This window comes from Amycolatopsis rubida (assembly GCF_900115345.1).
Classification (GTDB): domain Bacteria; phylum Actinomycetota; class Actinomycetes; order Mycobacteriales; family Pseudonocardiaceae; genus Amycolatopsis; species Amycolatopsis rubida.
This window is the reverse complement of sequence record NZ_FOWC01000002.1, coordinates 166,940-223,762: the sequence shown is the minus strand read 5'-3', so window position 1 is coordinate 223,762 and position 56,823 is coordinate 166,940. Positions and strand designations below refer to the sequence as shown.

Annotated in this window: 53 protein-coding genes (2 of these 53 only partly in view); 20 read left to right on the top strand and 33 right to left on the bottom strand. The window is 69.7% G+C overall.

The annotated features are described in order from the left end of the window. The 8 genes from BM362_RS09985 to BM362_RS09950 form a co-directional block, all read right to left on the bottom strand. Positions 1–96, bottom strand: partial view of a methyltransferase gene (locus tag BM362_RS09985; protein WP_093572910.1) — the 5' portion only. It extends 1,005 nt beyond the left edge of the window; 96 of the gene's 1,101 nt are visible here — the first part of the coding sequence; its start codon is at positions 94–96; the stop codon falls past the left edge of the window. A 174-nt stretch (positions 97–270) separates the two neighbouring features. After that, positions 271–1,389, bottom strand: coding sequence for a TFIIB-type zinc ribbon-containing protein (locus BM362_RS09980; protein ID WP_067580614.1), 1,119 nt, complete (start codon positions 1,387–1,389; stop codon positions 271–273). A gap of 25 nt (positions 1,390–1,414) precedes the next feature. Then, complete coding sequence (locus tag BM362_RS09975; protein WP_067580617.1) at positions 1,415–2,557, bottom strand: SPFH domain-containing protein; 1,143 nt, start codon at positions 2,555–2,557, stop codon at positions 1,415–1,417. A 155-nt stretch (positions 2,558–2,712) separates the two neighbouring features. Beyond that, positions 2,713–3,426 (bottom strand): serine hydrolase domain-containing protein, encoded by a 714-nt coding sequence (locus tag BM362_RS09970; protein ID WP_208865160.1) that lies wholly within the window; start codon positions 3,424–3,426, stop codon positions 2,713–2,715. A 104-nt stretch (positions 3,427–3,530) separates the two neighbouring features. After that, entirely contained in the window at positions 3,531–5,147 is a 1,617-nt protein-coding gene (locus tag BM362_RS09965; RefSeq protein ID WP_093572909.1) for an ABC-F family ATP-binding cassette domain-containing protein, read from the bottom strand. After that, positions 5,144–6,766, bottom strand: coding sequence for an ABC-F family ATP-binding cassette domain-containing protein (locus tag BM362_RS09960; RefSeq protein WP_093572908.1), 1,623 nt, complete (start codon positions 6,764–6,766; stop codon positions 5,144–5,146). The genes BM362_RS09965 and BM362_RS09960 overlap by 4 nt, the downstream gene beginning before the upstream one ends. Before the next feature lie 388 nt (positions 6,767–7,154). Beyond that, positions 7,155–7,583 carry a MarR family winged helix-turn-helix transcriptional regulator gene (locus BM362_RS09955; RefSeq protein WP_067580624.1) on the bottom strand — a complete coding sequence of 143 codons (429 nt, stop codon included), beginning with the start codon at positions 7,581–7,583 and terminating at the stop codon, positions 7,155–7,157. Positions 7,584–7,592: 9 nt separating this feature from the next. Continuing rightward, entirely contained in the window at positions 7,593–9,059 is a 1,467-nt protein-coding gene (locus tag BM362_RS09950; RefSeq protein WP_093572907.1) for an FAD-dependent oxidoreductase, read from the bottom strand. Positions 9,060–9,143: 84 nt separating this feature from the next. On the opposite strand from BM362_RS09950, the gene BM362_RS48150 reads away from it, so the two are divergent. Then, positions 9,144–10,184 carry a TetR/AcrR family transcriptional regulator C-terminal ligand-binding domain-containing protein gene (locus BM362_RS48150; protein ID WP_208865159.1) on the top strand — a complete coding sequence of 347 codons (1,041 nt, stop codon included), beginning with the start codon at positions 9,144–9,146 and terminating at the stop codon, positions 10,182–10,184. A gap of 555 nt (positions 10,185–10,739) precedes the next feature. On the opposite strand, the gene BM362_RS09940 is transcribed toward BM362_RS48150, so the two are convergent. Then, the gene (locus tag BM362_RS09940) at positions 10,740–11,309 is read right to left on the bottom strand and encodes a YdcF family protein (protein ID WP_232791621.1); all 570 of its coding nucleotides are present in this window, start codon (positions 11,307–11,309) and stop codon (positions 10,740–10,742) included. A 129-nt stretch (positions 11,310–11,438) separates the two neighbouring features. Here BM362_RS09940 and BM362_RS09935 point away from each other — a divergent pair, with 129 nt between their 5' ends. The 5 genes from BM362_RS09935 (at position 11,439) to BM362_RS09915 (ending at position 17,671) form a co-directional block, all read left to right on the top strand. Continuing rightward, complete coding sequence (locus BM362_RS09935) at positions 11,439–13,085, top strand: sigma-54-dependent Fis family transcriptional regulator (protein WP_093572906.1); 1,647 nt, start codon at positions 11,439–11,441, stop codon at positions 13,083–13,085. 63 nt (positions 13,086–13,148) lie between these two features. After that, the gene (locus BM362_RS09930) at positions 13,149–14,648 is read left to right on the top strand and encodes an aldehyde dehydrogenase family protein (protein WP_093572905.1); all 1,500 of its coding nucleotides are present in this window, start codon (positions 13,149–13,151) and stop codon (positions 14,646–14,648) included. Between the two features lie 28 nt (positions 14,649–14,676). Further along, complete coding sequence (locus BM362_RS09925) at positions 14,677–15,798, top strand: NDMA-dependent alcohol dehydrogenase (protein ID WP_067580637.1); 1,122 nt, start codon at positions 14,677–14,679, stop codon at positions 15,796–15,798. Further along, a complete protein-coding gene (locus tag BM362_RS09920; RefSeq protein WP_067580640.1) occupies positions 15,795–16,733 on the top strand; it encodes an AAA family ATPase in 939 nt (312 codons plus the stop codon). Before BM362_RS09925 ends, BM362_RS09920 begins: the two co-directional genes overlap by 4 nt. 131 nt (positions 16,734–16,864) lie before the next feature. After that, positions 16,865–17,671: a vWA domain-containing protein gene (locus BM362_RS09915; protein ID WP_093572904.1), complete on the top strand. Its 807-nt coding sequence runs from the start codon at positions 16,865–16,867 to the stop codon at positions 17,669–17,671. A 237-nt stretch (positions 17,672–17,908) separates the two neighbouring features. Here the strand turns inward: BM362_RS09915 and mftR are convergent, their stop codons facing one another. Then, positions 17,909–18,553, bottom strand: a complete 645-nt coding sequence (gene mftR, locus BM362_RS09910) for a mycofactocin system transcriptional regulator (protein WP_067580642.1) — start codon at positions 18,551–18,553, stop codon at positions 17,909–17,911. A 291-nt stretch (positions 18,554–18,844) separates the two neighbouring features. Here mftR and BM362_RS09905 point away from each other — a divergent pair, with 291 nt between their 5' ends. Continuing rightward, the gene (locus tag BM362_RS09905) at positions 18,845–19,450 is read left to right on the top strand and encodes an acetate uptake transporter (protein WP_093573395.1); all 606 of its coding nucleotides are present in this window, start codon (positions 18,845–18,847) and stop codon (positions 19,448–19,450) included. Positions 19,451–19,741: 291 nt separating this feature from the next. Here BM362_RS09905 and BM362_RS09900 read toward each other — a convergent pair whose 3' ends face one another. Then, on the bottom strand, positions 19,742–20,200 hold the full coding sequence (locus BM362_RS09900) for an Lrp/AsnC family transcriptional regulator (protein ID WP_043836493.1): 459 nt from the start codon (positions 20,198–20,200) through the stop codon (positions 19,742–19,744). A 174-nt stretch (positions 20,201–20,374) separates the two neighbouring features. On the opposite strand from BM362_RS09900, the gene BM362_RS09895 reads away from it, so the two are divergent. Both BM362_RS09895 and BM362_RS09890 read left to right on the top strand, forming a co-directional pair. After that, the gene (locus BM362_RS09895) at positions 20,375–23,818 is read left to right on the top strand and encodes an indolepyruvate ferredoxin oxidoreductase family protein (protein WP_093572903.1); all 3,444 of its coding nucleotides are present in this window, start codon (positions 20,375–20,377) and stop codon (positions 23,816–23,818) included. Positions 23,819–24,658: 840 nt separating this feature from the next. Beyond that, positions 24,659–25,972, top strand: a complete 1,314-nt coding sequence (locus BM362_RS09890) for an IniB N-terminal domain-containing protein (protein WP_208865158.1) — start codon at positions 24,659–24,661, stop codon at positions 25,970–25,972. Here the strand turns inward: BM362_RS09890 and BM362_RS09885 are convergent. Beyond that, positions 25,966–26,457 (bottom strand): Rossmann-fold NAD(P)-binding domain-containing protein, encoded by a 492-nt coding sequence (locus BM362_RS09885; RefSeq protein WP_208865157.1) that lies wholly within the window; start codon positions 26,455–26,457, stop codon positions 25,966–25,968. The genes BM362_RS09890 and BM362_RS09885 overlap by 7 nt on opposite strands. Positions 26,458–26,625: 168 nt before the next feature. Further along, positions 26,626–28,056, bottom strand: coding sequence for an MFS transporter (locus BM362_RS09880; RefSeq protein ID WP_244287101.1), 1,431 nt, complete (start codon positions 28,054–28,056; stop codon positions 26,626–26,628). A 51-nt stretch (positions 28,057–28,107) separates the two neighbouring features. On the opposite strand from BM362_RS09880, the gene BM362_RS09875 reads away from it, so the two are divergent. Then, entirely contained in the window at positions 28,108–28,830 is a 723-nt protein-coding gene (locus BM362_RS09875; RefSeq protein ID WP_093572901.1) for a TetR/AcrR family transcriptional regulator, read from the top strand. Positions 28,831–28,962: 132 nt separating this feature from the next. Here BM362_RS09875 and BM362_RS09870 read toward each other — a convergent pair whose 3' ends face one another. The 7 genes from BM362_RS09870 to BM362_RS09835 form a co-directional block, all read right to left on the bottom strand. Beyond that, positions 28,963–29,760, bottom strand: coding sequence for a sigma-70 family RNA polymerase sigma factor (locus BM362_RS09870; protein WP_093572900.1), 798 nt, complete (start codon positions 29,758–29,760; stop codon positions 28,963–28,965). A gap of 211 nt (positions 29,761–29,971) precedes the next feature. Beyond that, positions 29,972–30,307, bottom strand: a complete 336-nt coding sequence (locus tag BM362_RS09865; protein ID WP_244287100.1) for an SRPBCC domain-containing protein — start codon at positions 30,305–30,307, stop codon at positions 29,972–29,974. Next, positions 30,304–30,474 (bottom strand): SRPBCC domain-containing protein, encoded by a 171-nt coding sequence (locus BM362_RS48790; protein WP_232791623.1) that lies wholly within the window; start codon positions 30,472–30,474, stop codon positions 30,304–30,306. The genes BM362_RS09865 and BM362_RS48790 overlap by 4 nt, the downstream gene beginning before the upstream one ends. Next, on the bottom strand, positions 30,471–30,815 hold the full coding sequence (locus BM362_RS09860) for a metalloregulator ArsR/SmtB family transcription factor (RefSeq protein ID WP_093572899.1): 345 nt from the start codon (positions 30,813–30,815) through the stop codon (positions 30,471–30,473). Before BM362_RS09860 ends, BM362_RS48790 begins: the two co-directional genes overlap by 4 nt. A gap of 41 nt (positions 30,816–30,856) precedes the next feature. After that, positions 30,857–31,543: a DUF5313 family protein gene (locus BM362_RS48785; protein ID WP_244287099.1), complete on the bottom strand. Its 687-nt coding sequence runs from the start codon at positions 31,541–31,543 to the stop codon at positions 30,857–30,859. 784 nt (positions 31,544–32,327) lie between these two features. After that, positions 32,328–32,879 (bottom strand): HAD family acid phosphatase, encoded by a 552-nt coding sequence (locus BM362_RS09840; protein WP_067580671.1) that lies wholly within the window; start codon positions 32,877–32,879, stop codon positions 32,328–32,330. Positions 32,880–33,077: 198 nt separating this feature from the next. Next, entirely contained in the window at positions 33,078–33,947 is an 870-nt protein-coding gene (locus tag BM362_RS09835) for an oxidoreductase (RefSeq protein WP_093573392.1), read from the bottom strand. Between the two features lie 151 nt (positions 33,948–34,098). On the opposite strand from BM362_RS09835, the gene BM362_RS48145 reads away from it, so the two are divergent. The 5 genes from BM362_RS48145 to BM362_RS47330 all read left to right on the top strand — a co-directional run bounded on the left by BM362_RS48145 (position 34,099) and on the right by BM362_RS47330 (position 37,900). Then, a complete protein-coding gene (locus BM362_RS48145; protein WP_208865156.1) occupies positions 34,099–34,305 on the top strand; it encodes a hypothetical protein in 207 nt (68 codons plus the stop codon). A gap of 685 nt (positions 34,306–34,990) precedes the next feature. Continuing rightward, the gene (locus BM362_RS50245) at positions 34,991–35,287 is read left to right on the top strand and encodes an amidohydrolase family protein (RefSeq protein ID WP_342029801.1); all 297 of its coding nucleotides are present in this window, start codon (positions 34,991–34,993) and stop codon (positions 35,285–35,287) included. An 87-nt stretch (positions 35,288–35,374) separates the two neighbouring features. Beyond that, positions 35,375–36,730 (top strand): serine hydrolase domain-containing protein, encoded by a 1,356-nt coding sequence (locus BM362_RS09825; protein WP_093573391.1) that lies wholly within the window; start codon positions 35,375–35,377, stop codon positions 36,728–36,730. A 570-nt stretch (positions 36,731–37,300) separates the two neighbouring features. After that, positions 37,301–37,564 carry a serine/threonine protein kinase gene (locus tag BM362_RS50470; RefSeq protein WP_093572898.1) on the top strand — a complete coding sequence of 88 codons (264 nt, stop codon included), beginning with the start codon at positions 37,301–37,303 and terminating at the stop codon, positions 37,562–37,564. Positions 37,565–37,759: 195 nt separating this feature from the next. Then, the gene (locus BM362_RS47330; RefSeq protein WP_167545261.1) at positions 37,760–37,900 is read left to right on the top strand and encodes a hypothetical protein; all 141 of its coding nucleotides are present in this window, start codon (positions 37,760–37,762) and stop codon (positions 37,898–37,900) included. Positions 37,901–37,945: 45 nt separating this feature from the next. On the opposite strand, the gene BM362_RS09815 is transcribed toward BM362_RS47330, so the two are convergent. Beyond that, complete coding sequence (locus BM362_RS09815) at positions 37,946–39,382, bottom strand: aldehyde dehydrogenase family protein (protein ID WP_093572897.1); 1,437 nt, start codon at positions 39,380–39,382, stop codon at positions 37,946–37,948. Positions 39,383–39,523: 141 nt separating this feature from the next. Between BM362_RS09815 and BM362_RS09810 the strand changes: the two genes are divergently transcribed. Then, the gene (locus BM362_RS09810) at positions 39,524–40,963 is read left to right on the top strand and encodes a GMC family oxidoreductase (RefSeq protein ID WP_093572896.1); all 1,440 of its coding nucleotides are present in this window, start codon (positions 39,524–39,526) and stop codon (positions 40,961–40,963) included. 463 nt (positions 40,964–41,426) lie between these two features. Here BM362_RS09810 and BM362_RS09805 read toward each other — a convergent pair whose 3' ends face one another. The 3 genes from BM362_RS09805 to BM362_RS09795 are packed head-to-tail and all read right to left on the bottom strand — an operon-like array spanning position 41,427 to position 45,711. Beyond that, a complete protein-coding gene (locus BM362_RS09805; protein ID WP_067580679.1) occupies positions 41,427–43,037 on the bottom strand; it encodes an amidohydrolase in 1,611 nt (536 codons plus the stop codon). A 3-nt stretch (positions 43,038–43,040) separates the two neighbouring features. After that, a complete protein-coding gene (locus BM362_RS09800; RefSeq protein ID WP_067580681.1) occupies positions 43,041–43,829 on the bottom strand; it encodes a MoaF C-terminal domain-containing protein in 789 nt (262 codons plus the stop codon). Positions 43,830–43,839: 10 nt separating this feature from the next. Further along, positions 43,840–45,711 carry a primary-amine oxidase gene (locus BM362_RS09795; RefSeq protein WP_067580683.1) on the bottom strand — a complete coding sequence of 624 codons (1,872 nt, stop codon included), beginning with the start codon at positions 45,709–45,711 and terminating at the stop codon, positions 43,840–43,842. Between the two features lie 142 nt (positions 45,712–45,853). Here BM362_RS09795 and BM362_RS09790 point away from each other — a divergent pair, with 142 nt between their 5' ends. Together BM362_RS09790 and BM362_RS09785 are read left to right on the top strand one after the other, a co-directional pair. Next, the gene (locus BM362_RS09790) at positions 45,854–46,570 is read left to right on the top strand and encodes an SDR family NAD(P)-dependent oxidoreductase (RefSeq protein ID WP_067580685.1); all 717 of its coding nucleotides are present in this window, start codon (positions 45,854–45,856) and stop codon (positions 46,568–46,570) included. A gap of 15 nt (positions 46,571–46,585) precedes the next feature. Next, positions 46,586–47,389 carry an SDR family NAD(P)-dependent oxidoreductase gene (locus BM362_RS09785; protein ID WP_067581259.1) on the top strand — a complete coding sequence of 268 codons (804 nt, stop codon included), beginning with the start codon at positions 46,586–46,588 and terminating at the stop codon, positions 47,387–47,389. A gap of 78 nt (positions 47,390–47,467) precedes the next feature. Here the strand turns inward: BM362_RS09785 and BM362_RS09780 are convergent, their stop codons facing one another. After that, a complete protein-coding gene (locus BM362_RS09780) occupies positions 47,468–48,154 on the bottom strand; it encodes a TetR/AcrR family transcriptional regulator (RefSeq protein WP_208865154.1) in 687 nt (228 codons plus the stop codon). 70 nt (positions 48,155–48,224) lie between these two features. Between BM362_RS09780 and BM362_RS09775 the strand changes: the two genes are divergently transcribed. Both BM362_RS09775 and BM362_RS09770 read left to right on the top strand, forming a co-directional pair. After that, entirely contained in the window at positions 48,225–48,980 is a 756-nt protein-coding gene (locus tag BM362_RS09775; RefSeq protein WP_067580689.1) for an SDR family oxidoreductase, read from the top strand. Between the two features lie 28 nt (positions 48,981–49,008). Then, complete coding sequence (locus BM362_RS09770; protein WP_067580691.1) at positions 49,009–49,338, top strand: nuclear transport factor 2-like protein; 330 nt, start codon at positions 49,009–49,011, stop codon at positions 49,336–49,338. A 47-nt stretch (positions 49,339–49,385) separates the two neighbouring features. On the opposite strand, the gene BM362_RS09765 is transcribed toward BM362_RS09770, so the two are convergent. The 8 genes from BM362_RS09765 to hpaD all read right to left on the bottom strand — a co-directional run. Continuing rightward, entirely contained in the window at positions 49,386–50,081 is a 696-nt protein-coding gene (locus tag BM362_RS09765; protein ID WP_067580693.1) for an ABC transporter ATP-binding protein, read from the bottom strand. Further along, positions 50,078–51,796, bottom strand: coding sequence for a branched-chain amino acid ABC transporter ATP-binding protein/permease (locus BM362_RS09760; protein ID WP_093572894.1), 1,719 nt, complete (start codon positions 51,794–51,796; stop codon positions 50,078–50,080). Before BM362_RS09760 ends, BM362_RS09765 begins: the two co-directional genes overlap by 4 nt. Next, positions 51,783–52,643, bottom strand: coding sequence for a branched-chain amino acid ABC transporter permease (locus BM362_RS09755; protein WP_093572893.1), 861 nt, complete (start codon positions 52,641–52,643; stop codon positions 51,783–51,785). Before BM362_RS09755 ends, BM362_RS09760 begins: the two co-directional genes overlap by 14 nt. Positions 52,644–52,668: 25 nt before the next feature. Beyond that, the gene (locus BM362_RS09750) at positions 52,669–53,847 is read right to left on the bottom strand and encodes an ABC transporter substrate-binding protein (RefSeq protein WP_244287098.1); all 1,179 of its coding nucleotides are present in this window, start codon (positions 53,845–53,847) and stop codon (positions 52,669–52,671) included. A 90-nt stretch (positions 53,848–53,937) separates the two neighbouring features. Then, entirely contained in the window at positions 53,938–54,324 is a 387-nt protein-coding gene (locus BM362_RS09745; RefSeq protein WP_093572892.1) for a nuclear transport factor 2 family protein, read from the bottom strand. 11 nt (positions 54,325–54,335) lie between these two features. Next, complete coding sequence (locus BM362_RS09740; protein ID WP_208865153.1) at positions 54,336–55,103, bottom strand: MoaF C-terminal domain-containing protein; 768 nt, start codon at positions 55,101–55,103, stop codon at positions 54,336–54,338. A 350-nt stretch (positions 55,104–55,453) separates the two neighbouring features. Next, a complete protein-coding gene (locus tag BM362_RS09735) occupies positions 55,454–56,401 on the bottom strand; it encodes an AraC-like ligand-binding domain-containing protein (RefSeq protein WP_067580701.1) in 948 nt (315 codons plus the stop codon). 103 nt (positions 56,402–56,504) lie between these two features. Next, positions 56,505–56,823: the final stretch of a 3,4-dihydroxyphenylacetate 2,3-dioxygenase gene (hpaD, locus tag BM362_RS09730; protein WP_093572890.1), read on the bottom strand. The gene runs 734 nt beyond the window's last position; the window shows 319 of its 1,053 coding nt (coding positions 735–1,053); its start codon lies off the right edge, out of view — the gene reads right to left on this strand; it ends in the stop codon at positions 56,505–56,507.

Genomic DNA, 56,823 nt, shown 5'->3' with positions numbered 1-56,823 from the left:
GACGACGACAATGCGGCCCGGCGGCGGAGTTCCGTTTTCGGAATGCCAGCGGGCAGTGTGGGTGGTTCCGTTTTCGGTCCACGTGACGGTGGACATGAATGCTCCCGGGAAGGGTCGAAGGGCCAGGCAGCCGTCGACGCTTCGCGGAGAGCAGGCGAGGATTCCCGCCGATCAAGACAGCGGCGAACCCGCGTGCTCCCGCGAAACGCGGGAGCGGCGGTCGCCGAGAACCATGCCCATGAGCACGGCACATCACATCCTTCGCGAAACTCAGTGGTGGGTCGTTCCGGTGCTGTGGCCCTTGGTCGCGATGAGGTAGACGATCACCGCGATCACGATCAGCGCCAGCACTGCCGCGACGGCGATCTTGACCTTGCTCCACGGACGCTGGCCGTGGATCTCGCCGGTGCGGCCGTTGACGAGGATCTGCCAGTTCTTCCCGGCATACACGTAGGTCGCGACCCACACCGGCAGCAGCATCAGCTTGAAGGTGACGTTGTTGTGCTGCGTGTCGACCGAATTCAGCCGCTGCGTGTCGCCGCCGATGTCGTACTTGCAGTCGTCGGCGATGACCGGGGCCATCCGGTTCTTCGCCTCTTCGAAGCCGTTCTCCGGTTCGACGTCGTACCGCAGCGCGAAGTGCCCGGAGAGGTACTGCGGCTGGTACGGCGCGGAATCGAGCAGCGGCCACGGCGCGAGCTTGTCCAGCTCCGGCAACGGCAGCTGGGTGCTCGCCGGCACCAGGACGTCGTCGAAGTTCCGCGCGACCTGCCCGCGCGCCGGATACCAGCGGGTATGGCGCACTTGGCGCGTCTTGCGCTCGCCGTTGTCGTAGTAGGTCTCGGTAACGTAGTAGTACTCGCCGCGCGCACCGGTGTACACCGACACGGTCTGCGAGTCATACGTCCAGTGCGGGATGTACGTGCTTTTCGTGGACTCCGCCGTGGTGACCTTCTTCAGCGCGGTCGGTGCGAACCAGCGCGAAGAGGTCCACTTCTTCAGATGCGTGCTCACGGCGGGACGGTCGAACGCGAACGGCAGCACGCCTTCGGGCACCAGCTGCCCGGACGCGCCCGGGTCGATCACCAGCGGCGCGCCGCAGAACTGGCACATGCTGGCGGTCTCGTTCGTCTCCGTCCTCGCCGCGCACCGCTGGCACACGAAGACGTACTTGCCGATCGACCCCACCGGCTTGCGCGCGAGGTTCGCCAGCTCCGCGAACGGGATCTCGCGGATCTGCCGCTCCCCGGCGGCGATCTCCTGCCGGAACCCGCAGTACGGGCACTGCATGGCCGTCGTGCCCGGCGCGAACTCCAGCCGTGCGCCGCACCCGCCGCACGGATAAGTCGTGTTGGCCACGCCTTCCTGCTGGAAGCGCGGGTCAGTCATGGGTCCCCCAGAAGGTTGACGCGGCTCAGGACGGCGGCAGCGGCGGCGGGGCCGCGCCGAACAGCGCCGCGACCTCCGGCACCTGCGCGGCCGGGGTCCACTGCGCCATGCCCGCCTTCCACACCAGAGTGTCCTGCGCGAGCGTGCCCGAGGAGATCTGCTGGCCGAGGCCCGCGCGGTCGAACGGGCCGAGCTGCTGGCCGTTCGCGCCGATGAACCACTGCTCGCTCTGCGGCAGCGGCGGCGGCATCTGCGGCGGGGCCTGCTGCTGGTACTGCGGCTGCGGCGGGGCCTGCTGGTACTGCTGCGGGGCGGGCTGCTGCTGCGGTCCGGCCGCGCGCTGGCCGAGCGCCATGCCGAGGCCGATGCCCAGCCCCTCGCCCGCGCCGCCCTGGTTGCCCGCGGCCGCCTCGATCGCGTTCGCGGACTGGAACTTAGTGTACTGGTCGAGGTCGCCGACCACGCCCATCTGGGTCCGCTTGTCCATCGCGGCCTCGACCTCGGGCGGAACCGAGATGTTCTCGATCATGAACTTCGAGATCTCGATGCCGACCTCGCGCAGTTCGAGGTTCAGCGCGTTCGCGATCTTGCCCGCGATCTGGTCCTGCTGGGTGACCAGGTCGAGCATCGGCACCTGGGCCGCCGCGATCGCGGGCCCGAGCTTGCTGATGACCATGCTGCGCAGGTAGTCCGACACCTCTTCGGTGCGGAACTGCGGATCGGTGCCCGCCAGTTCCTTCAGCAGCGCGACCGGCTCGACCACGCGGACCGCGTAGCCGCCGAACGCGCGCAGCCGGACCATGCCGAACTCCGCGTCGCGCAGGATGACCGGGTTCTGCGTGCCCCACTTGAGGTCGGTGAACTGCCGGGTGTTGACGAAGTACACCTCGGCCTTGAACGGCGAGTTGAAGCCGTACTTCCAGCCCTTGAGGGTGGACATGATCGGCATGTTCTGCGTCTGCAGCGTGTACATGCCGGGCGGATAGGCGTCGGCGACCTGGCCCTCGTTGACGAACACCGCGGCCTGCGATTCGCGGACGGTGAGCTTGGCGCCCATCTTGATCTCGTTGTCGTAGCGCGGGAAGCGCCACACGATGGTGTCCCGGCTGTCGTCGGTCCACTCGATGATGTCGATGAACTCGCCGCGGATCTTGTCGAAGATGCCCACGTCTGACCCCTCGTCGCGTTGCCTCGTGCCCGCGGGCCACAGTACAGTGCGCGGCTCGCGCCGGATCACTCCGGCGTGGCCGTCGCCGGCCAAAAGTCCTGCATGTGCGGTACGCCACCGGGTGAGCAGGATCGCCACCGAACTCCTCGCCGGCGTCAGGCAAGCGCTGGTTCCGGTGCCGCCGGCCCAGCCGTAGCGGCCCGGGACCTGCCACGATCGCGCCGCCGGAGCCCAGGCCCTGGCCTTCGAGGAAGACCGGGCTGGCCGCGAGCAGCTCGCGGCTGGTTTTCTGCCGAGCGGTAGTAGCGAGCGAACCGGTCGCGTTGGGCGGCGGGGACCCCGGACGCGCGGGCGATCAGGATGCCTTGCAGGTCGGCGCAGGTGTCATACAGCCAGGACTCGCCGGGCTGGTGCGGCAGCGGGATGCGGGCCAGCCGGGCGAGCCACCCGCCGGGTTCCGGGCGCAGCCGGGCCTCGCGGCCGCCGGTCTGCACCGTGAACAGCTCCTGGAGCTGCGGAAGGGAGAAGTCCGAGGGGAAGCCGTAACCGGCGCGGAAGGTCAGCAGGTCGCGGACGGTGATCGGCCGTGCGGCGGGCACGTCGTCGTCGACCGGGCTCCGCGGCGTCCGCACGACCATCGGGGCGGCCAGTTCGGCGATCGGAGCGTCCAGGCCGAACCGGCCGTCCTCGACCAGCATCAGCACGGCCGCCGCGGTGATCGGCTTGGTGCTGGAGACGGGCTGGAAGACGGAGTCGCGGGCCATCGGCGCGGTGCTCCCGACGTCGAGCTGTCCGATCGCGGTGACCTGGACGTCGTCGCGGTGAGCGACAAGGGGCCACCGCGCCCGGGATGAATCCGGAACCGACATGGCGGCGCGGGACCTCGTGCCGCATCGATCGTTCCCTTCGCGGCGGATGTTCCGCGGGGGTGGTCGTTGCCGGAGCCTTCCGCCGGACATCCGCCCGGCGCGGATCACTCGCATGGAGTAGCACGGTGGCCGGGTCCGATGTGGAGGACTTGCCCGGTCCAGTTTTCGCGCAGCCGCCGGTCGTGCGTGGCGGCCACGATCGCGCCCGGGCTGGCGCCGAGGGCGTCCTCCAGTTCGTCGCACAGGGTGGGGGAAAGGTGGTTGGTCGGCTCGTCGAGCAGCAGCAGGTGCGGCGGGTCGGCGATGAGCAGTGCGAGCGCGAGGCGGCGGCGTTGTCCGACGGACAGTTCGCCGACCGGTCGGGAAGCTTCGCGATTTGTCAGCAGCCCCAACGAGTTCAGCGGTACCGCCGCGACGCGTTCTGGACCCAGCTTCGCGAGGTAGGTGGCGCGCGCGGTCCGTTGTGGCCGGACGAAAGCGGTGTCCTGGCTGAGGATTCCGGTGGTTGTGCCAGGGTGGCGGGTGACGCCCGCCGCGTCGAGTTCTCCGGAGAGGAGGAGAAGCAGCGTTGACTTGCCCGCGCCGTTCGGGCCGGTGACCAGCAGCCGGGTGTTCGGCCGGATCTCCAGGCGGTCCAGGGAAAGCCTCTCCGGAAGGCGCACATTGTCCAGCGTGGCAAGGGTTTCCCGCGGGTTTTCGACCGCCAGTGCTCGCGGGCGGAACCGCAGCGGCGGCGGTGGCGCGGGAAGCTGGGCGCGTTCCCGCTCGTCCAGCCGTCGAGCGGTGGCCCGGGCCCGGCGCGAGATCTGGTTCTGCACCCGGCCGGACCTGCGGCCGAGGCCCATTTTCTCGTTGTCCGGCGCGAGCCGGCCGGGCGCGACCCGATGCGTGGTGACGCCGAGCGCGTCGCGCAGTTCCTCCAGTTCTTCCTGCTCCTCAAGGTACTGCCGTTCCCAGCGCTCGCGTTCGGCGCGTTTCCAGCTGAGGTACTCGGTGTAGGTGCCGCCGTGGCGTACCGGGCCGTCCGGAGCCGGGTCGAGGTCGAGGATGTCGGTGCACGCCGCGTCGAGGAACGCCCGGTCGTGACTGGCGAACACCACGGCGCCGGGCAGTTCGCGCAGTTGCGCTTCGAGGAACGCGGCGGCTTCGGCGTCGAGGTGGTTGGTGGGTTCGTCGAGCAGCACCGCAGACGGACGGCGTACCAGCAGGTCCGCCAGCGCGAGCCGGCCGCGCTGACCACCGGAAAGCGAGCCGAGCGTGCGCTCCCGCTCGATCTCGGCGAGCCCGAGCCCGGTGAGCACGATCTCCGCGCGCCGGTCCGCGTCCCACGCCTCGTGTTGTTGTGCCAGGTCGAGCAATTCGGCGTACTCGGTCAGGAGCGCGGCCTCTTCGGGCGCCTCGGCGAGCAGCGCCGCGACCCGATCGAGCTCGGCCAGCGCTTCGCGGGCCGCGGCGAGGGCTTGATCGAGGACGCCGGCGACCGTCTCGGCCGGATCGAACGGCATCTCCTGGTGCAGGAAGCCAAGATCCGGCGGCCGCTCGACCTCGCCGCGATCCGGCGCGTCCACCCCCGCGAGCACTCGCAACAGCGTCGTTTTCCCGGTGCCGTTCTCGCCGATCACCCCGATCCGGCGGCCGGGGGCGGCGGTGACCGACACTCCGTCGAGCACGCGCCGTTCCCCGAGCACCCGCACGATCTCGTGCGCGCGCAGGACGGTCATTCCGTGCTCCCGGCCGTTTCCCGGAGCTGCCCGTTCTCCAGCCGCAGCCAGCGGTCGACGCCGATCTCGGCCAGGAACCGCTCGTCGTGGCTGACCACCACGAACGCGCCCTGGTAGGCGTTGAGCGCGCTTTCCAGCTGGCCGGCGCTGACCAGGTCGAGGTTGTTCGTCGGTTCGTCGAGCAGCAGCAGCTGCGGGGCGGGCTCGGCGAACAGGACGCACGCGAGCGTCGCGCGCAGCCGTTCCCCGCCGGACAGCACCCCGACCGGCAGATGCGCCCGCGCGCCGCGGAACAGGAAGCGTGCCAACAGATTCATCCGGTCCGCGGGCAGCATTTCCGGCGCGGCGTCAGCGAGATTCTCCGCGACTGTCCGTTCGGCATCCAGCAAATCAAGCCGCTGCGACAGATACGCAATGCGCCCGTCCACCCGGCTGATCTCGCCCGCGTCCGGGGCGAGGCCGCCGTGCGTCAGCCGCAGCAACGTCGACTTGCCCGCGCCGTTCGGCCCGGTAAGCGCAATTCTTTCCGGACCCCGGACAGACAGGTCCGCACCCTCGCCCGCGAACAGCCCGCGCACTCGGAGATGCTTGCCGTCAAACAACGTCCGCCCAGCCGGAACCGCCGTTTTCGGCAGCTCCAGACTGATCTTCTGATCCTCCCGCAACGACCGTTCGGCCTGGTCGAGCTTGGCCTTCGCCGCACTGACCCGCGCCGAATGCGTACCGTCCGCCTTCGCCGCGGACTCCTGCGCGTTGCGCTTCATCGTGCCCGCGAAAATCTTCGGCAGACCAGCGCTGGACAGAGTGCGCTTCGCGTTGCTCGCCCGTTTGTCCGCGCGTTCCCGGGCTTGCTGCATTTCGCGCTTCTCGCGTTTGACCTCGTGCTCGGCGTTGCGGATGTTCTTTTCCGCGACCTCGCGTTCGGCCCGCACGGCTTGTTCGTATTCAGTGAAATTGCCGCCGTAGAACCGGATTTCGTCCGCGCCGAGCTCGGCGATCCGGTCCATCCGGTCGAGCAGCGCACGGTCGTGGCTCACCACGAGCAGGCAGCCGGACCAGTCGGAAAGCAGGTCGTAAAGCTGCTGGCGGGCGGCGTGATCGAGGTTGTTGGTGGGTTCGTCGAGCAGCAGGACGTCCGGGCTGCGCAGCAGTTGCGCGGCGAGGCCGAGCGAGACGACCTGTCCGCCGCTGAGCGTGCCGAGCAGCCGGTCGAGGGCGAGATCGCCAAGCCCGAGCCGGTCCAGCTGCGCCCGGGTGCGGTCCTCGATGTCCCAGTCCGCGCCGATGGCGGTGAAGTGCTCCTCGGCCGCGTCGCCTCCCTCGACGGCCGTGATGGCCTTGAGGATCGCGTCGATGCCCAGCACCTCAGCGACCGTGCGATCCGCGGTGAGCGGCAGGTCCTGCGGGAGATACCCGAGCACCCCGTCGGCGGTGACGCTGCCCGCGGCCGGTGTGAGCTGCCCGGCGATGAGCTTCAGGAGAGTGGACTTCCCGGCCCCGTTGGGCGCGACGAGCCCGGTGCGGCCTGCCGGGAAGGTGGCGGAGAGCTGGTCGAAGACGAGGGTGTCGTCGGGCCAGGAGAAGGAGATCCCGGACAGGACGATACGAAGATCGGACATGGTGCGGCCTCGCGGTGGATCGGCAGGGCGGTGTCCCCGCTGGTGGTGGTGTGGACGACTGAGGTGGGGCCGTTCGCGATCCGCTGCCCGGCTTGTGCCTGGGCTTCACCCGATCGGCGCGCCCGCCTTCGATCGAGAGTGCCTCGCAGCCCGTGGGTCCGGGGGCGTACATCGCCTGACCAGCACGGGAACCTCCACGCGCGGCCTGGGACCGCGCGAGGGATCAGCGAGGGGCCGGTGCCGTGACGGCCCGTGCCCCGGGCTCACCCGGAGATGTCGTCTTCACCTGCCACGATAGGAGTCCTCTTGATCGAGTCTGCTGTCCGTCGGCCAGGATACCAGGAAGCGGAGGATGCGCATCCGAGTTCCACAGTGGACGGACAGCGGTTCAGAACGTCTGCCCCAACCGCTCCAGCAACGGTGCCGCCTCCTTCAGCACCGCCAGCTCCTCCGGCGAAAACCCCGAGCTGAGCGAAGCCGCGAACTGGCGCATCCGGGCATCGCGGCGGGCCCGCAGCACCTCGCTGCCCTCGGGGGTCAGCGAGACGATCATCTGCCGTCCGTCGGCGGGGTCGGCGTCGCGGGTGACGAAGCCGCGGACGGACAGGCCGCTGATGGTCGTGCTCATCGCTTGCGGGGTGATTTGCTCGGCGCGGGCCAGCGCGGCGGTGGTGGCCGGGCCGTCGCGGTCGAGGCGGGACAGGGCTGAGCGTTCCGGCAGGGACAGTTCGGCCGCGACCTGGCTTTGGCGCAGCCTGCGGGCGATCAGGCTGACCGCGCCGTACAGCGTGGCGGCCAGTTCGTCGGGGGCGGACATGGGAAGAGGCTAGAGCAGGTACTCCTTGACGGCGGAGAAGTCGCCCGCGTCGGAGATCAGCCCGACGTAGCCGTCGGGGCGGAGCAGGACCAGGGTGCGGTCGGCCGGGGAGTACGCGCGGGCCAGATGGCCGGCGGAATCGGCGATCTCGTCGTCGGCGGCGGGCTCGGGAACGACGTGGAAGGTGCGGACCGGGGAGTCGAATCGGGGACCGAAGTTCAGCAGCGTGAAGCGGCCGCCGCGGGTGAGGTCGAACAGGCGGCAGTTGCCGGTGGCGGTGGTGAGGCCGGGGGCGTCGGGGGCGCGGTCGCCTGCTCGGAGCTGCGCGGACTCGCTGCGGTCGTCGCGGGCCAGTGCGGAGCCGCGGTAGTTGACGCTGAGCTGGGTCGTGTCCCGGTCGCTGCGAATCGGGATGCTCTTCTGCTCGGCGGCTTCGGCCAGCCGCGCGGTCGACAGCCGCAGCACGCCGGCGGCGACCGGGCGGCGTTCGGACTCGTAGGTGTCCAGCAGCTCCGGTACCCCGGCGGCGAGTTTCCAGCCCAGGTTGTGCGCGTCCTGGATGCCGGTGTTCATGCCCTGGCCGCCGGCGGGGGAGTGCACGTGCGCGGCGTCGCCGGCGAGGAAGACGCGGCCCTCGCGGTATCGGTCGGCCAAGCGGGTGTTGGAGCGCCACAGGGACGTCCATTCCGGCTCGTGCAGGCGGACGTCGGCGCGGCCGCTTCGCCGGTCGAAGATCGTTTGCAGGGTGGCGAGGTCGAGGCCGGTTTCGCCGAGGATGGGCGCCTGGTACTGGAACAGGTCGGTGGAGGGCAGCGGGCAGAGGCTGACGAAGCCCTCGGCGCAGCGCCACATGTGCCAGGCGTCGCGGTCGAGGCCGTCGACGGCCAGGTCGGCGACAATCATCCGGATCCGTTCGTCGGTCTCGCCTTCGAAGGCGATTCCGGCTTGTTTGCGGACGACACCGCGGCCGCCGTCGCAGCCGGCCAGCCACTCCGCGCGGACGGTTTCGGTCTGGTCGCCGGTGCGCAGCACTGCCGTCACCGCGTCGGCGGACTGGTCGAAACTTTCGAGCGCGGTGCCGAACTCGACCGTGCCGCCGAGTTCGGCCAGCCGCAGGCCGAGGGTTTCTTCGACCCGCCATTGCGGCGTGATGACCGATGCGGGGTAAGGAACATCGGGTCGTTCCTCGTAGGTCGGGCTGCCGCTCGTCTGGCCTTCGGGGCCGGTCAGCAGGATCGGCATCGCCGACCGGCCGTTGGCGAGGATGCGGTCGATGACGCCGAGGTCGTCGAACACCTCTAGGCTGCGCGGCTGCAGCCCCTTGCCGCGCGAGCCCGGGCGGAGGCCGGGGGACGCTTCGACCAGCCGGAACGCGACGCCGCGCCGGGCGAGTTCGCAGGCCAGCGTCAGCCCGGTCGGGCCCGCACCGACGATCAGAACCGGCAATTCCGGCGCGGACAGGTTTGCGTTCGGCATTTCAACCCCCTGGCTCCGAAGAACTCCTGATCGCCAGGATAGGGAAACTTGCTAAGAAAGGCAAACCTTTCTATTGTGAGTTGAGTGGCCCCTGAAACCGCCCGCCGCCGGCATGGCGAGCAGCTGGAATCCGCGTTGCTGGCCGCCGGATGGGACGAACTGGTCGAAGCCGGTTACGCGCGGCTGACCATGGAATCGGTCGCCGTCCGGGCCCGCACGAGCGAGGCCGTGCTCTATCGGCGGTGGGCCAACAAGGACGAACTCGTGCTGGCCGCGATGCGGCGGCACCGCGACGTCAACCCGATCGCCGTCCCGGACACCGGAAGTTTGCGCGGTGATCTGCTCGCGTACCTGACCTCGACGAGCGAAGCACTGGCCGGATTCTTCGCCATGGCGGCCGCCGCGGCTTTCTCCGGGCTGTCGTTCGGCGCCGCCGCCACCCCCGGCGAAGTCCGCGACCGGATCATCGGCGACCGGCTGCTCCCGCAAGGGTCGATCTACCAGCGCGCGCACGACCGGGGCGAGATCGACCTGGCGCACCTCTCCGGCACGGTGCTCGAACTGCCGTTCCAGCTGGTGCGCCACGACTTGCTGCTGGATCTCGCGCCGCTGCGGCCCGCTCGGATCCGGTCGATCGTCGACGAGCTTTTCCTGCCGCTGGTCCAGCCTCAAGGGCCAGTTAAGTACTTAACTGGCTGCGGGAAAAATCAGCCGCGGCCGACCTCCGGCGACCTTTTCCGGTCGATTCGCTGGGCGCAGCACAAGCGGATCGAGGAATGGAGCCGTACGCGCGAGCTCACCTTCGAACAGGCCACGGTGCTCGGCTACCTGGAGCGGCGGCCTGGCGTCATCCAGCGAGACGTCGCGGAGATGAGTCACACGACGCCCGCGAACGTCTCCCTGCTGCTGAAGGGGCTCGAACGCCGCGGTCTGGTCGAGCGCCGCACGGAGGGCGGGCGCAAGCGCGTCTACGCCACTCCGGCCGGGAGCAACCTGGTCGCGGGGCTCGACGAGGTGCTGGCCGAGGCTGACGAGATGGTCTTCGCCCCGCTAGACCGGGACGAGCGGGCCGGGCTGGAAGCGTTGGTGGCCAAGATCAACGCGCACCTGCCCGGGGGCTCGTGAGTGACGATGCCGGCATCGCCACTCACGAGCCCGGAACGCGTGCCCGCCGACGGGGTGAGGTCTGTGCTGCGGCTGCGGCTCGCTCGCGCTGCTCGCCATGCCTTTGCGCGGCAAAGTGCCTTCGGCCCGAGGCGCGTGCTCGCGATGCGTGCGATGTCTCGGCCGCAGGCATGCCCGGCGCTGCGAGATGTCTCCGGCTCGCACTCGGCCGCAGCGCTCGCGAGCACGGTGTGTGGCGAGATCTCTCCGGGTCGTGATCGCTCGCGGTGCCAGCGCCCCGCAGGACGCCCGTCGATGCACGCTCGCGGTGCCGACACACCGCAGGACGCCCGTCCACGCACGCTCGCGCGCAGGACGCCCGTCGATGCACGCTCGCGATGCCGACACACCGCAAGACGCCCGTCCACGGCACGCTCACGGTGCCAGTGCACGGCAAAACGCCCGTCCACGCACGCTCGCGATGTCAACGCGCCGCGAGACGCCTTCGACCCGCGTCCGCCAGTTCTCGGTGCTAGCGGCTCCGCAACCCCAGGCGCACCGCCAGGCACCCCCGGCTTACCTCCGCAGCCGCCGCAGGTTCCGTTTCCCCATCACCGCCAGCACCGGCTTCAGCGCCAGCCACTCCCCGAACCGGTAGTCGCGCGCGGGCACCAGCCGCTCCGCCAAGTCCGGCCGGTGCCGTCGCAGGTAATGCCGCGCTTTTTCCGCGTGCAAGGAATTCGAGACGATCTTGATCCGGTCCGCGTCCTCGATCAACGGCACCGCGTGGAGCACGTTCTCCCACGTCGACCGGCTCTCGGTTTCGAGCACGAGCGGCCCGCGGCAGCCGTACTCCCGCGCGTATCGTGCCATCAGCGCGGCCTCCGTCTCCGCGCCGCCGACGGCTCCGCCGCACAGCACCAGTCGCGACGGTCCGGGCGCCTGCGAGCGTACTGCCGCTCGCACTCGCCAGCGATTGACGAAATTGGCCCGCGACCCGCCGTTGCGGTAACCGAGCACGACCACCGCCTCGCCGGTGCCCGACGTCCCGGGGCGGCCGCCCATCCCGCGGCGTGAGGCGCGCCAGTGCTCCCATTCGGCCCAGCCGAACAACACGACGAAAAACAGCAGAAAACGGCGCGGCACGCACCCGACCCTACCATTGTCCACAAAGGACAGACCAGGTCACGGAAAGAAGCACGTCTGGAACTTGTCGATCCGCGAAGGTACTGTCACACGAACCGCTACGTCGCCGTCCGGTAGTCGGGAGGAGCAGTGTCGCTCGGAGGGATACCGTCGCAGGGCTCCGCTGTCCTGCGGCCGCCGATCGCCGATTCGTGGCGCCGGTCCCAGCTGTTCGGCGTGGTGCCGGAGCTGGACCGGGCCGCGATTTCGATCGGTGACGTCGATCCGCGCAGCAGGCTGATGACCGCCGCCCGTCCGGTGCTGGACCAGCTCGTCGAGCAGCTGACCGGCACCCGGTTCTCCATCCTGCTCGCCGACCGCGACTGCCGTCTCGTCTTCCGCTGGTTCGGCGATCGCGGGATGCAGCACCGGCTGGAGGAGCTCGGCGTGCTGCACGGTTCGCAGCTCAGCGAGGGCCGCGTCGGCACGAACGCGCTGGGCACGCCGCACGAATCTCGCCAGGCGGTGGAAATCCACGGCCAGGAGCACTACGCCGACGCGTTGAAGCGGTTCAGCTGCTACGGCCATCCGATCCGGCATCCGCTCACCGGGCGGATCGAAGGCGTCCTCGACATCACCGGCGAAAGCGACAGCGGCAATCCGCTGTTCGGGCCGCTGGTGAAACGCGTCGTCGGCGACATCGAACAGCTCGTGCTGGAGAGCGCCCGCGCCTGCGAACGGCGGCTGTTCCTGGCGTTCCAGCAGGCCACGCACCATCGCAGCATGCCGGTCGCGGTGCTCGGCGGCGATCTGGTGTTCGCCAACGAAACCTGTATCGAACAGCTTCGCCCCGCCGATCCGACCCTGTTGCGCACGTTGCTGCCGCAAGTGCCGGAACGCGGAGTATTCGACACTCGCCTCGATGTGGGTGACGGAATCAGCCTTTCGGTCGTAGCCGAGCGGGTCGAGGGTTCGGCAGACGGTGCCGTCTTCCGCATCGCGAAGAGCCAGAGCAGCAGCCGGAAACCGGCCCCCGCAGCGGCAAAAACCGCACGCTCGGTCCTCATCACAGGCGAATCCGGCACCGGCCGCACCACCGAAGCCCGCGCGCGGGCCGGCGTGGACGATCCGGTCGTCCTGCACTCCGCCGCCGCACTGCGCGAGGAACCGCGAGCCTGGGCGGCAAGATTCGCTGACCTGGTCGCGCAGCCGCGCACCGCCGTCGTCCTGGACGACGTTCACCTGCTCCCGGAGAGCCTGCTCCCGTTGGTCGGCGAGGCGCTCGACAGCCCGGAATCGGCCCGGTTGCTGCTCACTTCCGTCCCATCGGCCGCAATGTCCCCAGCCGTCGCGGCGATCGCCGCGAGATGTGCGGAAACCGTCACCCTGGCCCCGCTGCGCGAACGCCTCGACGACCTGCCCGCGATCGCCGTGGCGATGCTCCGCGACGAGTATCCGGACCGGAAACCGCATTTCACCGGTACCGCGCTGGCCGCGCTGCGGACGCATCCGTGGCCGGGCAACCTGCACGAACTGCGCGCGGTGATGCGCGAAGTGTCGCGCCTTCCGTACACGGGGGTGATCGACCTCGCCCAGCTGCCGCCCGCGTATCGCGGCAGCTCGCGCACGAGGCAGCTCGGCGGCCGCGAACTCGCCGAACGGAACGCGATCGTCACGGCGTTGCGCGCCAGCGAAGGCAACAAGCTGCGCGCGGCCCGCGAACTCGGCATCAGCCGCACCACGCTCTACCGCCGCATGCAGGCGCTGGGCGTGACCGACGACTGTCCACTTCTGTAACACTTCGCCCCCGGTCCGCCGGGTGACGATGACCTCCGTCACAACGAAGTGAGGAGGCGTCAGGTGACCGCAACGGTGGAATTCCCCCTGCACACCGAGGTCCGGGAGTTCGTGTCCGGCCCGCTCGAACTGCTCATCGGCGGGCACTGGGTCCCGGCCGCGTCGGGCCGCACGTTCCCGACCTACGACCCGGCGAACGGGGAGAAGATCGCCGAGGTCTCCCACGGCGAGGCCGAGGACGTCAACCGCGCCGTCGCCGCCGCGCGCAAGGCGTTCGACGAAGGCCCGTGGGCGGCGATGAAGCCGAACGAGCGCGAACGGCTGATCTGGCGCATCGGCGATCTGCTGTCCGAGCGGGCGGAGATCTTCGGCCAGCTGGAAGCGCTCGACAACGGCAAGTCCGCGGCGATCGCGACGGCGGTCGACACGAACTGGGCCGCCGACGTCTTCCGCTACTACGCGGGCTGGGCGACCAAGATCGAAGGCAGCACGGTGAACGTGTCGATGCCGTTCGCGCCGGACGCGCAGTTCCACGCCTACACGCTGCGCGAGCCGGTCGGCGTGTGCGGGCAGATCATCCCGTGGAACTTCCCGCTGCTGATGGCGGCGTGGAAGATCGCGCCGGCGCTCGCCGCGGGCAACACCGTGGTGCTCAAGCCCGCCGAGCAGACGCCGCTGACCGCGCTGCTGCTGGGCAAGCTGTTCGAGGAAGCCGGATTCCCGCCCGGCGTGGTCAACATCGTCACCGGTTTCGGCGACGCCGGTGCCGCGCTGGCCGCGCACGACGGCGTCGACAAGGTCGCCTTCACCGGCTCGACCGAGGTGGGCAAGAAGATCGTCCAGGCGGCGAGCGGGAACCTGAAAAAGGTTTCCCTGGAGCTGGGCGGGAAGAGCCCGAACGTGGTGTTCGCCGACGCCGATCTCGACCTCGCGGTGCCCGGTTCGGTCAACGCGTGGATGTTCAACCACGGCCAGTGCTGCGTCGCCGGAACGCGGCTGTATGTCGAGGACACGATCTTCGAGGAGTTCACTCAGGCGGTCGCGCAGGCGGCGAGCCAGGTGAAGATCGGGCCGGGACTCGACCCGGAAACCCAGCTGGGACCGATGGTTTCCCAGGAGCAGTTCGACCGTGTTTCGCGCTACCTCGGCGAAGGGCTCGCCGACGGCGCCCGCGCGCTCACCGGCGGAAAACGCTGGGGCGACACCGGATACTTCATCGAGCCGACCGTTTTCGTTGACGTGAAACCGGAATTCAGCATCGTCCGGGAAGAAATCTTCGGCCCGGTCGTGGCGGCCATGCCGTTCAACGCCGAACAGGGCGTGGCCGCCGCGGCCAACAACAGCGAGTACGGACTGGCTGCCGGGGTCTGGACACGCGACGTCGCGAAGGCGCACCGTACTGCGAAGGAACTGAAGGCAGGCTCGGTGTGGGTCAACCAGTACAACGGCTTCGACACGGCGATGCCGTTCGGCGGCTACAAGCAGTCCGGCTGGGGCCGGGAACTGGGCGCGGCCGCGCTCGACCTCTACACGCAGACCAAGTCCGTGAACATCGCGCTGTGATCCGCCCGCTCGAACAAAGGAGTTCCGGATGAAGACGAAAGCAGCGGTCGTCTACGAGGTGGGCAAGCCGATCGAGGTGGTCGAACTCGATCTCGAAGGCCCGGGCCCGGGCGAGGTGCTGATCCGCTACACGCACGCCGGACTGTGCCACTCCGACGTGCACATCGCGCACGGCGACCTGGAGGCCCGGCTGCCGATGGTGCTCGGCCACGAGGGGGCGGGAATCATCGAGGACGTCGGGGTCGGCGTCACCCGGGTCAAGCCGGGCGACCACGTGGTGTGCTCGTTCATCCCGAACTGCGGCACGTGCCGATGGTGTTCCACCGGGCAGCAGGCGATCTGCGACATGGGCGCCACGATCCTGGAGGGCTACCTGCCGGGCGAGCGGTTCCCGTTCAGCGGCCCGGGCCCGGTCAAGGAGTACGGCGCGATGTGCATGCTCGGCACGTTCAGCCAGTACTCGACCATTCACCAGAACTCGGTCGTGAAGGTCGACGACGATCTTCCGCTCGACAAGGCGGTACTCGTCGGCTGCGGCGTCCCGACCGGATGGGGTTCGGCGGTCAACGCGGCCAACGTACGCCCGGGCGAGACGGTGGTCGTGTCCGGCGTCGGCGGCATCGGCATCAACGCGGTGCAGGGCGCGCGCTACGCCGGCGCGAAGAACGTGATCGCGCTGGACCCGCTGGAGAACAAGCGCGAAAAGGCGATGGAACTCGGCGCGACGCACGCGGTCGCGACACCGGAGGAAGCGGCTGAGCTGGCGCAGTCGTTCACCAACGGCAACGGCGCGGACAAGACGATCGTCACCGCGGGCATCGTCACCGAGGAGATCGTGACCGGCGCGTTCAACGCCACCGGCAAGGGCGGCACGATCGTGCTGACCGGGCTGAACAAACTGTCGGTGAACAACGTCAACCTCCCCGGCTCGATCCTGACGCTGTTCAAGAAGACGGTGAAGGGCAGCCTGTTCGGCGACTGCAACCCGACCACGGACATCCCGAAGATCCTCGGGCTGTACCAGAGCGGGGACCTGAAGCTGGACGAGATCATCACCCGCACGTACACCCTGGACGAGGTCAACCAGGGGTACGACGATCTGCTGGAGGGCCGGAACGTGCGCGGCGTGCTGGTCCACGACGCACCGTGACGGCTTTGTCCGCGGACTGCGGGCCGGTTTCCGGTCCGCAGTCCGCGGTTCCCCTCCTGACCGCGGACGTGGTCGGCCGCAGGCGCGAAATCGAACTCCTGCTGGCCGGCCTCGATTGCGGCGCACACGTCGTGCTCGAAGGCCCGCCCGGCACCGGCAAAACCACCCTGCTGCGCGCCGTCGCGGAAGCAGGCGGCTCACCGTTCGTGTTCGTCGAAGGCAACGCCGAGCTCACGCCCGCCCGCTTGGTCGGACAGTTCGACCCTTCGCGAGTACTGGCCGAAGGCTATGTGCCCGAGACCTTTGTGGACGGTCCGCTCATCGAGGCACTGCGCACCGGCGGCCTGCTGTACGTCGAAGAGATCAACCGGATCCCGGAGGAGACACTCAACGTCCTGATCACCGTCATGTCCGAAGCCGAACTGCACGTGCCCCGCCTGGGCCGAGTGCGCGCGGCGGACGGATTCCGTCTGGTAGCCGCGATGAACCCGTTCGACGCCGTCGGCACGGCCCGAATCTCGTCGGCTATTTACGACCGGGTCTGCCGAATCGTGATGGGCTACCAAACCCAAGACGAAGAAAGCGACATCGTCGCCCGCCGCGGCCCGGCGGTCCCCGCCGGATGGCGCGACCAAGTCGTAGACCTGGTACGCCGCACGCGCGACCACGCCGATGTCCGAGTCGGTTCGTCAGTGCGCGGCGCGATCGACGTCGTACGACTGGCAGTTTCCCTGGCCCGCATCCGCGACGCCTCGACCACGGATTGGCGAATCGGCCACGACGCCGCGCTGGCCGCGTTGTCCGGCCGAATCGGCCTGCACGAATCCAGCGGACGCACCGCGGAATCGGTGATCGACGAGCTGTACATCGCGGTTTTCGGCGAGGAATCCCCTCCGCCGGATTCCGAGGGCGGTGACCCGCCGGGGGAAGCCTGAGCCCGCCACCGGCGGGCCCACCGCAGCAGCAACGCCCACCCCGGCCAGGCTCAGCGCGGAGCAGCACCACCCCACGCTCCGAACTCTCCCGCAACGGCCGTTTCGCGGAAATCTCGCCCGAGGTCGGCGTATTGGACGAGGAGGCGTTCAACGCGGTCTTCCGCGACGACGCAGACGAAGCAATGGCGCTGCTGGTCGAAATGAGCAAAGCCACCGACGAGTCCCTGCGCGCAGCGGCGCGAGGGCTGGCCCGCAGATTAATGATCGACGTCGCAAGACGCGGCGTCGCGCGGGGCCGGGGCGTGGGAAAACTACGCCACGACCGGGCCGACCGAGGCGGCGAACTCGACCTGGACCGGTCCTTGCCCGCACTGGTGGACGCGGCCGCGGTCGGCAGGGTCCCAGCACTGGACGACCTGGTGTCCCGCCGCTGGGCACGACCAGAATTGGCGCTATGCCTGGTAATCGATACCAGCGGCTCAATGACCGGTGCCCGACTGGCCGCAGCCGCCCTCACCGCGGCGGCTTGTTCGTGGCGGGCCCCAGTGGAACACGCGGTGGTGTCTTTCGCCCGGAACGCGGAGGTGATCCGCCCGCTGAGATCCTCCCGGTCGAAGGCCGCGGTGGTGGAATCGGTGTTGTCGTTGCGAGGGCACGGAGTCACCGCATTGGCGGCAGCCTTACGGAAGGCGAATGAGCAACTGGCTTCCTCACGCGCAGCGAGGAAAACGGTTCTATTGTTGTCGGACTGCCGAGCCACAGATGACCAGGACCCGCTGCCCGCAGCCCGCGCGTGCGAAGAACTGTTGATCCTGGCGCCAGCCGAGGACTGCGAGGAAGCCGAACGCTTCGCGCGCGAATCAGGTGCCCGCTGGCAACCACTAAGCGGCGCCGCGGCCGCCCCCGCCGCACTAGCCGCGCTGTTAGACCGTTTGTGAGGGCCACCCTCACCGACCCTGATTCCCTGAGGGTTCCCCTCACGACCGTTGCCTGCACGCCCCGCCCGCCGCCTGGGGCGCTAGCCCAGCTCGCGAAACCGCAGCCGGTGCACCCAACCCGCCATGCACCCACACTCCCCGGCACCCCGATACGAAGCTTCCCGTCAGCACCATCAGCTTCGGGGTGCCCACCGCAACCAGGGGCGCAATGTCGCCGCCAGGCGAGGAAGCCGAACCCTAATCCGGCCCAGGCTCCCCGACCAGCACCTCATCGGCGAACCCAGCCGCCAACGCCCGCAACCCGGCATCCAGATACAACGTCAAATCAGCATCCGCCCGAGCGGACCACCGCTCATAAGCCGCCCGGCAGGTGGCAAGGACCGCCCGCCCCACCGCCAGCGGATACAGCGAATCCTCGGCCTGCCCCGTCCGCCGAGCCACGAACCCGATCACCGCCCGCTCCCAAGCGTCATAATGCCGAGTAGCACTAGCCGCCAGCTCCGCGACCGTGCTGAGCAGATTCATCCGCATCCGCAGCTCAGGCACATCCTCAGCGCGATAATGATTGGCCGCCAGCACTGCCCGGCGCACCGCCTCCAGCACGGGCACATCCTCCGGAGCCTCGGCTAGCGACTCCCGGATCGTGTCCACCTCGGAGTCGAACTCGTTCCACAGCACATCCGACTTGGCGTCGTAGTACCGGAAGAACGTCCGCCTGCTCACCCCGGCCGCGGCCGCGATCTGATCCACCGTCGTCTCGTGAAACCCCTGCTCAGTGAACAGCCGCAGCGCGATCTCCTCCAGCTGCCGCGCGCTGGTCCCCCGAGGGCGGCCCCGCCGAGGTCGCACCTCGCCGGACTCGCCGACCGGATCAGCAGGCATGCCTCCCCCTCCCGCGGGTGCTTCTGTCACCCGGTGACACTACTCGGTCACGCACCCCCAGTGGCGCCTGCGGCCACCGCCAGGCCGCCCGGAGATATCCACATTGGACGGTCGAATTCACGAAGAATGCGCGATAAAAGACAGAACGCCCGAAACAAACCCTATTCGCCGATTCGCCAAGAGGCATTCCCTCATAGCCACTCGAAAGAGGGACGTTATGGACAGTGGACAAGTCTGTTGCGCCAGGTGTCAGATGTGAAGATCCTGCCGCAAAGCAGAATCGAGGATCCGATGAGTGAGACCGCTGCTCGCCCGGCCTCAACCGCCACTGGCATCGCCGATCCGGGACCGCTCGGCCTGGCCGGTTTCGCCGCCACCACGTTCGTCCTGAGCGCCGTCAACGCCGGACTCGTCCCCCAGGCCGTCGAACCGGTAGTCCTGCCACTGGCCCTCTTCTACGGCGGACTGGCCCAGCTGCTGGCCGGGATGTGGGAGTTCCGCAAGAACAACACCTTCGGCGCGACCGCGTTCGGCACCTACGGCGCGTTCTGGCTGGCTTTCGCTTTCTACGTCTGGCAGTTCGCGGCGAAGATCCCGCCCGCCGACGCGGCGACCGCGACCGGGATGTTCCTGTTGGTGTTCACCATTTTCACCGGCTACATGATGATCGCGTCGCTGCGCACGAACGCCGTCCTGATCGGAGTGTTCGTCCTGTTGTTCCTGACCTTCCTTTTCCTCACAATCGGGGAATTGGGCGGTGCGGAAGGCGCGGGCAAGATCGGCGGCTGGCTCGGACTCGCCACCGCGGTGGTCGCTTGGTACGGCTCGTTCGCCGTCGTCACCAACGCCACTTTCGGCCGCACGGTGCTGCCGACGGCACCGATCGGCAAGCGCTGACCACTCCGCGAAGCGGTTCGTGCAGGAACAGGATCAGGCAGCCGCCTCGGCCGGATAGTCCACGACGAAAGAGGACAGTCCGGCGGCTGGATTTCTGTCAGTGGCGGACCCGAGCCGCTCGCCGCTGATGCTGAGTGCGGGACAGCCGTCCGGCGACTGGACAGTGCGCCGTCAGCGGCCAGATAGGGGCCGCCGCGATCGTGCCCTCCAGCACCAGACCCCGGGCTCTCTTTCGACGTCACCTCGAAGATGCCCGAGCGGCAGCCGGATCGCCGCAGCACTGCCCGAAGGTCACTCCGGCCGGTCCTCGCCGCGCACCCACGAGTCGAGCACGATCAGGGTGCGCGTGCTGGTGATCCGGTGGCTGCGCCGCAGTTCGTCGATCGTGGCTTGCAGGTGCGCCATGTCACGGCTGCGCAGCCACACGACCGCGTCCGGGTCGCCTGCGATGGTGAACACCGCCTGCGCCTCCGGGATCCGCGTGGTGGTCTCGACGATCTCGGCGACGTTCGTGCTGCCGAAAAATCTCAGCTGGGCGAACGCCTCGATGCCCCAGCCGAGTTTCGCGTGGTCGACCTGCACGGTGAAGCCGGTGATCACGCCCTTTTCCCGGAGCCGGTCGACGCGCCGCTTCACCGCCGCGGTGGAGAGCGACACCCGCCCGGCGATGTCCGAGAACGTGCGCCGGGCGTCCTCGCGGAGCAACGCGATGATCTCGTGGTCGGTCGCGTCCAGCAGTTCTTCGGCCATGAGCGGCATCGTACGCAACGGATCTGCCTGATCGGCCCTCTCGCGCGTCATCCGTTGCGTCCTTGCCACTACAGTGGCCGGGCACGTTGCGCCGGGCTCAGGCGTGGGGTGAGGTGGCTCACGTCCCAGCGGCGGGTGCCCGTGGGCTTGATGGCGTGCGGAAGGGAAGTGCGGATGAACGCCTTCACGTTGGAAGACCGGTACGTGCGCGAAGCGGGCACTGTCTACCTGACCGGGGTGCAGGCGCTGGTGCGCGTCCTGCTCGACCGGATCCGGCTGGACCGCCGGAACGGCGCCGATTCGGCGGCCTTCGTGTCCGGGTACCAGGGTTCGCCGCTCGGCGGGTTCGACCTGGAGCTGGCGCGCCGGTCGGGATTGCTGGCCGAGCACAACATCGTGCACAAGCCGGGCGTGAACGAGGAACTCGGCGCGACGGCGGTCATGGGCAGCCAGCTGGCCGCCCGAGCAGGCACGATGCGTCCGGACGGCGTGGTCGGCATGTGGTACGGCAAGGCCCCTGGCCTCGACCGCGCCACCGATGCGCTGCGGCACGCGAACCTCGCCGGCACCGATCCGCGCGGGGGTGCGGTCGCGCTGGTCGGCGACGACCCCAATGCGAAATCCTCGACCATCCCGTGTGCGTCCGAGCACGCGCTCGCCGACCTCGCGATGCCGGTGTTCTTCCCGGCCGACTCGCAGGACGTGCTGGAGCACGGCAGGCACGCCGTCGAACTTTCTCGCGCGAGCGGGCTGTGGTCCTCGATGAAGATCGTCGCGAACGTCGCCGATTCCGGCGGCACCGCGCTGGTCGATTCGGAATGGACCGCGCCGGAGATGCCCGAGGGCGCGTACAAGCACCAGCCGAACAGCCGCCTGCTCGGGCCGGAGCTGATCACGCTCGAACACAGCCTGCACCGCGTGCGGCTGCCGCTCGCGATGGAATACGTGCGGGCCAGCGGAATCAACCGGATCGTCCGATCCGGACCGGACGACCGGGTCGGCATCGTCACCGCCGGGAAGTCCTATTTGGACCTCAGGCAGGCGCTGCGGATGCTCGGCCTCGACGAATCGGAGCTGTCCCGTTACGGCATCCGGCTGCTGAAGCTCGGCGTCGTGTACCCGGTCGAACCGGGCATCATCAAGGAATTCGCCGAGGGCTTGGACGAAATCCTGGTGGTCGAGGAAAAGCGGGCGCTGGTCGAACCGGCGATCAAGGAGATCCTCTACGGCCGCACCGGCGCGCCGCGCGTGTACGGCAAGTCCGATCCGCGCGGCCAGGTGCTGTTCACCGAACTCGGCGAACTGGACCCGGACCGCATCGCGAGCGGCCTGGCCAAGCGTCTGCCGGACGCGGAACCGGTTGCGGCGTGGAAACAACGGCGTCGTCGCGAGCGGATTGCGGTGCCGCTGCTGGCTCGCACGCCGTACTTCTGCTCCGGCTGCCCGCACAACTCGTCCACCAAGGTCCCGGACGGCACGCTCGTCGGTGCCGGAATCGGTTGCCACACCATGGCTTTGTTCATGGAACCGGAGCAGGTCGGCGAGGTCGTCGGGCTGACCCAGATGGGCGGCGAGGGCGCGCAGTGGATCGGCATGGCCCCGTTCGTCGAGACACCGCACCTGATGCAGAACATCGGCGACGGCACGTTCATGCACTCGGGCAGCCTCGCCGTGCGCGCGGCGGTCGCGGCGGGCGTCGACATCACCTACAAGCTGCTTTACAACTCCGCGGTCGCGATGACCGGCGGTCAGGACGCTGTCGGCGGGCTGTCCGTGGAGAAGGTGGCTGCGCTGCTGCTGACCGAGGGCGCGGCGAAGGTCGTCATCACGTCGGACGCTCCGCGGCGGCTGCGGAAACGCAAGCTGCCGCGCGGGGTCGAGGTGCGCGATCGGTCGGAACTTCTTCGTACGCAAGAAGAACTGGCGGCGCATCGCGGGGTCACGGTGTTGATTCACGAGCAGGAGTGCGCGGCGGAGAAGCGGCGCAAGCGCCGTCGGGGCAAACAGGAAACGCCTGCGCGCAAGGTGTTCATCAACGAACGCGTCTGCGAAGGCTGCGGCGACTGCGGCGTGAAGTCGAATTGCCTTTCGGTGCAACCGGTCGAGACGGAGTTCGGCCGTAAAACCCAGATCCACCAGGCTTCGTGCAACGTCGACTACTCGTGCCTCGACGGCGACTGCCCGTCGTTCCTGACCGTCGTCCCGACCGGCGAGGTCAAGCGGCGGCAGCTCGCCCCGATCAGCGCGGACGTCCTGCCGGATCCGGCGAAAACCCGGTCCGACGTCGCCGTGCGGATCACCGGCATCGGCGGCACCGGAGTGGTCACCGTCGCGCAAATCCTCGGGGTCGCCGGGGTTCTCGACGGCAAACAGGTGCGCACCCTCGACCAGACCGGCCTCGCGCAAAAGGGCGGCGCGGTCGTCTCGGACGTGAAGATCTCCACCGGCGCGGTCGAGCAGGCCCCGAAACTCGCCAACGGGGAGTGCGACCTCTACCTCGCCTGCGACGCGCTGGTCGCCGCGGACCCGGCGTACCTCGGCGTGGCCGACGCCGAGCGGACGGTCGCCGTGGTGTCCACTTCGGAGGTTCCGACCGGGCGCATGGTGGTGGACAAGGAAGTTTCCTACCCGGACCAGTCGAGCATCCGCGGCGCACTCGGCGACGCGACCGCGGCCGGGCACTACCTCGACGCGCGCGGCCTCGCCGAGCAGATCTTCGGCGACGACCAGTTCGCCAACATCCTCCAGCTCGGCGCGGCGTACCAGACCGGCTCGCTGGCGGTCACCGCGGAAAGCCTGGAACAGGCCATCAGGATCAACGGGACCGCGGTGGAGACGAACCTCCAGGCGTTCCGGCGCGGCAGGCAGCTGGTCGCCGACCCGGACGTGCTCAACGCGGAACTCTCCCCGTCGGCGGAGGCCCCGGCCCCGGCCGCGGCCGACGCGGAAGCGGTCCGCCGCGTGCGCGCTGTGGTCCGGGCCGACGGCGAACTCGCCCGGGTGCTCGACCTGCGCGTCCCGGACCTGATCGCCTACCAGGACGAGCGCTACGCGCGGGAGTACGCGGAGTTCGTCGAGCGGGTCCGGACCCGCGCCAGTGCTTCGGTGACCGAGGCGGTCGCACGAAACCTCTACAAGCTCATGGCCTACAAGGACGAGTACGAGGTGGCGCGGCTGTCGCTGGACCCGCAGCTGACCGCGGAAATAGAAGCCCAGTTCGGCGCCGGCACGCGGTTCGCGCACCGGCTGCACCCGCCGGTGCTGCGCGCGCTGGGCATGAACCGCAAGATCAGCCTCGGCGGCCGCGGTTTCCGGCCCGCGTTCGCGGCGCTGCGGGCGATGCGCAAGCTTCGCGGGACGAAGCTGGACCCGTTCGGCCGCGCGGAGGTCCGGCGGGTCGAGCGGGCGCTGATCGGGGAGTACCGGCAGGCGCTGACCCGTGCGCTCGAAGCGACCGACCGGGGCGACACCCGGCTGGTCGAACTGGCCGCGCTGCCGGATTCGGTGCGCGGGTACGAGGAGATCAAGCTGGCGAACGTGGCCTCCTACCGGCGGCGGCAGGAGGAACTGCTGCGGGAGCTGGAAACGCCGGACTCGGTGCGGGTCGCCACTGCCTGAGGCGGCAGCCGCGACAGGGCGGTCCGGCTGGTTCGCGCGGCTGCTGCCGGGGCCTCGTGAGTGGCAATGCCGGTTCGCACCGGCATTGCCACCCACGAGAACCTGCGCGCTGGATACCGGCGGCGCGGGTTTGTCGTAAGCGCTTGCGCCTGGTCGCACCGGCATCGCCACTCACGAGCCCGGCTGTGGTCACTGGACCGGGATCGCCCAGCTACCCGCCCGGCGGCAGCAGGAAGCCCGCCTCCCGGCTTTCCGCCCTCCGGGCCTCTTGCCGTTCGGGCCTGCTGCCTGCTGCCTGCTGCCGTCCCGGCTTCGCGGCGTCCTGTGGTCCGGGCCTGCTGCCTGCTGCCGTCCCGGCTTCGCGGCGTCCTGTGGTCCGGGCCTGCTGCCTGCTGCCGTCCCGGCTTCGCGGCCTCCTGCCGTCCGGGCCCGCTGCCGTCCTGCCGTCCCGGCTTCCCGGTCCCCTGCCGTCCTGCCGTCCCGGCCTCCCGCCGCGCCCGGCTCGGCGCGAAAAGCCTTGTAGGTGTCACACCAATGGGTGGTCCTGGCGAACCTCTCCCGGCGACCCGCGTCCGTCCCCCGAACGGTGGGTTGGGCGGCGCCCGGCGGGGTGGCTCGACGGCGGCCCTGTGACCAGCGCGGACGAGCCGAATCCCCTAATGCCCCTAATCGGGGGAGCGGTGAAGTCCCTAGTGGGTGCCCCGGCTAACCCGGGTGACCCCCCGATGGCGGGCATCCGGCGGAGTCCTATGTTCGGAAAAGGAGCCGGCTCTGGGGCCGGCTCGTCCGTTTCTCGGACACCCCACCCCGATCCGTTGTCACCACAGGAGAATACGAACTATGGGCCCGGTGCAGACTCTGCATGAATTCGCGCTGAACCTGCTGAACGACCCGCAGTCGCTGGCGGAGTACAAGGCCGACCCGCAGGGGGTGCTGAACGGCGCCGGTCTGGGCGAGCTGAACCCCTCGGACGTCCAGGACATCATGCCGCTGGTCATGGACAGCGCCCCGCTGCCCGCCGTCCCGGCGGTCCCCGCGGTGCCGGGCGTCCCGGCCGTGCCGGGCTTGCCCGCCGCGCCGAGCATCCCGTCCGCTGACCTCGGCCGTGCCTTCGACCAGGTGAACGCCGCTGCCGAGCCGGTGGCGCACCAGGCGGGCGAGGGCCTCGGCGGTCTCGCCGGCGCCCTGCCGAACCTCAGCCCGGTCTTCGAGGGGGTCAGCAACGTCGCGGACGCGACCGGCCTGAACACCGTCACCCACGGTGCGCTGGGCGCGGTCTCCGGCGTGCTGGACCACGTCGCCGCGGCGACCCACTCGGTCCCGGTCGTCGGCCCGATCGTCGACGCCGCCGCGATCGACACCCAGAACACCGTCAACGCGGTGGGCGAGCACGTCTTCGACGGCAAGCTCGTCGGCTCCGCGGTGGACGCGACCACCAACCACCTCGGCGACGCGCTGACCTGGAAGGCCGTCGTGTCCGAGTCCGGCAAGCTTCCGGTCGTCGGCGGCCCGGTCAGCGGGATCGTCGAGGACGTCCGCCAGGGCGGCTCGGACCTGCTGGGCACCGTCAACGAGGCGATCGGCTCGACCCCGGTCGGCGTCCACGGCGACGACCTCCGCGCCGACCTGACCCAGGCGACCGGCGACCTGACCCAGGCGGGCGACCTGTCCGGCACGCTGGACCACGCCACCAGCGCGGTTCCGGGTCTCCCGGCCGTTCCGGCTCTCCCGGCGGTGCCGGGTGCGGGCGAACTCCCGCAGGTTCCGGGCGTCGGTGCGCTCCCGCAGGTCCCGGGTGTCGGTTCGCTCCCGCAGGTGCCGGGTGCGGGCGAGCTCCCGCAGGTCCCGGGTGTCGGCGAACTGCCGCACGCTCCGGCGCTGCCTGCCGCCCCGAACGCGGGTTCGCTGACCCACGCGATCGAGGGCGCGACCGCGCACGCGCCGGTCGTCAGCGCGGCTGCTCAGCACGTCACGAGCACCGTCCAGGACGCCGTCGAGACCGGTACCCAGCACGCGACGACCGGCGACCTGCCGGACGCCTCGCACGCCGCGCCGGTGCTCAACGAGGTTCAGAACCACCTGCACGACGTGGCGGGCGGCCTTGAGTCGCACGCGGGCAACGTGCACCTGGACAGCCTGCACCTGGGTCACTGATCCTGGCGCACTAAGGGTTTTCCCGCCGCGGGCTCGGACCGGTCACGGTCCGGGCCCGCGGTGTTTTCCGTGCCGGGCAGCAGAGACAGCACTAGTTCGCTGTCCCGGAAGAGGCCGCCGGTCGGCAGCGTCGCGGCCCACACCGCGCCGCGGGCGGTTTCGCGTGCCGGGCGGGCGATGTCCTCGTCACCGCGTTCGGGGTGCGTGGCGGTTTCTCCCGGATCGACGGCGTTGACGAGGATCGGCGTGTTCCGCAGTGCCGGGGCGAGCACGCCAGTCAGCGTGTGCTTGGCGAAGGAATGCGCCGGAGCGGCTTTCAGCGAAGGAAGCAACAGCTGCGTCGACTGCCACGGGCCGAGTACGTCAATGTCCAATGCGGACTGGACGGCGGGCAGCTCGACGTCGAGCGCGGACAGCGTGGCGAAATCGACGACGTAGCCGGCATTGTTGATCAACGCGTCGAGGCGGCCGAAGGTTTCGGCCACATAGCCGGGTGGCGGTCATGGTGGAAAGATCGAGCCGCGACGCCGTGGCGTTCGGGAGTTGCGCGGCAAGGGATTCGGCCCGAGCGGTGAGAATGACGTGGTAGTCCTGCTCGGACAGAAGCCGGGCGACGGCGAATCAGAGCGGTTTTCGACACTGCGTCCCTCGTTTCAGTGGGCGGTGTGTTTCGGGAGGAATCCGACGAGGGCCAGCGCTACGAGGCAGAGACCGGCGCAGAGGCCGAAAACCAGTTCGGCGGCAGGGATCCAGGACGGCGTGGCAGCAGGTCCGACGCGGGCGAAGAACACTGTGCCGAGTGCGGCGACGCCAATGGCTCCGGCGAATTGCTGGGCGGCGTTGAGCATTCCGGACCCGCTGCCGGCTTCTTCGGGGGTCGCGTCGCCGAGAATGAAATCGAAGAGCGGAATGAACAACAGCCCGGAACCGGCACCGGTGACGAAGAGGGCGGGGGCGAGCTGCCAGCTAGTGCTGGCGGCACCCCAGTGCGCGATCGACCACCACAGGGCCAGCAATCCGGCAACCGCGATGACCAGTCCTAAGCGGAGGGACGCGCGGCCGAGTCTCGCGGCGAGTACCGCGCCGGACAGCAGGGTCGCGATCGCGGTGCCGGCGGCCCAGGGGAGAAGGGCGAACCCGGACCGCAGCGGCGTCCAGCCGAGACCGGATTGCAGCAGCAGGTTCACGACGAGCACGAATCCGCTGAGGGAGGCGTAGAACCCGCCGGTGATCAGCAGGCCGAACACGAAGCCGCGCTTGGCGAACAGGGACGGCGCGATGACCGGGTGGCTGCTGCGGCGTTCAGACCTGGCGAAGAGGACGAACGCGACCACGCCGGCGGCCATCAGCACGTACGTCCAGACGGGCCAGCCGAGTTCGCGGCCTTGGATGAGCGGGACGATGAGCAGCGCTGACGCGGCGGTGAGCAGGCCGACGCCGCGCAGGTCGAGACGGGCGCTGCGGTCCTCGCCGCTGTGCCGCGGCAGCACACGCAGGGCGAGCAGCCCGGCGAGGACGCCGAACGGGACGTTGATCAGGAAAATCGAGCGCCATTCGCTGCCGAACAGGTTCAGGTGCAGCAGCCATCCGGCGAGGATCGGTCCGGCGACGGTGGCGAGGCCCATGATCGGGCCGAACGGCATCAGGGCTTCGCGCAGCCGCTCAGGCGGGAAGACGACCTTCACCAGCGCGATGCCCTGCGGGATCATCGCCGCGCCGAACAGGCCCTGGAACACGCGGGCTCCGATCAGGAACCCGGGGCCGGGGGCGAGGCCGCAGGCCAGCGACGCGAGGGTGAAGCCGGTCATGCCGAGCAGGAACAGCCTGCGCCTGCCGAGCAGGTCGCCGAGGCGGCCGGAGGTCACGAGACCGAGCGCGAACGCCGCGGTGTAGGCCGACAGCACCCACTGCAGGGTCATCGGCCCGCCGCCGAGGTCGGCGCGGATCGAGGGGCCCGCGAGAGCCGCGACGCTGGTGTCGATGAGGTCCATCAGATCGGCGATCACGACGACCGCCAGCACGAGCCACGCCTGGACCGGCGGAAGTGGCTCGACGTGCCTTGGCGAACTAAGTTCAGTAGTCACGAACTAAGTTCTAAATGACGAACTAAGTTCGTGTCAAGCTATAGTGACGACATGCCCGCTGCCCCCCGAGAGCGCCGTGCCGCCCGGCACGCGTCCGCCGGCGCCGAGGGCGCGCCGAAACCGCGGAAAGAACCCATCACGGTCGACCGGATCACCGACGCCGCACTGCAGGTCGTCGCCACCGAGGGCTACGACGCGCTGACCGTCCGCCGGGTCACCGCCGTGCTCGGCACCGGGCCGTCTTCGCTGTACGCGCACATCGTCAACAAAGAGGACCTCGACGATCTGCTCGTCGGCAGGCTCTGCGCGCAGATCGACCTGCCCGAACCGGACCCGGCGACCTGGCGGCAGCAGGTCCTGGACGTCTACGGGCAGATCCGCGACCTGTACCTCAAGTACCCCGGTGTCTCCCGCGCCGCGCTGGCGATGGTCCCGACGCATCTGGAAACGCTGCGCGTCAGCGAAGGGATTTTCGCGATCCTGCTGGCCGGCGGCATCGAACCGCAGACCGCCGCGTGGGCGCTGGATTCGCTCACGCTCTACGTCACCGCGTATGCCTGGGAGCGGTCGCTCGTCCAGCAACGGCAGCAGCACGGCGGCGAGTGGGTGCTCAGCCAGGAGGAGCTGATGGAGCGGTTCAGCGGGCTGCCGGAGGAGAAGTTCCCGCACACCCGGCGGTACGCGGCGGAGCTGACGTCCGGTGCCGGGCATGACCGGTTCGCCTTCATGGTCAACCTGATCACGCAGAATCTGGCTGGCGGGACTCCGGGGTAGCGGGGGTGGCGGGCTCGGTGCGCGTTGCGGAAGGTCCGTGAAGGGCTCAGGTTCCCTCAAGGAGTCCTTCACGGGCATCTGGAAGCTGCGCTGCTGGTGTCTTCGCGGCCGGTCTGATCCCGCGGGGTCTGGCTAGCGGGGCTCCGGGATCGCCGGGCCGCAGCAGCCGGTCATCCGGGGCAGTTCGCGGTTGACCTCGGCCAGTTCGGCGGCGACCGCGTGGCACGGTTCGCACACCGCGAGGTGTCCGGCGAGGACTCCGGCCCGGCGGGCGGGCAGGGTGCCGCGCAGCCACGCGCCCATCCGGCGGCGGACTTCCTGGCACTGCGGCAATTCCGCGTCCGGCACCTGGACTTGCAGGTACGCCTGCCGAAGTCCCTCACGGGCGCGCCGGGCGAGCACCGCGACGCCGTTCGGGGAAACGCCGAGCACCGGGGCGAGTTCCGCCGGGGTGTCGCCTTCGGCGGACATCCGCCACAACACCGTTCGCCAGCGGCCGGGCAGTGTTCGGTAGGCCGACCACACCAGACGGTCTTCGGAGCGCATGACTGCGAGTTCGTCAGCGCCGCCGTCAAGAGTTACGGGTTCCGGAACAGTCGCATACAGATCGATACGGTTTTCGTGGCGGCTCCACCGGGCGAAGAGATTTCGCATCGTGGCTACGAGATACGCTGGCGCGTTCGACTCCGGACCGCCGCCCGCCGCGACCGTGCTGAGCACGCGCGCGAAGGCTTCGGCGACCAGGTCGTCGCGTTCGGCTTGCTGGCGCACCAAACCGGCGGCGACGCGGCGCATCAGCGAGACGTGCCGCCGGAACAGTTCCCCGCCAGCCTGGCAATCTCCGGCGCGCACGGCGGCGAGGAGCTCGGCGTCGGTGCGCTCGTCCTCGTCCGCCTCGGTGACCAGCGTGCTGCCCAGTGTCGCCTCCACCGTGCACCTCCCACCGGACCGGCCCACACCTCGTCACGCGGGACTACTGAAAGTAACTGGTACAGCAGTGTACTCCATATGCCGCTGCGGACCCGGCAGCCTGCGGTGCGATTCCGCGCCGGTCGCCGCCGTCAGCCGAACGGGGAAGTCGTGGCCGTTCAAGGCATTTCGTTCGGTCGCCGACTGTCCGAAGTGGACTATTGACGGGCGGTCAGGAAAACTTTCCGGCCAATTCGGTGCAAGCGGGCGGCATCGCCGGGCGGTGGTCGGCGAAGTCCGGCCGCGGCGTGCCGGCAGGGGCGGCGGTGAGCAGGTCGAGGTAGTGCTCCCAGCCAGGACCGGCGTCCGGGATCGTGTCCGCGGAGTCCAGGTGGCGCACCAGCTGGAGTTCCGTTGCCGCGCCTCGGGACTCCAGTCGCACCTCCATGCGCCAGGCTCCGGATTCGTCGGTGGCCGAAACAGCCAGCCGGCGCGGCGGTTCGCAGGCGTCGACGCGAAGGTCCATCCAGGGCGCCTCCTCCTCGAACAGCATCTGGACGCGGATCATCCGACCGGGTGTCCCGTCGCCCTCCCGGGGCCGAACCAGCGCGCGGTGCGTTCGGGTTCGGTGATCGCGGCCCACACGTCGTCGATCGGTGCGCGGAAGGTGCGTGGCAGAACCAGGTCGATGCTGTCGGCGAGACCGTGTGCTCTCGCGCCGGGCATGGGTTTCATGCGGTGTGTTCCTCTCCGGCGGAGGCGTCGCGACGGGTGCGGTGGACCTCAGTCTCCAGCGCGTCGAGCCGCTGCTGCCAGGCAGGCGGGGCGAGAAGCTGGGCGAGCCAGGCGGCGAGTTCGGCGAAGCCCTGCGGGTCGAGGGCGTAAAACCGTTGCCTGCCCAGGAGTTCGTCGCGCACCAGCCCGCTTTCCCGCAGTACGCGCAGATGCCGCGACACCGCGGGACGGCTGATGGCGAAACGCGCGGCGATCTCCCCGGCGGACAGGCGCTGGTGTTGCAGGAGCGCCAGGATGTCCCGCCGTACCGGGTCGGCGATCGCACTGGCGGCCAGGTCCACGGCGGAAGCGTAACCAAGCGGTTACGCGTTCGGCAACCGCTTCACGGCCAGGTCGACGCGCCGCCGCGGCGTTTGCGGACTTCTTTCCCGGTGCCGGGCGGGAAACCGTGCTTGGTGAGGCGGACCTCGGCGAGTTCGTCGGCGCTGGTGACGGTGAGGAACAGGCTCAGCAGCAGGCTGATCAGCAGCGCCGCGACGATCATCCCGGCAGGCATCGGCGTGACCAGGGCGAGGACGACGTAGCCCGCGATCAGCCAGGGCAGCGCCTCGGCGAAGATCCGGAACGCGAAGCGCAGCACCCAGGTTTTCGCGGTCGCGTCGTACAGCACCCACTCGCGGTACTCCTCGGGGAGTACTCCGCCGTAGACGTAGTGCAGCCAGCGCACCGGGCCGGGTCGCTTCATCCCCGCCGGGTACCCCGGGCTCGGGCGGGATACGCCCCGAGCTTGGCCGGGTTCCTCAGCCAGAACACGCGGTGGACGCCCTTGGCCGACGCCGACACTGTGGCTGACCACTGCCGGGGGCTGGCCGTTGACCTCGCTCCAGCGCACCTCGGCACCGGACCAGAACCGGTCGGCGAACGCGCGGACGTACTTCGCCACCGTGACCGCGCTGACCACCGGAATCCGCGTCGCGCGGACCGCGCCGCCGGCATCGGAGTAGCTGACCACGTCCTCGGCGAGCAGGTCCTCCAGCGTCGCCAGGTCGCCGGGGCGCGCGGCGTCCACGAACGCGGTGAGCAGCCGCCGCTCGGGCGTCCGGCGTTCCGCGGCGGGGTGTTTGCGCGCCCGGCTGACCAGCTGGCGCGCTCACCTCGGTGGTCTGCACGATGTCGGCGATCTGCGCGGGTCCGCGGAGGTGTCGACGGGTTCGGGCAGCCACGGGCCGACGTAGGTTTCGTGCCGGGCTCGCGGTGATGGCCAGCTGGGTTGTGGTGGTGGCGAGGAACGCGCCCGGGTTGCGGACGACTGAACGGTCGCACGTGTGCCAGCGCAGCCAGACGTCCTCGGCGTCGGCGACGCTGCCGAGAATCCGGTAGCCGATCCCGAACAGCCGCCGCCGGACCTGCGCGAACACCGAGGTGGCCCTCGACGTTTTCCGCCATCGGCGGCGCGTTCGTTCCTGTTCCGGCGGGCATTCGCGAGCTTAGCGGGCACGGGTGTCACAAATCGGCGTGCTGTCCGGTCCTGACTGGCGACGCCCGCGGCGGAACGGCGGGAACGGGCGGATCGGCTCTCAGGTCGTGCAGTTGACCGGCGAAGGGCCGCCCGGCGTGCTGCGAGGTGCCGACGTGCAGGTGGACGTGTCGAACTCGCCGTCGTTCGCCGAAGACGATGTCATGGAGTTCTTCCAGCGTTCGACCGGGAATCTGGTGCGGGCGACGTGCGAAGCCAGGGCCGGATTCCGGGTATCCGCGGGCGAAGGCGGCGCAGGAGAAGCTGATCCAGGACCTGCGATCGTGCGCGTGGCGTCGCGGACACTTCGACGGTTGAGGGGATCGCCACTCACGAGTTACGAAAGCTGCCCGTCGTAGTCCGGGAGCTTGAAGCCCTTTTCGTAGTCCCCGCCTTCGAGGTCGGTGGACCGGTTGCCGATGTTCGCCGTGATCGTGTAGCCCTGCTCGGTCAGGTCCGCGCGGCAGCGCTGCTTGCCTTCCGCGGTGCCCTCGCCGGATTCGCGGGTGCAGATCGCGTCGATCGGATATCCCGCGTCGCTCAGCTGCGTGCGCGCTGAGGAGGAACTGGTCCGTGCCGTCACGAAGAGGACGGACACGTGGTGCTGGCCCGCCCACTGGGCGACCGCGAGCACCGGCCGGTTCGGTTCGCCGGGGTGGTATTCGGTTTCCAGCGAGGTGTTGTCGATGTCCAGCACGATCGCCAGCCCGGACCCGCCCTTGGCGACCCGGTCGGTCAGCCAGGGAACGGCCGGGTCGAGGGCTTCGCGCACGTCGGCCTGCCATTGGCCGTAGCCGGGCAACTCGGATGCCGCGGCCGGGGCGGTGGCCGGTGCGGCGATCAGCCCGGCGACGGCGAGAACAGCGGCGCAGGCGCGGTTGACGTTCATCGGCGCGTTTTCTCCTTAGCGTGGCGGAAACTGCCGTCGAGGACGCTAATCGCGCCCGGACTTCCGGTGCACCGTCGTTCGTTGGTGAAGTGCGCGGAAGCGGAGAGGAATTCGCCGTCCGTTCATCGGAAACTATCGTCCAGTTTTCTTCTGCGATTCGGGGTGCTGACAGTCAGCAGTCAGCACCCCGAATCGGCGTTATCCGGCGATAGTGTCCAATTCGGCCACCGCGTCCGCGGGCAGTTCCAGATCGCCCGCCGCCACGTTCTCCCGCAGGTGCGCGACCGACGACGTGCCGGGGATCAGCAGGATGTTCGGCGACTGGTGCAGCAGCCAGGCCAGCGCGACCGCCTTCGGGCTGGCGCCGAGCCGGGCGGCGACGTTGTCCAGCGTCGCGGACTGGAGGGGGCTGAATCCGCCGAGCGGCCAGAACGGCACATAGGAAATCCCTTGGGCAGCAAGGGATTCGATCAGCTTCTCGTCCCCGCGGTGCGCGACGTTGTACCAGTTCTGCACGGTGGCCACCGGTGCGATCGACTGCGCCTCGGCCACCTGCTCGGCGTCGACCACGCTCACGCCGAGTTCCTTGATCTTGCCTTGCTGGCGCAGTTCGGCGAGCGCGCCGAAGGGTTCGGCCAGCGAGCCCGGCACCGGCGAGTGCCCGTCCGGTCCGCCGCCGACGCGCAGGTTCACCACGTCGAGCGCCTCGACGCCGAGGTTGCGCAGGTTCGACTCCACCTGGTCGCGCAGCTGCTCGGGCGAACGCTCGTGGATCCAGCCGCCCTTGTCGTCGCGCACCGCGCCGACCTTGGTGACGATCCGCAGCCCGTCGTAAGGCGCGAGCGCTTCGCGGAGCAGTTCGTTCGTCACGTGCGGCCCGTAGAAATCAGCGGTGTCGATGTGGTTCACGCCCAGCTCGACGGCCGTGCGCAGGACCGCGAGTGCCTCGTCGCGGTCGTTCGGGGGCCCGAACACGCCGGGTCCGGCGAGCTGCATCGCGCCGTATCCCAGGCGGGCGACGGTGTGCCCGGCCAAGGTGAACGTCCCGCCGGGGAGGTTGTCGGTCAATGTTCCGCCCTTCTTTCCCGCCGCGCCGGTGCCGCCGCGGCTGCCGTCCATGGTGCGGCGCGCGGCGCGGCGCGGCCAGTACCCCTCGGTCCTGGGAGTGTCAGGGCCAGGCTCGCGGGACAACCACCCGATAATTTGGTATACCATTGACATGGCTTCTCGCACTGTGACCGGTGTGCGCCCGTGGGGCGGCGACCCGGCCGACCTCGTGCTCGACGGCGACCGCGTCTCCGACGTCCGACCCGCGGGCTCGGCCCCGGTCGAGGGCGAGCGGATCGACGGCGCCGGGCTGCTCGCGCTGCCCGGGTTCGTCGACTCGCACGCGCACGTCGACAACAGCTGGTGGGGCAAGCCGTGAGTCTCCTACGGCGGCGTCGCGAGCACTGAAGGCCGCATCGCGCACGAGCGGGCCGAGCGGGACGCGCTCGGCATCCCGAGCGTCGAGATCGCCGAGACGGTGCTGCGCGAATTCCTGCGGCACGGCACCATCGCGGCGCGCAGTCACGTGGACGTCGACCTGGGGCTTGGCCTGCGCGGGATCGAGATCGTGCGGGAAGCCGCGCAGCGGCTGGGCGGCGCGGTGGAGGTCGGGATCGTGGCTTTCCCGCAGGACGGCGTGCTGCGGCGGCCGGGGGTGCGCAAGCTGCTCGACGAGGCCGCGGCGGCGGGCGCGGGCCGGATCGGCGGCCTCGACCCGGCGGGCATCGACCGCGACCCGGTCGGCCAGCTCGACGGACTGTTCGAGATCGCCGAGCGGCGCGGCGTCGGCCTCGACATCCACCTGCACGACGGCGGCGAGCTGGGCGCGTTCCAGTGCGTGCTGATCGAGGACCGGACCGTGCGCACCGGGCTGCAGGGCAAGGTCACCGTGTCGCACGGCTTCGCACTGGGCGAGGTTCCCCCGGCGCGGCAGGCGGCGCTGCTCGACCGGATCACCGAGGCGGGCATCTCGCTGGCGACGGTCGCGCCGGTGCGGGTGGCTCCGCTGCCATGGCTCGAATTCATCGGCGCGCGAGGTCCCGGTCGGGCTCGGCACGGACGGGATCCGCGACCTGTGGTCCCCGTACGGCGACGGCGACATCCTGCAGATCGCGCTCGGTTTCGCCCGCCTGCACGGCTTGCGGAGGGACGAGGATCTGACGGCGGCGGTGGAGCTGGCGACGCGGCGGGCGGGCTCGTTCGTGGGCCGGGAGCGGCATGATCTGGTGCCGGGTTGCCGGGCGGACGTGGTGCTGGTGGCGGCGGAGAATGTGCCGGACGCGTTGCCGCGGGCGCCGGTGCGTTCGCTGGTGATCGCGGGCGGCCGGGTGGTCGCGAAGGACGGCGAGGTGCTCGTCTGAGGAGTTCGTCCGGTGCTCCAGCCGAACGCGGATTTTTCCGTCTCCGGAGACGAACTTCTGGTCTCGGCGCGGCGATACCTTCCCGGGATGGACAAGCTCGACGCTCTCCGCAGGCGGCTGGAGCAGGACCTTCCCGCGCTGCTGGAACACCACCGGGTCCCCGCCGCGGTGATCGCGGTGGCGATCGGCGAGGAGACCGCCACCGCGTCCGCCGGGGTGCTCAATCTCGGCACCGGGGTCACCGCCACGGCCGATTCGGTATTCCAAATCGGCTCGATCACCAAGGTGTGGACGGCCACCCTCGTCCTGCAGCTCGTGGACGAGGGCCTGGTCGATCTCGACGCTCCCATCCGGCACTACCTGCCCGACCTCGAACTGGGCGACGCGGCCATCACCGTGCGCCAGTTGCTCAGCCACACCGCCGGGTTCGAGGGCGACCTCTTCACCGACACCGGCCCCGGCGACGACGCGGTGGAGAAGTTCGTCGCGACCCTCGACGGCGTCGCCCAGCTGTTCCCGCCCGGAGAGTTGTTCTCCTACAACAATGCGGGGTACGTCGTCCTCGGGCGGCTGGTGGAAGTGTTGCGCGGCAGGCATTACGAGGACTGCCTTCGCGAACACCTCGCCGTGCCGCTCAAACTCCGGCATTTCGCCCCGAACGCTCTCGACGCGATCCGGTTCCGTCCCGCGATCGGGCACCTCGAACCCGAGCCGGGCGCGGACCTCGTGCCCGCGCCGTTCTGGTCGATGCTGCGGTCCAACGGACCGGCCGGGTCGTCGCTCGCGATGTCCGCGGCGGATTTGCTCGCCTTCGCCCGCATGCACCTCGCGGGCGGTGCCGGAGTGTTGAGCGCGGAGAGCGCCGCGGCCATGCTTCAGCGGCAGGTCAGCCTTCCGCCGCTCGGCATCATGGGCGATGCCTGGGGCCTCGGCTGGGAGTTGTTCGACACTCCGGCCGGCCAGGTCTACGGCCACGACGGCAACACCATCGGACAGGCGGCGTTCCTGCGGCTGGTGCCCGAAAGCGACCTGGTGGTGGCGCTGCTGACCAACGGCGGCGGCGCGATGAGCCTGTACGCCGACCTCGTTCCCGCGCTGCTCAAGGAATTCGGGGGCGTCGAGGTGTCGCTGCCGCCCCGTCCGCCTGCCGAGCCGGAGCCCTTCGCCGCGGACCGGTATCTCGGCACTTACGCCAGCACGGTCGCCGATCTCGTGGTCTCCCAAGACGACGACGGCCGGGTCTGGCTGGAGCAACGTCCTAAAGGGACAGCCGCGGAGTTGAGCGCCGCCAGCAAATCCGAACTGGTCTTTCTCGAAGGCGACACCCTGATTCTTCGCGAAGCGCAGGGCGGAATCCACCTGCCGCTGGTCTTCCTTGGCGACGACGGCTCCGGCCGCGCGCGATACGTCCATTCGGGGAGGGCGACCCGTCGCGCCGGGTGACCGGACGGCTTCGCCCGAACCGAACGATCCGGAGGCCGTTCCCGGGTAAGGTTTTACCTCGTGGCCGCTGATCCGGGGCCGGCGCGGATCCACGCTGCCGACGGCCGCCTCCACGGCTCCGGCGTGCTGATCGGCGGCCGGTACGTCCCGACCTGCTCCCGCGCGGCCCGCGAGGAAACCGTTTTCCGGGTGGAATCGGCGGGTTCCGCGACGCTGGCCGGGCTGGTCCCGCCGCTCGCGGGCGCGCGGCGAGCTGGCGCTGCTCGAACTGGCCGCTCCGGGGCGCCACGGCACCACGCTCCGGCGAAAGGTCGAATCCGGGCGGGAAGTCCGGATCCACAGCCTTCCGCTCCGCCTCGGCTACGGCATCTGGGTACGCGCCACCACCGAAGCGACGGACAGCGAACGGGTGCCGCTCGCTCTGCTGGAGGGCCGCGCGGACCCGGACCTGTGCGGCTGTCCCCCGTTCGACCGCACCACCGGGCAGTTGCTCGGCATCGTGGTGGCCGACCACGCGGTGCGGCTGATTCCGGCGGACACCGTGCTGGGGTACTTCCCGCAGTTGCGGGAATGGGCGATCGACGATTCGGTGGTCGAGGACGGGCTCGACGAACTCCTCGTCCGCACCTGCGGGTCGCGCTGCCGAAAGCGAGGCTGCCGGACCCGTTCGACACCGTGCTGCCCGACGCGGCACTGCCGGAGCGGCACCGGTTTTGCGTGGAATGCGGCAGCCCGGTGGGCCGCGGCGAGGCCGGGCGCGCGGCGGGTTCAGCTGGATCTGCCTCGCCCGCGACGAGGCCGAGGGCGACCGGTTCGGGGTGCTCCCAACCCTGATCGGCGGACGGGACCGCGGCGGCGAACGTCGTCCGCACCCTCGCGCATGTCGAACACCCGGACCCGGAAACCGGCAGGCCCACCGGGTCTGCGGACGGTCTTCCACCGCGCCAGGAGGCTGCGCCCGGAGCACGTCGCCGCATACGGGCTGCTGCAGCTCGACGCGGTCGGGTGTCTGCACGTTCACGGTCCGAATTGGACTGGCGGAGTGCCGACGTCGAGCCGGGGTGGCGGTTCCGGCGCGGGCGGCGGTGGAATCCAGCCGGGACGCATTCGGACATCTGGTACCCGGAGCCGGCGCATTTGCTGCTGTCGCTGGCCGAACTGGCCCGCTGAACGGGGCTCGGCGGTCCCGGGCGGACCGCCGAGCCCCGAAAGCGTTCAGCAGCCGTAGTGCAGCCAAACCGCCTTCGTCTCGGTGTACGCGTCCAGCGCCCACGGGCCCATCTCGCGGCCCCAGCCCGACGCCTTGTACCCGCCCCACGGAGCGGCCATGTCCGGGATCGGCGGCATGTTCACGAACACCGCGCCCGCGCGAATCCCGTCCGCATAGCGTTGCGCCGTGCGGATGTCGCGGGTCCACACGGTCGCGGCGAGGCCGTACTGCGTGTCGTTCGCGCGTGCGACCAGCTCGTCCGGGTCGTCATACGGCGTCACCGCCAGGACCGGGCCGAAGATCTCCTCGCGCATGATCGTCATCGAGTCCGTGACGCCCGCGAAGAGCGTCGGCTGGTAGAAGTAGCCGTCGCGGTCGACCTCCGCGCCGCCGGTGATCAGGTCCGCGCCTTCGGAACGGCCGGTCGCCACCAGGTTCGCGACGTGCCTGCGGTGCTTGTCCGACACGAGCGGCCCGACCTGGGTCGTCTCCTCCAGGCCGGGGCCGACCTGCAGACCCGCCAGCCCGGCGGCCATTTTCTCCACGAACTCCTGCTCGCGCTTGCGGTCGACGTAGAACCGGGTGTAGGCCGCGCAGACCTGGCCGGTGTTCAGCGTCGCGCCGGCGAGGTTGCCCGCGACGGCGGCGTCCAGGTCCGCGTCCGCGGCGATGATGCTCGGGGCCTTGCCGCCGAGTTCGAGCGTGAGCCGTTTGAGGTTGGACTCCGCGCTCGCCGCGGTGATCAGCTTCCCGACCGCGGTGGAGCCGGTGTAGGAGACGTGGTCGACGTCGTGGTGCGAGCTCAGCATCGCGCCCACCGGGCCGTCGCCGGTCACCAGGTTCACCACGCCCGGCGGGAGGCCGGCCTGCTCGGCCAGCCGCACCAGCCGGATGCTGGTCAGCGGCGTGACCTCGCTCGGCTTGATCACCACGGTGTTGCCGGTGGCGAGCGCGGGCGCGAGCTTCCACACGAGGATCATCAGCGGGAAGTTCCACGGCGTGATCAGCGCGTTCACGCCGACCGGCTCGCGACGCGTGTAGTGCAGGGTGTCCGGGAACGAAACCGGGTTCGTGGTGCCCTGGATTTTCGTCACCCAGCCGGCGAAATAACGCAGGTGCTCGGCCGCGCCGGTCACGCTCACCTGGCGCGAGACGCCGATCGGCTGGCCCTGGTCGCGGGTTTCCAGCGCGGCGAGTTCCTCGTGGTGCTCGTCGACGAGGTCGGCCAGGCGGAACAGCAGCTTCGCCCGCTGCACCGGCGCGAGCCCGGCCCACTCCGGCGAGGTCAGCGCGCGGCGCGCGGCGGCGACCGCGGCGTCGACGTCGGCCTGAGTCGCCGTCCCGACGTCTTCGAGAACGGTGCCGGTGGCCGGATCGCGGGTCGGGATGGGCTCCCCGCCGGCCTCGGTCCACTGACCGTCGATGAACAGGCGTGTCGCCATGGTGCTCCCTAGTCCCGATCTTCTGGTCGCATCCGAGTATCGGCGCGCGGCGGGCGGGCGGTCTTGTCCGCGAGGGCACGCCCGTTGTCGGCGAGTGAAGACAATTCCGGGCGCGGCCGGGGAACCGGTCAGGATCAGGACATGGACGTGATCGTGGTAGGTGCGGGTTCGGCGGGCTCGGTGGTGTGCCGGCGGCTGGTCGACGCGGGCGCGAAGGTGACGCTGCTGGAAGCGGGCGGACCGGACACGAACGCGGCGATCCACGACCCGTCGCGCGCGGGGGAGCTGTGGCACTCCGCCGAGGACTGGGACTACTGCACGGTGCCGCAGCCGCACGCCGGGAACCGCAGCCTGCACCTGCCGCGCGGCAAGGTGCTCGGCGGCTCGCATTCGCTCAACGCGATGATCTGGGTCCGCGGCGCGGCGGCGGACTACGACGGCTGGGAACTGCCCGGCTGGACCTGGGACGACGTGCGCCCGGTGTACGAGCGGACCGAACGCGACCTGCTCGACCTGGAGCGGCACGATCCGCTGCAGCCGATCCAGCAGTCCATTGTGGACGCCGCGCGGGAGATCGGCCTGCCGTTCAACGACGCTTACAACAGCGGCACCCTCGACGGCATCTCCGTGCAGCAGGTGACCATGGCCGGCGGACGGCGGCGCAACACCTGGCTCTGCTACGCCGAACCGGTCGCCGGTCAGATGACCGTGCACACCGGCGCGCTGGTGCATCGCGTGCTGTTCGAGGGCGACCGCTGCATCGGGGTCGTGGCGGAGATCGACGGCGAACCGGAGCCGCTGTTCGCCGACCAGGTCGTGCTCGCCGCCGGTGCGCTCGCGTCCCCGGCGATCCTGCTGCGCAGCGGAATCGGCCCGGCCGACGACGTCGCCGCGCTGGGGCTGGACGTCGTCGCGGACCTGCCGGGCGTCGGCGAGAACCTGCACGACCACCTGCTGTCGCCGGTCATCTTCGCCACCGACCGGCGTGCGGTCGCGCCGCCGCGGACCGGGCTTTCGGTGACGCAGACGCACCTGTTCTGGCGCAGCCGTCCGGGCCTGGCGGTGCCGGACACCCAGCCGATCCACTTCAGCGTGCCGATGTACGAGCCGTGGATGACCGGGCCGCCGACCGGGTTCTCGCTGATGGCGGGCATGATCACGCCGCAAAGCCGGGGAACGCTGCGGCTGCGCAGCGCGGATCCGGCCGAGATGCCGCTGATCGATCTGGCCGCGCTCGCGCACCCGGCGGACTTCGAGAGCCTGGTCGCGTCGGTGGAGCAGTGCCGGTTGATCGGCCGCGCCCCGGCGTTGGCCGGGGAATGGGGTGCGCGCGAACTGTATCCGGGACCGGCGGATGTGCGGGAGTACGTGCGGCGCACCGCGATCACGTATCACCACCAGGTGGGCACCTGCCGGATGGGGACCGACGAGCTGGCGGTGACCGATCCGACGCTGGCGGTGCGCGGGGTGTCCGGGCTGCGGGTCGCGGACGCCTCGGTGCTGCCGCGGGTGATCAGCGGGAACACGAACGCGCCCGCGGTGCTGATGGGGGAGCGGGTGGCGGAGTTTCTGCTGGCCTGAGGACGTCGTGCCACGCGCGACGTCGCTGGGCGGAGCGGGCTGCTGGGCGCGTGGCCGCCGGGGCAGCGGCTGGCTGTATGAGGGGGTGTCGTGAGTGGCGGCGATGCCGGTGAGAACCGGGATCGCCACTCACGAGGCCACACCAGGCAGAGCGGCTCCTGCTGGGCACAGGCCCGGCGGCCCGGCTGCTGCCGAGCCAGCGGGGCGGTGCTGTGGCAACTGGGCGGCGGGCGGGCGCTGGCACGGCTGGTGGCGTGGGCGGCGGCTGGCTGCTGGCTTGGGGAGCGGCTGGGGGCTGGCACGGCTGGTGGCGTGGGCGGCGGCTGGCTGCTGGCTTGGGGAGCGGCTGGGGGCTGGCACGGCTGGTGGCATGAGCGGCGGCTGGCTGCGGGGTTGGTGCGGGCGAAACCGGGCTCGTGGGTGTTGATGCCGGTTCTAACCGGCATCAACACCCACGACCCCCTCAACCCCGCGCGAACACCCGCTTGCCCCCGAACCACGTCTCCCGCACCGTGATCCCCGCCAGCTCTTCCGCCGGGGTCTGGAACGGATCCTGGTCCAGCACCACGAAATCCGCCGACTTGCCCGGCGTCAGCGACCCCGTCACGTCGTCGAGCCCGCACGCGCGGGCCGAGTTCAGCGTGAACACCTGGATCGCCTCGGCCAGCGTGATGGCCTGCTCCGGCCAGAGGCTCCCGGGGTGCTTGCCGTACGGGTCCTGCCGGGTGATCAGGCCCTCGATGCCTTCCCAGGCGTTCGGGGATTCGCTCACCGGCCAGTCCGAACCCCCGGCGACCAGCGCGCCGGTGTCCAGCAGCGTGCGGTTCGGCTGCATCCGCGCCGCGCGTTCGGCGGGGATCACCTGTGCGATGGCGTCCGGGATCACGCCGGGCACCCACAGGAACGGCGAGATGTCCGCCGACACGTTGAGCGTCGCGAACCGCTCCAGATCGTCCGGGTGGATGAACTGTCCGTGCGCCACTTGGATTTTCGTCGTGTAGTCGCCGCGGGCGCGGAGGTTGCCGGCAGCGTCCAAAGTGGCCCGGACGGCAGCGTCGCCCGCGCAGTGGATCTTCGCCGAAAGCCCGGCCGAGACGGCGACGTCCAGCCAGTCCGCGAGTTCCTCCGGCGGCATCGTGGTGTCGCCGCAGAAGCACTCGTGGTGCAGGTACGGCTCCAGGAACGCCGCGGTGTGCGCGGGCGGGGTGCCGTCGAGGAAGATCTTCACGAAGTCCGGCCGGTGATGCTCGCTGCGGTACTCCGCGGCCCGGCCGAGCAGCGGTTCGCCGATCGGGTCCGCGCCGAAGATCGGGTCGTTGACCAGCATCGACGACACTACCCACGCGGCGAGTTCGCCGGCGTCGTCCAGCGTCTTCAGCGCGGCGAGGATGTCGAGAGTGGCCCCGGCGTCCTGGAATGCGGTAATGCCGTAGGAATGCAAAATCGCGATTGCTCGCCGCGATGCTTCGGCGTGCTGCTCCGCGGTGAGCGCGCGCGTGTCCCGCATCGCCCGCTCCACCGCCAAGCCCGCGGTCTCGATCAGCAAACCGGTCGGCGCGCCGCTGTCGAGGTCGCGGTGGATCGTCCCGCCTGCCGGGTCCGGAGTGGCCGCGGTGATCCCGGCCAGTTCCAGCGCGCGGCTGCTCGCCCACCGGTTGTGCCTGCTGTCCTCGATCAGCACGACCGGACGCCCGCCCGCCGCCTCGTCCAGCGCTCGCCGCACGGACTCGTGGCCGAGTTCAGGGGCCAAAGTGGACGGCCAAGCGCCGCCGGCGACCCATTCGTCCGGACCGAGCCCAGCCGACCATTCCGTGACCGCGGCGAGGATTTCGTCCAGACCTGCGCCGCTTTCCAAGCGCAGTTCGAACAATTCCCGTCCGGCGAGGGCGTGGTGGCTGTGCACGTCCACGAAACCGGGCAGCACGAAAGCGCCGCCGAGATCGACGACCTCGGTGCCCGGACCGGCCTCGGCAGTCGTCACCCGGCCGTTCTCCACCGCGAGCGAAGTCGCCCACGGCCGATCTTCGTCCACTGTGTACACAGTGGCGTTGGTGAGGAGCAGTTCAGGCGCCACGGGTCACTGTCCGGCGGGGTCGTAGTCCGGCGAATAAACAGTGTTGCTGAGCAGCCGGCCATACGCGCCGAAGGTGAAGTGCGTCGGCGACTTGCCGTCCTCGCCCAGTCCGAACAGCGAACCGTGCGACCGCAGCTCCCGCACGTTGCGGTGGTCGGCCACGGTCACCGACGCGCACGGGATGACCTTCTCGCGCCAGGTGAACACGTAGATCCCGGGCCGGATCTGGTACACGGAGTTCTCGTCGGTGTCGGCGAGGCCGCGCTCCGGGCCGGAAAGGCACTGCCAGGTGTACCAGTGCGGAGTGAGGTAGACGTGCTCGTAGGCGTGCTCTTCGCTGTAGACCCACTGCACGCGGCGGCCGATCAACGCCGTGCTGGGCGCGATTTCCTCGCCGTGTGCCTCGCGGCCCTGGATGGTCGCGGGACGGAACCGTTGTGTCACGCGGGGAAGTCCGTCGCCGATCGTGCTCGTGACGACCAGCGCGCGGCCCTGGCGTACGTCCAGCAGCAGGCTGTACGAGGTTTCCGCACCGGGATGGAACTGCACGTAGAACAGCCCGGCGTCGACGAGGAATGTCTCGGAAGCGGTCTCGCCGGCCGCGCCGTCCTCGTCCCACGACGCGCGGCCGCCCGAGAAACTGATCGAGAACGTGCCGCCGTCGGCGCAGTCCAAAGTGAACGACTGGTTGTCGAGATCGTCCACAGTGGCCGCTTTGCTGGCGTCGAAGCCGGGGGCGAGACCGTCGAGCGGGAGCCAGGTGGAGGTGTCGGACAGATTGGTCGCGGGCATGGAGCCTTCCTCAGTGTTCACAGTGGCCGTGGGCGGCCGAGGGCAGGTCGAGTGCCGGGTTCCGGTCGCAGAACCCGTAGGGGCGCACCATGAATCCGGAGTAGTCGACCGGCATGACCGGCCAGTCCTCCGGACGCGGGATGTGCGTCGGGCCGAAGACGTGCCACAGCACGACGTCGGTGTCGCTGACGGAGCGGTCGGCCGCCGTCCACGCGGGCAGGCCGGCCCCGCCCGGGTGCGCATTGGGGCGCTCGCCCGCCGGGAACCGTTCGCCGGGCGCGTAGGGCGTGACCCACAGGTGGTTCGTGGCGAAGGTCGCGCGCTGATGGACTGTCGATTCCGGTTGCGCCATCAGGGTCGCCGACGGCCGCGGCACGAGCTGGTACGCCGTCGGCGCGCCGAGCCGGTTGGTGTGCTCGGTGCTGCGGACCTCCCACACTCGCGCGGTCGCCGGGTTGGCGTGCCGTTTCGCTTGCTGTTCGGTGCGCAGTTCGGTGGCCTTCCAGGTGAAGGCGTTGCCGTACGGGTTTTCGTCGCCGATCGGAATCCCGACAGTGTCCACTTCGTACACCGAGTTGCGCTGGCCGTCGACCGCGAAGTCGAGCCGGGCACAGAACAGGTGCTGGTGCACCGGAGCGAACAGGCCGGGCGCGATCTCGGACGCGTGCGGATTCGCGGACCCGGGCTCGCCAGCGCCGGAGAAGACGATGCCGGTTGCCTTGGCCTCGCATTCGATGGTGCCGTCGAGGTAGAGGTACCAGAAGAAACCGTAGTCGTAGTTTCCGATGGTGGAGATCGACGAGATCACCAGCCGCCGCGAACGGCGGACCTCGGCCTTGCCGTCGAGATCTGTGTGCTTCCAGAGGATCCCGTAGTCCTCCTCGTGCATGCAGATCGCGTTGGGCACGCGCACCGGCTGGCCGTGGTCGTCGGCGAGGAAGGCGTCGAAGTAGTGGATCACGCCGAGGCAGTCGCAGCCGAGGCGAAGGCTGTTGCCGTTCTTGCCGAGCAGGTACTCGCCGGCGTCGAAATAGCTGATCCAGAACCGGCCGATCGAGGTGTCCCCGTAGGGAACGACCATCTCCGGCACCGACGCGCGGTACAGCACCGAGCGGTCCTGGAAGGTCAGCTGGTGCAGGGTCAGGCCCTCGCGCGCGTTGAACCCCACGCGCAGCTGCCAGCCCTCCCACGTCACGAGCGAGCCGTCGACCTGGAAGCTCGGGCCTTCCGGCTGGGTGATCTCGATCGGCTTGAGCGTGGTGCGCGCGGGGCGGTGGCCGTACCGGCCGGAGTCCTCCGGGACCGGAACGTCGCCCTCGTCCTCGACCCGCAGGACGCGCTGTTCGGTGAGGTTGAGGTGCGCGACCAGGCCCTCGACCGGCCGTGACCAGGGGTTGTCGGTGTCGTCCTCGCGCAGGAAGGTGAGCGAACGGATGACCCGGCCGGTTTCGTCCTCGCGGCCGAAGTGACCGGGGGCGAGCGGGGCGCAGAACGCGTGCTCGACGCGGTCGCCGAGACCGCGGCGCTCCATGGCCGCCTGCCACTCCGGGGAGGCCTTGGTGACGGCCTCGGCCAGGTCGTACTCCTCGAAGAGATACGGGGGCTGGCCCTCGCCGCACTTCTCGTGGCTGACCAGCTCACCGGCGGTCACCGACACGACCGCGTCGGCCGATTCGCCGGTCGCGGTGTCGAGCAGGGTGAACTGGATCCGGCGGTCGGTCCGGGAACCGCCCAGTACGGCGGCCTTGTCCGGCTCCACCGGGAGGACCTGCGGAAACCGCGTCGTCTCGGTGATCAGCCCCTGTGCCTCCAGCACTGCCCGGCCTGTGGCGAGCTCGTCGGCGGTCAGCGGGTCAAGGGGGTGGGGGTGTGCGTTGCTCATGGTGTCCCTTCGCGCTCCTCGCCGCAGTGTTCGCGCTGCACCGGGGGCAGCGGTAGCCGGGATCCGGGGGTCGTGCGGCCGCTGACAACAAGGATGCACTCGGTGCCAATCCCCGGCGGAGCCGTTGTTGCAGGATTGCCGGATGCGACTCGACCTCGACGGCAAGGCCGTGCTGATCACCGGGGCCGCGTCCGGGATCGGACTGGCCTGCGCGCGGGCGTTCCTGGCGGAGGGCGCGCGGGTCGGGATCCTGGACCGGGTCCGGCCGCCGTCGTTGCCGGGGGACGTCGTCGCGGCGCGGGCGGACATCACCGACGAGGACCAGGTCGCCGCGGCGGTGCGGCTCGTGGCCGAGTCTTTCGGCGGGATCGACGTGGTAGTCGGTTGCGCCGGGATCTCCGGGCCGGTCGGCCGGCCGCTCGCGGAGACCAGCGCGGCGGACTTCACCTCGGTCATGGCGGTGAACGTGCTGGGGCAGTTTCTGGTCGCGAAGCACGCTCGGCCCTGGCTGGGAGACGGGAGTTCGATCGTCTTCCTGGCCAGCGATTCGGCCTTCGTGTGCGCGCCCGGGATGGTGCCCTACTGCGCGTCGAAGGGCGCGGTGGTGTCGTTGACGCGGGCGCTGTCGGTCGAGTTCGACGGCGTCCGGGTCAACTGCGTGTGCCCGTCGGTGGTGGACACGCCGATGGCGCGCGGGGATTTGGGCGAGCTGCTGGACGAACCGGGATTCCCGGTCCAGGCGGCCGACGAGGTCGCCCAGCAGGTGGTGTATCTGGCTTCCGCGCGGGCGCGGACGGTGAACGGACAGGCCTTGCTCGCCGACTTCGGCTATTCGGCTCGGTCTGGGTTTCCTGCTTGAAAGGGAGAAATGACGATGGCAGACACGCGGGTCGTGGCGATTACCGGCGGAGGGACGGGCATTGGGGCTGCGGTTGCTCGGCGGTACGCAGGCGAAGGCGCACAGGTCGTGGTTCTGGGCAGGCGGCGCGAGCCGCTGGAGAAGGTCGCTGCGGAGACTGGTGCGCACGTGATCGCTTGCGACGCCAGCGTCCGGGAGGACGCGGAGGCGGCGATCGCGGAAATCGTCTCGAAATACGGGCGGCTGGACGTGATCGTGGCCAATGCCGGCGGGCACGGGCTGTCCTCGGTGGTGGACACCGGGGACGAGGAATGGGAGATCGCGCTTCGGTCCAATTTGTCGAGCGCGTTCGTGTTGTGCCGGGCCGCGTTGCCTTCCTTGGTGGAGAGCGGCGGGCAGGTCGTGATTGTTTCTTCGCTGGCTGGGTTGTTCGCCGGGCCCAATGTCGCCGGGTACACGGTGGCCAAGCACGCGTTGATCGGGCTGACTCGCTCTATTGCCCGGGATTACGGGCCGCGGGGGGTCCGGGCCAATGCTGTGTGTCCGGGGTGGGTGCGGACGCCGATGGCGGACGGGGAGATGGAGCAGTTCGCCGAGGCGGCCGGGTTTGCCGGCGGGCATGACGAGGGGTACCGGCGGGTGACTGCCGAGGTTCCGTTGCGGCGTCCTGCCGAGCCGGAGGAAATCGCTTCTCTTGTGCGGTTCCTGGGGTCTTCGGAGTCTTCTTATATTACTGGGGCGGTGGTGGTCGCCGATGGCGGGGCGCATGCTGTTGATTTGCCTACCTTGGCGTTCGAGCGGGCCGGGATGGGGGCGTAGGCGCCTCTCGACCTGATTGCGCACCGGGCTGTTCTCCGCTCCCGCCCGGGCAATGCCGGGGTGCGGTGTTGGGGTGTCTCAGGTTGGTTCAGCCAGGGTCCGCAGCCATTTGGTGAGCAGTTGTGTTTCCGCCGCGCCCAGGATCTCCGGGTTGGCCGCGGCGTGTTCCAGTACGCGGTGGATTTCGGCGTGCCGGTCGCCGGTCGCCGAGGTTCCGGTGATCGCGGCGATCGCGCCTTCCCGCACCGCCACGGACAGCGGGCGGTCTTCTTCGGCGAGGATGATCTGCCGCAGCGTGACGCCGATGTTCGCCACGAGGATGTGCGCGGCCGCCTGGTCCGGCGGGACGGTCAAGCGTCCCTGGCCGGCGGCGGCTCGGGTCAGGGCGCGCAGCATCGCGCTGGGGCGTTCTTGCGCCTCGGGGGCGTGGCCGGGGCGGACCTGGCCGTACATGAGCGTGTAGAAGCCGGGGTTCGCGATTCCGAACGCGACGTGGGCGTCCCAGCCGTCGCGCAGGTCCTGGATCGGGTCGCCGGACGGCTCGTGGGCGCCCTTCTCCGCCAGGTACAGGTCGAAGCCGCGCTCGACGACCGCGTCCAGCAGGCCCTGTTTGCTGCCGAAGAAGTGGTAGAGCGTCGGCATTTTCACCCCGGCTTGGGCGCAGATCGCGCGCAGTGAAATGTCCTCGCCCGGCGTCGCGGCGACCTGCTCGGCGGCGGCGTCCAGGAGCCGGGTCCGTGTATCCGCGTTCGCAATCTGTGTCACACCGCTATGGTAGCCGCTGTTGCACTGATACAGTGACGCATATCAGCGATAAAGAGATGGAGGGGTCCTCATGACCGACCACACCCTCAAGGGCAAGAACGTCCTGGTCGCCGCCGGGGCGAAGAACCTGGGCGGGCTCATCAGCAGGCAGGCCGCCGAGGCCGGCGCGAACGTGGCGATCCACTACAACTCCTCCTCGACCCGGCCGCAGGCGGAGGAGACGCTCGCCGCGGTCGAGGCGGCGGGCGGCAAGGGTGTCGTGCTGACCGGCGACCTGACCGTCCCGGCGAACGTGGAGAAGCTGTTCTCCGCCGCCGAAGCGGCGCTCGGGAAGATCGACGTCGCGGTCAACACGGTGGGCAAGGTGCTGCGCAAGCCGATCACCGAGACCACCGAGGACGAGTACGACTCGATGTTCGACATCAACTCGAAGGCGGCGTACTTCTTCATCAAGGAGGCGGGCAAGAACGTCGCCGACGGCGGCAAGATCATCACGATCGTGACCAGCCTGCTCGCCGCGTTCACCGACGGGTACTCGACCTACGCGGGCGGCAAGAGCCCGGTCGAGCACTTCACCCGCGCCGCGGCCAAGGAGTTCGCCTCGCGCGGGATCTCGGTCACCGCGGTCGGGCCCGGCCCGATGGACACGCCGTTCTTCTACGGCCAGGAAACCCCGGAGCGGGTGGAATTCCACCAGTCCCAGGCGATGGGCGGGCAGTTGACGAAGATCGAGGACATCGCGCCGATCGTGACGTTCCTGGCGACGTCGGGCTGGTGGATCACCGGGCAGACGATTTTCGCCAACGGCGGCTACACTACGCGCTGATTTTCGCTACGACAGCAAGGAATTCTCGATGTCAGAGGTGGAAATTCCCGAACCGGTGTCGTCGTTCGTCACCGCGGTGAACCTGCACGACGAGGGCGCGTTCCTGGACGCGTTCGCCGAGACCGGGGTGGTGGACGACTGGGGCCGGTTATTCACCGGACGAGCTGAGATCAAGAGATGGAGCGACGTCGAATTCATCGGCGCGCGCGGTGTCCTGACCCCGGAGGAAAGCACGGTTTCCGGCGACGTCGTCACCGTCGTCGGGGACTGGCGAAGCAACCACGCCAACGGCCGTTCGAAGTTCGTTTTCGACGTCGACGGCGACCGGATCGCCAAGATGACCATCCGGAAGGGCTGAGTCCCCCCGGGGAGCGGGCGCCCCACCGCGGCCGCCCGCTCCCCGGTTCAGTTGGTGCCCAGATACGCCTGGTGCAGCGTGTCCGGGTGGTCCAGCAGGGGCTGCGACTCCCCGGCATAGGTGACTTTGCCGGAGGAGACGACCAGGGCCTCCTGCGCGACTTTCAGCGCCAGGTGGGTGAACTGTTCCACCAGGAGAATCGCCGCGCCCGCGCTGGCGAATTCGGTGACCGCCGGGAGAAGCCTGGTGAAGACGGCCGGAGCCAGGCCGAGCGACATCTCGTCGATGAGCAGGAACTTCGGTTTCGCGGCGAAAGCCCGGCCCAGGACCACCATCTGCTGCTCGCCGCCGGACAGCAGCGCGGCGGGCGAGTTCTTGCGTTTCTCCAATTCCGGGAAGAGGGCGAGGACTTCTTCCACGCCGGCCGGGGTGGTGGCGGTCAGGCGCAGGTTTTCCAGGACGGTCAGGCTGGCGAAGACCGCGCGTCCTTGCTCGACGTGCGCCAGTCCCAGTCGCGCTCTGGCCACCCGCGAATGTTTCGTGACGTCGGTGTGTCCGACGTGGATAGTCCCGGTCGCCGCGGGGATCACCCCGGACAGGGCTTCCAGCAGGCTGGTCTTGCCCGCCCCGTTGGGGCCCACCAGCGCGGTGATCTTGCCCGGTTCCAGCGTCAGGCCGACGTCGGAGATGACCGGGCCCGCGCCGCGCGTGACGGTCAGGTTTTCGATGCGCAGCGTGCTCACAGCATCTCCGTTTCGCCGAGGTAGGCCTTCAGAACCGCCGGATCCGCCAGCACTTCCGCCTGCGGGCCGCTCGCCAGCACCTCGCCGAAGTCGAGCACGGTCAGCGTGTCGCAGACCGACCGGACCAGGTCCAGGTCGTGTTCGATGATCAGCACCGAGACGCCGAACCTGGCCGGGACCTGCCGCAGGCGTTCGCCGAACGCGACGTGTTCCTCGTGCGGGAGACCCGCCGCCGGTTCGTCGAGGAGCAGCACCTGGGGCTTGGCCATGAGGTGCCCGACGACCTCGACCAGGCGGCGCGCACCCACGTCGACCCGCTCCAGCGGCGTCGCGGCCGGCGGGCACCCGAAGAACTCCAGCGCGGCAGCGACTTCGGCGGCGTCCGGGCGACGGCGAGCCACGAAGCGGACGTACGCCTCGATGGTCAAGCCCGCCGGGACCCGGTCTTGCTGGAACGTCCGGCGCAGACCGGAGCGGGCTCGTTGCGTCGGATTGCCGGTGAGCGGCCGGTCGGCCAGTTCTGCGATTCCTTCAGCCTGCGGCAGGAAGCCGCTGATGGCGTCGACCAAAGTGGACTTTCCCGCACCGTTCGGGCCGATGACGCCCAGGACTCCGCCCTTGGGAACGGCCAGGTCCACTCCGGACAGTGCCTTCACCTGGCCGAAGGTGACGCTCAGGCCGCGGACCACCAGTACCGGTTCGCCGGGCGGCAGCCGCGGAGGTTCTTCGTCCAGAGCAGTGATCCGCACCCCGGCGCTGGCCCTGGAGCGGCGACGCCGCAACTCGCGGATCGCCGTGCCCAGGTTGCCGCGTCCGGCCAGCGCCTGGAGGCCCAGCAGACCGAAGATGACGTAGCCCCAGTCCTGCGGGACTCCCCATCGCTTCAACAGCTCCGGCACCGCGACCCACAGGACCGCGCCGAACACTGCCATGTCAATCAAGTGCGCGCCGGACATGATCGCCAGCACGTACAACGCCAGCGACTGCAGCGGGGCGAAGCTGGTCGGGAAAGCGAACCCGACCTGTGCGGTAAGCAGGCCGCCGCTGAGACCGCCCAGGGTGGCGCTGACCGCGAAGGCCGACAGCTTGGCCATTCGGACGCTGGCGCCTGCCGCGGCGGTGCCGCGTTCGGAGAACGCCACCGCGGCCCAGCTGCTGCCCCACGGACCGCGCCGGAGGAAGTGCACGAGCAAGGCGCAGACGATCAGGACGAGGACGCACAGGAGGAAGTACGCGTTGTCGTCAGCTACAAACGACGGACGGTCTACCGAAACGCCGTCCGTGGTGCCGGGGAACTGGATTTCCACCAGGGTGACGTCGGCGGCCGCGGCGAGGCCGAGCGTCACCACCGCCAGGTTGATCCCGCGCAGACGCAACGCGGGGAGTCCGATGAGGACACCGACGACGCCTGCCGCCAGACCGCCCAGCAGGAGCCAGAACAGAAAGCCGCCGGGAGCGTTGGCGACGTTCAGCGCCGAGACGACCCACGCGCCGATCGCGCCGAAGGTCAGCTGGCACAAGGAGATCATGCCGGCGCTGCCGGTGACGACGCCGAGGCCGAGCAAGGCGATCGCGGCCACGACGACGCTCACGCCGAGGTAGGCGAAGTAGCCGTTGAGACCGACGGTCAGGCCGATTCCGGCCACTACCGCGACCACCGCGACGACCAGTGGGGTTCCGAAGCGGGGCACCGCGCCCCGGTCAGCGAGCTGCATCCCACACCTCCTTGCGCTGAGACCACACGAGCAGGCCGACGATGGCCAGGAACGGGACGAAATTCCGCACTACCGAAAGCTGGTCGACCTGCGCGAGCGCGCCCTGCAGCATGCCGAGCACGAGTCCGCCGGCGACGGCGAGGTCCAGCCGGCGGAACCCGCCGAGCAGGGCCGCCGCGGCGGCGGGCACGACCAGCATGGCCAGCGAGGTGGCGTCGTTCGACTGGGACGGGGCGACGATCACGATGATGACGGTGCTGATCAGGCCGGTGGCGCCCCAGACCGCCGCGCTGAGCCGTTTCGCCGGGATGCCCAGCAGCTCAGCGGTCGTCGGGCGTTCCGACAACGCGCGCAGCGAGATGCCGACGGGCGTCTTGGTCAGGATCAGCCGCGCGGCGAGGGCGATCACCACCGCCAGCGCGACGGTCACGACCGTCACCTGGCTGATCACCACGCCGCCGGCGGTGAAGGCCGGCCCGACCAGCAACGCCGGAAACGGCTGCGGTTTGTTGCCGAACAGGATGAACGACAACGAGATCAACAGCAGCAGCACCGCGACGGTGACCGCCGAGCGGGTGCCGGTGCCTGCCTCGGCCAGCCAGGTCGAGACGACCCAGCCGATCAGCACGCTCAGCACCCCGCCCAGCAGCACGCCGAGCAGCACCGCCAGCCATTCCGGCAGTCCGCCGTGGACGGACAGGGCCACTCCGACGTAACTGCCGAACATGCCGGTGGCCGCCTGGGCGAAGTTGACGACCCGGACCAGCCGCGACATCAGCGTCAGGCACACCGCCAGCACCGCGTAAAGCCCGCCGGCGGCAAGCCCGGCCAGCGCTCCCTGCACCATTGCAGTCTCCTCTTTCCCGAGCGGGTCAGCGCCGCGGAATCCGCAGCCAGTCGGTACCGGCGATCTCCCACCGGTTCGTGCCCGTGGCGAGCTTCACCGGCCAGCCCGCGGTGTTGTCGTGGTGCGTCTGCCCGGGGCCGAACACGTACGGCGTGCCGACCATCGGATCGGAGATCGGTTTCATCTCGCGCAGCGCCTTCGTCACCGATTCCCGCGTGATGTCGCCCCGCATGCCTTCCAGCACCTTCAGGAAGTACTTCGCCGCGAGATAACCGCCCTGGCTGAACGAGGTCAGCGGAATGTTGTTGCGGATCATGAGATCCCGCCACTCCTTGGTGCGCGGGCTCGACGGGTCGGTGAACGGGTAGAACTCGGCGGGCACGTAAACGCCCTTGCCCGCTTCGGAAACCGCCTTCGCGTACTGTTCGCTGTAGACACTCGTGAGCAGCAGCCAGGTCACGTCTTTCCAGCCCTGTGCCTGCGCGGCTTTCAGCTGGCCGATCGAGTCGGGCTCGACCGGGTTGACCGTCACCGCTTTGCATCCGGCGGCGCGCGCCTTGACGATGTAGGGCGTGTAGTCGGAACCGTTGTACGGCACGGTCGCGTCGACGTACTTCAGTTTCTTGCCGGTGATTTTCGACCATTCGTCGATGGCCGCGCGATAGTATGGCAACGTGTTCCCGGCGATTTCCAGCAACGCGCACATGTCTTGCAGGTGCAGCACTTCGGAGCCGTACAGCAGGGTCAGCGTCATGTCGTGGAACGGCCCGACATTGGCCGGTCCGATGTTCGGGCTGGTGAAGCACGACGGGTCGACGCCGATTCCGGAGAGGGACAGGACTTTTTCCTGCTGGTAGTACTTGGCGTTGATCTGGCATTCGATGAGGCTGGACGAGCCGACCAGCGCCACCGCCTGATCGCCGCCGACGATCTCGCGGGCGGCGGCCGCGGCGGCGGCCGGGTCGCCCTTGTCGTCGATGGCGTGGTATTCGATCTTGCGCCCGCGCCCGCCGCCCGCCGCGTTCGCCGCGTCGAAGACGGCCTTGGCGGCCTGGGAGGATTCCGGGAAGGTGGCGGGTCCGCTCAACGCGTTGACCGAGCCGACCACGATCGGTCCGTTCGGATCGGCGGTGCCCGCGCAGCCCGCCGCGACCAGCGTGACGAGCACGGCCGAGGCGAGCGCGGGCAGGAACTTTCTCATCATGGCTCGGCTTTCCGGTCCGCAGTGACCAGAGGGGAGGGAAGAAGGGGGCGGTGCCGGGGGAAGGACCGGCACCGCCGTTTCGCGGGGGACTCAGTCGGTCGCCGCGGCGACCGGGGCGGAATCGACGATCTGCTCGAAGCTCGCGACCTTGCCGCCGTCGAACTTCCACACGTGCGCCACGCGCGCGGTGAAAGCCTTGCCGGACTTGCGGTTCGTGCCGGAATAGGTGCCGAGCCCGACGACCGAATCGCCGGCGTCCAGCAGTGCGGACAGGGAGAACTGGTAGCCGTCCCAGTCGCGGGCGATCGCCTCGAAGACGTGGCGCCGCACCTCGTCCGGGCCGGTGTAGGTGCCCGCGTAGGGGAATCCGGCGGCCTCGGTCCAGGTGGTCTCTTGGCCGATCGGGGCGAGCATGCCCTCGAGGTCGCCGCGGTCGCTCGCCTCGTAGTGCGCGGTGATAACGTCCACATTGGACACGGAGAGACTCCTTAGACAGGCTGGACGTCGGGGTAGCTGATCGAGCCGAGCGGGTAGATGTGCCCGCCCGCGCGGGAATGCTCGGACCGGCCGTCGCCGGTGATGCCGAGGAAAACGCCGGTGGTGCGCAGGTCGTAGCCGAGGTCGTGCAGCCACACGCTGGCCACCGCGATCCGGAACTCCCGGAAGCAGAACAGGTACAGGCCGTCGGCGAACTTCCAGACGGTCGACATGTCCACGTCGCCGTGCCCGCGCTGCACGCCCTCGACGCACTGCCAGCAGTAACGTTCGGAGGAGAGGTAAACGTGCTCGTACAGGTGATTCGGGCTGTAGCGGTAGACGTTGCGCTTGCCGATGAGGTCCCGCGACGGACCGGGCGCCTCGCCAGCCGGCTCGCCGCCGTCGGTGGTGCCGGCGTGGAAGGTCTGCGAAACCCGCGGCGTGCCTTCGACGTCCTCGTCGCCGATCACCGAACGCACGGTCATCGCGCGGTGCGTGGTGGTCGAGTAGACGATCGTGAGGGCCTCGCCTTCGACGCTGGTCAGCGGCAGATTCACGAAGAAGACGTCCGGACGCACGGCGACCGCGTCGTACGGGTCCTCGACGCCGTCGCGGGTAAGCCGTTCGCCGTCGAGGAACCGCAGCTCGAGCTTCGTTCCGTCATCGAGGGTGACGGTGAGCTCCCGCCCGGTGAGGTCCGCGTTGGGCAGCCGGTAGGTGTCGATCCCGGCGGCGAACTCGTCGTAGGTGCGCCATTCGTCAGGGGAAGGGTCGGACATGCCCATCATGCTCGCCGCGCCCTGGCCCGTGAGCGAACGTTCATGCGCTGGCGGGCAACTGCCGGACGCTCGCGGTCAACCCCTCGTGAGTGGCGACCGCGGTTCTCGCCGGGATCGCCACTCACGACGTCTCTGCCGCCCGCCTCGCTGCGGCTGCGCCGCCTCGTCTCTTGTGTGTGGGCAACGGGCGTGCGGCCGCGGATGCCGCGACGCGGGAGCGGGGGCTTACGTGAGCGGGGGCGGCGGATGTGTGGGAGTGGGCTGTCGTGACGGCATGGTGCGGCGGTTGGGCGGGGCGCGGCTTTAGGGGCCTCGTGAGTGGCGATCCCGGTTCTCACCGCGATCGCCACTCACGACGCCCTTGCCCGCACCTCACTAGGCGACTGCGCGAAAGCCGCCCGGAACACCCGCGAAAAGTGCGCCGCGTCGACAAATCCCCACCGCGCCGCGATTGCCGCGACCGGACGGGCCGCCAGCAGCGGATCCCGCAGATCCCGGCGGCAATGCTCCAACCGACGCTGCCGGATCCACCCAGCCACCGTCGTCCCCTGCTCCTGGAACAACCCGTGCAGATGCCGCGTCGAAATGTAGTGCTCCGCGGCGATCTGCGCCGGGCCGAGATCGGACCGCGAAAGATTGGCGTCGACGTAGCTGCGGATCCGCCGCATCAGGTCGTGGTGCGGGTCGGCGGCCGCGCGGTCCAGGTCGAGTTCGGTGGCCAGCATCGTGGTCAGCAGGTCGACCGCGTTGTGGGCCAGCCGCACCCCGACCGGGCTCGTCAGCACGTCCAGGTTCCCGCCCAGCTGCGCCAGGAACGGCACCACGACGTTGCCGACACCCTCGCGCCCGGACATCCGCACCGCGGTAAGCTGGCCGACCAGATCGCGCGGCAGGTCGACCTGCTGTTGCGGGAACATCAGCACCAGCGTCCGGAAATTCTCTTCGAACACCAGGGAATACGGCCGGTTCGTGTCGTACAGCGCGACGTCGCCGGGACGCAGCACCGCTTCGCGGCCGTCCTGGGTGAGGATGCCGGTGCCGGCCAGCATGACGCTCAGCTTGTAGCACGGCCGGTCGGCGCGGGCGATGAGTTCCGGTGTGCGCTCGACCGCGTGCGGCGACGCGGTGATCTCGGTGAGCGCGATCTCGCCCGCCTCGTGCGTGCGGAGCCTGCCGTGGAAGCGGTCGCGGTGCTCGGTGCTCACCTGCAGCGGCACGAACGATCGCAGGACAGCGGACCGGAACTCCGTGAAGTCCTGCGCGACCGTGGTCGGCGTCTGCAAGATTGCCGTCATCATGTCACCTCTCCGTCGAAGTGCCGGTACCGCTGCTGACGGTCGGTGAAGCACGCCTCGCGGGAATCAGGTTCCCGCAAGGCGTCCTTCACCGACGGGACGCACCTTAGACCTGTTCGCCCAGTTTGAAACCCTGCTCGGCCCCGGCGGCGCGGGTGTAGGAGAACCCGTCCGCGCCGATGGTCACGTCCATTTCCTTCGTTTCGGTGCGTTCCTCGACCGGCTGGAGCTTGCCGTCGAGGTCGAGCACCCGCGAGGCCTCGGTGTACCAGCTCGGCACCACCGGATTGCCCCACCAGTCGCGGCGCTGGTTGTCGTGCACGTCCCAGCTGATCACCGGGTTGTCCGGGTCGCCGGTGTAATAGTCGTGGGTGTAGATCTCGATCCGGTGCCCGTCCGGGTCACGCACGTACAAATAGAACGCG

Excerpts from the sequence above, each read along its gene's own strand:
- BM362_RS09980 (WP_067580614.1), bottom strand. The coding sequence starts at position 1,389 with ATGACTGACCCGCGCTTCCAGCAGGAAGGCGTGGCCAACACGACTTAT.
- BM362_RS09970 (WP_208865160.1), bottom strand. The coding sequence starts at position 3,426 with ATGTCGGTTCCGGATTCATCCCGGGCGCGGTGGCCCCTTGTCGCTCAC.
- BM362_RS09965 (WP_093572909.1), bottom strand. The coding sequence starts at position 5,147 with ATGACCGTCCTGCGCGCGCACGAGATCGTGCGGGTGCTCGGGGAACGG.
- BM362_RS09960 (WP_093572908.1), bottom strand. The coding sequence starts at position 6,766 with ATGTCCGATCTTCGTATCGTCCTGTCCGGGATCTCCTTCTCCTGGCCC.
- BM362_RS09955 (WP_067580624.1), bottom strand. The coding sequence starts at position 7,583 with ATGTCCGCCCCCGACGAACTGGCCGCCACGCTGTACGGCGCGGTCAGC.
- BM362_RS09950 (WP_093572907.1), bottom strand. The coding sequence starts at position 9,059 with ATGCCGAACGCAAACCTGTCCGCGCCGGAATTGCCGGTTCTGATCGTC.
- BM362_RS09925 (WP_067580637.1), top strand. The coding sequence starts at position 14,677 with ATGAAGACGAAAGCAGCGGTCGTCTACGAGGTGGGCAAGCCGATCGAG.
- mftR (WP_067580642.1), bottom strand. The coding sequence starts at position 18,553 with ATGCCTGCTGATCCGGTCGGCGAGTCCGGCGAGGTGCGACCTCGGCGG.
- BM362_RS09905 (WP_093573395.1), top strand. The coding sequence starts at position 18,845 with ATGAGTGAGACCGCTGCTCGCCCGGCCTCAACCGCCACTGGCATCGCC.
- BM362_RS09900 (WP_043836493.1), bottom strand. The coding sequence starts at position 20,200 with ATGGCCGAAGAACTGCTGGACGCGACCGACCACGAGATCATCGCGTTG.
- BM362_RS09895 (WP_093572903.1), top strand. The coding sequence starts at position 20,375 with ATGAACGCCTTCACGTTGGAAGACCGGTACGTGCGCGAAGCGGGCACT.
- BM362_RS09890 (WP_208865158.1), top strand. The coding sequence starts at position 24,659 with ATGGGCCCGGTGCAGACTCTGCATGAATTCGCGCTGAACCTGCTGAAC.
- BM362_RS09875 (WP_093572901.1), top strand. The coding sequence starts at position 28,108 with ATGCCCGCTGCCCCCCGAGAGCGCCGTGCCGCCCGGCACGCGTCCGCC.
- BM362_RS09865 (WP_244287100.1), bottom strand. The coding sequence starts at position 30,307 with ATGATCCGCGTCCAGATGCTGTTCGAGGAGGAGGCGCCCTGGATGGAC.
- BM362_RS48790 (WP_232791623.1), bottom strand. The coding sequence starts at position 30,474 with ATGAAACCCATGCCCGGCGCGAGAGCACACGGTCTCGCCGACAGCATC.
- BM362_RS09840 (WP_067580671.1), bottom strand. The coding sequence starts at position 32,879 with ATGAACGTCAACCGCGCCTGCGCCGCTGTTCTCGCCGTCGCCGGGCTG.
- BM362_RS48145 (WP_208865156.1), top strand. The coding sequence starts at position 34,099 with ATGGCTTCTCGCACTGTGACCGGTGTGCGCCCGTGGGGCGGCGACCCG.
- BM362_RS09825 (WP_093573391.1), top strand. The coding sequence starts at position 35,375 with ATGGACAAGCTCGACGCTCTCCGCAGGCGGCTGGAGCAGGACCTTCCC.
- BM362_RS50470 (WP_093572898.1), top strand. The coding sequence starts at position 37,301 with ATGGGCGATCGACGATTCGGTGGTCGAGGACGGGCTCGACGAACTCCT.
- BM362_RS09815 (WP_093572897.1), bottom strand. The coding sequence starts at position 39,382 with ATGGCGACACGCCTGTTCATCGACGGTCAGTGGACCGAGGCCGGCGGG.
- BM362_RS09810 (WP_093572896.1), top strand. The coding sequence starts at position 39,524 with ATGGACGTGATCGTGGTAGGTGCGGGTTCGGCGGGCTCGGTGGTGTGC.
- BM362_RS09800 (WP_067580681.1), bottom strand. The coding sequence starts at position 43,829 with ATGCCCGCGACCAATCTGTCCGACACCTCCACCTGGCTCCCGCTCGAC.
- BM362_RS09795 (WP_067580683.1), bottom strand. The coding sequence starts at position 45,711 with ATGAGCAACGCACACCCCCACCCCCTTGACCCGCTGACCGCCGACGAG.
- BM362_RS09790 (WP_067580685.1), top strand. The coding sequence starts at position 45,854 with ATGCGACTCGACCTCGACGGCAAGGCCGTGCTGATCACCGGGGCCGCG.
- BM362_RS09785 (WP_067581259.1), top strand. The coding sequence starts at position 46,586 with ATGGCAGACACGCGGGTCGTGGCGATTACCGGCGGAGGGACGGGCATT.
- BM362_RS09775 (WP_067580689.1), top strand. The coding sequence starts at position 48,225 with ATGACCGACCACACCCTCAAGGGCAAGAACGTCCTGGTCGCCGCCGGG.
- BM362_RS09770 (WP_067580691.1), top strand. The coding sequence starts at position 49,009 with ATGTCAGAGGTGGAAATTCCCGAACCGGTGTCGTCGTTCGTCACCGCG.
- BM362_RS09760 (WP_093572894.1), bottom strand. The coding sequence starts at position 51,796 with ATGCAGCTCGCTGACCGGGGCGCGGTGCCCCGCTTCGGAACCCCACTG.
- BM362_RS09755 (WP_093572893.1), bottom strand. The coding sequence starts at position 52,643 with ATGGTGCAGGGAGCGCTGGCCGGGCTTGCCGCCGGCGGGCTTTACGCG.
- BM362_RS09750 (WP_244287098.1), bottom strand. The coding sequence starts at position 53,847 with ATGATGAGAAAGTTCCTGCCCGCGCTCGCCTCGGCCGTGCTCGTCACG.
- BM362_RS09740 (WP_208865153.1), bottom strand. The coding sequence starts at position 55,103 with ATGTCCGACCCTTCCCCTGACGAATGGCGCACCTACGACGAGTTCGCC.
- BM362_RS09735 (WP_067580701.1), bottom strand. The coding sequence starts at position 56,401 with ATGATGACGGCAATCTTGCAGACGCCGACCACGGTCGCGCAGGACTTC.